We start from the raw sequence: 56809 nt of genomic DNA, 5'->3' as shown, positions 1-56809 counted from the left end.
CGCACTCTTCGGTTCGATCGAGCGTTTCTTCGCGATCCTGCTCGAGCATTATGCAGGCGCATTCCCGGCGTGGATCGCCCCGGTGCAGGCGCTCGGCGTGCCTGTCGCGGACGAATTCGCCCCGCATCTGCAGCGGTTCATGGAATCGCTTGAAGAGGACATGGTGCGTGTGGAGACCGACCTGTCCGACGACCGGTTTGGTAAGAAGATCCGCAACGCCTCCAAGTCGAAGGTGCCGTTCATCATCATCGTGGGCGAAGAGGATATGAACAACAACGCTGTCAGCTTCCGTTTCCGTGACGGCAGCCAGCTCAACGGCGTGCCGGTGGATCAGGCCAAGGAGTGGATTCTCGAGACGATCGCCAAGCGTGTGCAGGTCAACACCGCCAACGATTTCAAGGCGGCCACCGGCCAGCCGGTCGACAACGTTGAGTTCAACGTGTCCGACACCGACGCCGAGTGATATTCGAGGGGCCGCGAATGGGGCTTATGCATCCCCTGTTCGCGGCCCCTCGCCCTCGTTCGGGGCAGGGGTGGCCGCATGCCGTCCATGCCCATAGGGCATTATGTTCACACATCCACAGATTGACACCGGGAATACAATATGCTGGAAAAGCTTCGACCATGGTTCAAGCGAATCATCAACCCCATCGCGAAGGGTATGGTGAAGATTGGCCTGACGGCCAACGCCGTCACGGTGATCGGCGCCGTCGGCACCACAATTGTCGGCATCGCGACCGGCATCACCGGGTGGCTGTTCTGGGGGGCGTTCGTCCTGACGCTGCTCGTCATCTTCGATTCCCTGGATGGTTCGGTTGCGCAATTGACGAACGGCGGAACACATTTCGGTGCATTCCTCGATTCCACACTCGACCGTGTCGCGGACTGGGCAGTGCTCCTAGGTGTCATCATCTATTTCTTCATGCGCAACAACACGGCGCTGCTGGCAGACCAACGGTATGACGTCACCGCACTCGTCGGCATGGGTACCGCCATCTACGCGATCATGACATCGTTTGTCACGTCATATATCCGTGCACGCGCCGAATCCGTCGGCGCCGAAGCGAAAGGCGGCATCGCCACACGCTCGGACAGACTGACGGTCATCCTCGTCGGCATGGCCATCAGTGGCCTGACCCATCAGGACTTCTGGCTCATGGCCACGATGTGCATCCTCGCCGTGCTCGGCACCATCACGATCTTCCAGCGCATCCACGAGGCCCGTACGTCGATCGAGGCCACACTGGACGCTCCGGCTGAGGACTGACCGATGGCCAATATGATGGCGTGGCTTGCTAACCATCCGCGGGTGTTGCCCGAGCGGCTGATCCGCGGGGCGTTCCTTGCCGCGGCGGACATCGCATGGCTGTTGCGTGTGGGGTCGGTGCGCCAGCTTGAACGCAATCTGAGCCATGTGCTCGCATGGTCCGCCTCCCAGCCGGAAGCCGCCGGAGTACAACCGGCCCCTGTGGACGCCAAGGCGCTACGGCGGATGTCACACCGCGGCATGCGATCCTATTTCACCTATTTTTCGGAGGCCCTCACCGTCGGGGCGAGGAGCGAGCGCCAGCTCAAAGCCCGCATCCGTGGCACAGGTTCCGGACTGCAGTCGCTCATCGCGCTCACCGCACCGGGGCAGGGGGACCGGTCGGCGCCGATCGCGATGGGCCATCAGGGCAATTGGGATTACGACGGGTTCTGGGCACGGTATGCGGTGGCACCTGTGACTACTGTGGCCGAACGTTTGTCCGATGCACGCATGCTTGAGGTTTTTGTGTCGATTCGTGAGCGCCTCGGCATGCGCATCCTGCTGACCGGAACGCCCCATCTGACCGAACGGCTTGAGAACGAGCTCGCCAATCCCCATGTGGTCGTGCCATTGCTCGCCGACCGGGATTTGAGCAGGCACGGCGAATTCGTCAAGGCCTTCGGCTCGACGATCCGTGTGGCCCGTGGGCCGGCGACCCTTGCGTACGATACGGGCTTGCCGTTGTATGTGGCCAACACCTACCGTGAACGGCTCACCGGCCACGACAGAAAAGCCGCGGGCACCCCGTATGGGTATGTCTGCGAGATCAGTGGTCCGTTGGACATCGACCGGTACCGTTGCCTTGACCGTGAGGAGGCGATCCACGCTATCAGCCAAGCGTGGGTCGACGTGTGGGCGAAGGGCATTGCCGCGCACCCCGAGGATTGGCATATGCTGCAACCGATTTTTCTTGAGGACCTCGACCTGTCGCGGCTCAAGGACGTGCCGGAACAGATAGCCGCGCTGCGTGCGTACGACCAGTGATGGCCGTGAAGTCCATTCGGTCGGCCACAATGCTCTATATGTCTTCGCAGGAACCATCACTCAGCCATGTGCAGGCAGACAGGCGCCCGCTGCGCGTCGGCATCGTCTGCCCCTACTCGTTCGAGACACCCGGTGGCGTGCAGAACCATATTAGGGATTTCTCCGAGGCGCTCATACGCCGCGGACATTCCGTCTCGGTGTTCGCGCCAGGGCGGCGCACGAAGGACATGCCGCTGTGGGTGCAGACAAACGGTTCGTCGTTCGCCATCCCCTATAACGGCTCGTGGGCGCATCTGAGCTATTTCCTCGCCGCTGGACTGCAGACAAGGCGGTGGGTGCGGCAGGGGCAGTTCGACATCGTGCACCTGCACGAACCGGAGGCGCCGTCAGTCAGCCATAAGCCGCTCGTCATGCATGACGCGCCACCCATGGTCGCCACCTTCCATGCGAGCATCGAACCGTATCCGCGGGCTCTGCACATCTTCGAACGGTACCTGCGGTCGTATCTCACGCCGTTGAGCCGTGCGATCTTCGTCTCTCCGTCCGCAGGCCGCACCGCAGACCATTATCTGCCCGAAGACATCGGCAGAACCGTCATCCCCAACGGTATCGACCGTTCCGCGTATCTGCGGGCCACGCCCAACGCGCAATGGCAGGGCAGTGCGCAGCATCCCACAATCGGGTTCCTGGGGCGTCTGGAGGAGGACCGAAAAGGCTTCCCGGTGTTCGTCGACGCGGCGCGTGAGGTGTTGCGCCACTACCCGGGCGCACGGTTCCTGGTGGTCGGCGACGGCAGCAAAGACGCCGAGAAAACCATCCTCGAGCACGAAGGCGGCGAAGAACTCCTCAGGCATTTCGAATTCCTGGGGCGTGTGGATGACGACGACAAGGCCCGGTTCTACAAGTCGCTCGACGTCTATGTGGCCCCGCAGACCGGCGGTGAGAGCTTCGGCATCGTGCTCGCCGAAGCGATGGCAGCAGGCTGCGCCATCGTCGCCTCCGATCTGCCGGCCTTCGTCGATGTGACCGAACAGGGGCAGGACGCCGCACTGTTCGCCAACAAGGACGGGCACGATTGCGCTGCGCGCATATGCGAGCTGCTCGCCGACGAGCAGCGGCGCGATCGGCTCGCCAAAGCCGGACTCAAGCGGTCCAAGGACTTCGACTGGGAGACCGTCGTAGACGAGGTGCTGGCCGTGTACCGGCAGGCCTTGTCGTAGAACCGCCTTAGAATCAACTCGATTACCGTATGTCCATCAATCCACTACCCATCTAGGAGCAATATGTCAGGGCATTCCAAGTGGGCGACCACCAAGCACAAGAAGGCAGCGATCGACGCCAAGCGCGGCAAGCTGTTCGCCAAGCTCATCAAGAACATCGAGATCGCGGCCCGTCAGGGTGGCGGCGACCCGGATGGCAATCCGGCGCTGTATGACGCCATCTACAAGGCGAAGAAGAACTCGATGCCGGCCGACAACATCAAGCGTGCCGTCAAGCGCGGCTCGGGCGAGGAAGCCGGCGGTGCCAACTACGAGGAGATCGTGTATGAGGGCTACGCGCCGGCCGGCGTGGGTCTGATCATCGAATGCCTCACCGACAACCGCAACCGTGCGGCCGCGGATGTGCGTTCCACGCTCGGCAAGGGCGGCGGTTCGCTCGCCACAACCGGTTCGGTGAGCTTCAACTTCGAGCGCAAGGGCGCCATCGAGGTCCCGGCCGAAGGCGTGGATTTCGACGACCTGTTCGAGAAGGCCGCCGAAGCGGGCGCCGAGGACGTGACCGACGACGGCGAGACTTACACGGTGCTCACCGACCCGTCCGACCTGATCGCGGTGCGCCAGGCCCTGCAGGACGCCGGCATCGACTATGATTCGGCCGAGATCGTGATGAACCCGAAGAACGAAGTCGAGCTCACCCTCGACGATGCCCGCAAGGTCGCCAAGCTCATCGATAACCTCGACGATCTCGACGACGTGCAGAACATCTACAGCAACTGGACCGCCTCCGACGAGGTCATGGCCCAGCTTGACGAGGAGTAACCGCTCCTGTGATCATCCTAGGCGTTGACCCCGGGCTCACTCGGTGCGGGGTCGGCGTGATCGAAGCCGGCGCCAACCGCCGGCTTTCGTTTATGCACGTCGACGTGGTGCGTTCCGACCCGCACATCTCACAGGACCTGCGGTTGCTGACGATCTACAACGGACTGGCGGCCAAACTCGACGAGTTCATCCCAGACGCCGTGTCGATCGAACGCGTGTTCGCACAAGAGAACCGCAACACCGTGCTGGGCACCGCGCAGGCGGCGGGCATGGCCATGCTCGCCGCCGCGCAACGCGGCATCCCCGTCGCCCTGCACACGCCGACCGAATCGAAACTAGCCATCACCGGCAACGGCAAGGCCGAGAAGATCCAGATGGAACGCATGGTGGCGCGCCTGCTCAACCTCAACACGCTGCCCACACCCGCCGACGCCGCGGATGCATTGGCGATCGCCATCTGCCATGCGTTGCGTCCGCAAGGCGCGCTGCAGGGCGGTGAGCGTGAACAGCACCTGACGCCCGCGCAACGCCAATGGGCGCAGGCCGCGCAGCATGCCACACGGGGCAGGGGAGTCCGCAGAGGCATGTAAACTGCCGAACATATGTTCGAATACCGTCCTAGGAGGTCCCGTGATCGGTCAGCTCACCGGCACCGTGGCCGCCGTCGACTCGACAACCGCGGTCGTCGACGTCAACGGCATCGGCTTCGCGGTGCGCATGCCCAACGCCGACCTGGCCACATTGCACATCGGCAACACCGCAGTGGTCCACACCGAGATGATGGTCTCACAGGACGCGATCACACTGTACGGATTCCTGTCCATGGAGTCCAAGCGCATGTTCCTGCAATTGCTCAAAGTCAATGGGATCGGCCCCAAGGTGGCACTCTCGCTGCTCTCCACGCTGCCGTCACACCAATTGGCCCAGGCGATCCACGACGAGGATGCCACGGCACTGGCCAAGGCGCCAGGCCTGGGCAAAAAAGGCGCGCAGAAGATCATCCTTGAACTCAAAGGGTCAATAGACTTTGCCGCCGTGGCTCCCGCGGAACCCACATCCACGCTCAAGGCGCCGGATGACGTGGGGATGCACCAGGTGCTCGAAGGGCTCATGTCATTGGGGTGGCGCCGACAGGATGCGCAGGCCGCGATCGACGAGGTGATGGGCGACCATGACTTCGCCACGCCACTTGACACACAGGATGTACCACAGGTGCTGCGGCTGGCCTTGGCCGCACTTGACACGGGGAGGTGAACGGCATGTACGACGACACCGCACAAGGCGGCATGGACAATCAGGGAGCCAATGAGGAATCGCTGCGCATGGTCTCCGCCAACGCCATCGGCAACGAGCCTGTGAGCGACGAAGAGCTGCGTCCACACATCCTCGACGGATTCATCGGGCAGCCACGGCTCAAGGCGCAGCTCCAGCTGTTCCTCGATGCCGCCCGCAAACGCGAAGTGCCGCCGGACCACATTCTTCTTGCCGGGCCTCCCGGATTAGGCAAGACCACCCTCGCGATGATCGTGGCCAATGAATTGGGTGTGCCGATCCGTGTGACATCCGGCCCCGCCATCCAGCACGCAGGTGACCTCGCGTCGATTCTCAGCTCGCTCGACGCAGGGGAGGTGCTCTTCATCGACGAGATCCACCGCCTGCCCCGCGCGGCGGAGGAACTGCTGTACATCGCGATGGAGGACTTCCGTGTGGACGTCATGGTGGGCAAAGGACCGGGCGCCTCATCGATTCCCCTGACGCTGCCACGGTTCACCGTCATTGGCGCCACCACGCGCGAAGGCATGCTGCCTTCGCCGTTGCGCGCGCGCTTCGGGTTCACCGCGCATCTGGATTTCTACCCCGACGACGAACTCGAAAAACTCATCGAACGGTCCGCGGCGGTCCTGTCACTGCCGTTGGCGCCCGGATCGTCGGCGCAACTCGCACGCCGTTCACGCGGCACACCACGCATCGCGAACAGGCTGCTACGCCGCGTGCGCGACTGGGCGGTGGTGCATGACCTGCCCCAAGTGGAGCCCGACGACGTCAAAGAGGCACTGGCACTGTACCAGATCGACACTGAAGGACTTGACCGCCTCGACATGGCGGTGCTCAATGCGCTCATCCGCAACTTCAACGGTGGACCCGTGGGGCTCAACAACCTTTCGGCCATGGTCGGGGAGGAGGCGGAGACTGTGGAGACGGTCTGCGAGCCGTATCTGGTGCGCGAAGGCTTCATGATGCGTACACCAAAGGGCCGTGTGGCCACTGCGCGCGCATGGGAGCACCTTGGTCTTGTGCCGGCCGACGACGCCGCAGGCGATGTCAGCAAGCTATTCTAGACTGAACCTTCCGTAAGGCCATCGGTTTACCCCATCCCCACGTTCAAGGAGCCCACCCATGCCAATGGAATATCTTTTCCTCATCATCCTGCTCGTCTTCATGATCGGCATGATGTTCTTCCAGACCCGCAAGGCCAAGCAGCAGCAGGAGGAACGCAAGAATTTCTGGAGCAACCTGGCACCGGGCACCGAAATCGTGACAATCGGCGGGCTGATTGGCAAGGTCGTCGAAGTCGACGAGCAGTACGAAGAGATCGTGATCGACAGCGAAGGCACCCTGCTGCGCTTCACGTTCCGTGCGATCAACCGCGAGTATGTGCGCCCCGCCTATGTGAGCGACGACGATGTGGACGAGAACGGCAACCCCATCGACCACAACGCCGACCAACAGGGCGAGCCCGAGCAGATCGAGACCACCGTCGAAGAGACCGTCACCGAAACGGATGACGACGACCAGGCTCCCATGCCGAAGCAGTGAACCGAGCGGGAACCACAATCATCATGACCCATTCGGACATCACCCTTGCCGCATCTGCAACGCTTGACGCCGCGGATGTGGACTATCTCACCTCACTGATTCGTTCGGTCCCTGATTTTCCCAAGCAGGGCATCATGTTCCGCGATTTCATGCCGGTGTTCGCCGATGCCCGGGGACTGCGCATCCTACTGGACGCATTGAACGCCAACCTTCCGGTCGACATCGATGACTTCGACGCCATCGCGGGCCTTGAAGCGCGCGGGTTCCTCTTCGGGCCGGCCATGGCCGCCGAACTGGGCAAAGGTTTCATCGCCGTGCGCAAGGCCGGCAAGCTGCCACCTCCCACATGCACGGAAAGCTACAGCCTTGAATACGGTGAAGCCTCGATTGAGATCGAGCGCGAGGCGATTACGCCGGGCGAACGCATCCTCATCGTCGACGACCTGATCGCCACCGGCGGTTCCGCGTCGGCTGCCCGCGATTTGGTCATTCAATGCGGCGGCACGGTCGCTGGTTTTAGTTTTGTCATGGAGCTGCGCGGCCTTCAAGGCCGGCAGGCGCTGGGCGATTACCCGACGAGCTCGCTGTTGGCGATGCCCGCCTGAGTCCAGTCTCCATAACCGTCCACTACCAAGAGGGATTCATGGATCTTTACGAATACCAGGCCAGGGACCTGCTGGAAGAGCAGGGAATCGAAACCCCGAAGGCCATTTTCGTACGCAACATACAGGATGTGGCCCAAGCCGCGGAGACCATCGGATTCCCCGTGGTCATCAAAGCACAGGTCAAGATCGGTCACCGCGGTCAGGCTGGCGGCGTCAAGATCGCGCACAACCGTGATGAAGCGGTCCAGGCGGCACAGCAAATCCTGCCCATGACGATTCACGGCCACAAGGTGAGCGGTGTGCTTGTGGCGGAGGCCAAGAACATCCTCCATGAGTATTATGTATCAATCTCCGTGGACCGCACATCCCGCGATTTCGATGTGCTCGCCACCGCGAACGGCGGCACCGAGGTCGAGGAGATCGCCCGTGAACACCCCGAATCGGTCAAGCGCCTGCATATCAGCGCCCTTGACGATTTCGACCTCGATGCGGCGATGGAGATGGCCCGCAGCATCGGGTTCTACCATGCCGATGAGGCGCAGGCCGCGCAGATCCTGCTGCGTATGTGGGAATGCTTCAAGCACAACGACGCCACGCTCGTGGAGATCAATCCGCTCGCCAAGGTCGGCGACCCGGACGACGAGGCGAGCAAGCACCTGTGTGCGCTTGATGCGAAGGTCTCGCTCGACGGCAACGCAGCCTTCCGCCATGGCGGCTGGGCGCAGTTCGATGACGCGGACGAGGCCGACCCTTATGAGCGCAGGGCTCAGGAGCACGGGTTGCACTATGTGCATCTCAACGGCCAGGTTGGTGTGATCGGCAACGGCGCCGGCCTTGTCATGAGCTCGCTCGATGCGGTCTCGTTCGCCGGCCAGAAACAGGGGACCGGCGTGCAACCGGCCAACTTCCTCGACATCGGTGGTGGCGCCTCGGCGCAGACGATGTGCGCAAGCCTCGAGATCGTGCTGTCCGACCCGCAGGTGCATGCCGTGCTGATCAACGTGTACGGCGGCATCACCTCGTGCGAACAGGTGGCACTCGGCATTCTCGAAGCCATCGACGAACTCAACGTGACCAAGCCGCTCGTGGTCCGTTTCGATGGCAACGCGGCCGCGGAAGGCCTGCGCATCCTCGCGCAGGCGCAACGGCCGAACATCCATGTGGAACAGACGATGGAGCTCGCGGCGGCCGAAGCGGCACGCCTTGCGGCTAACGGCGGGGAGGAGACCAAATGACTGTCTTCATCGAGGACGACGCACCGGTCATCGTACAGGGCATGACCGGGCATCAGGGTATGACACATACCGCGCGCATGCTCAAGGCCGGCACCAACATCGTAGGCGGTGTCAATCCACGCAAGGCCGGCACCACCGTGCCATTCACGATGGAAGACGGCACGGTGCGCGACATTCCGGTGTTCGCCACATGCCAAGAGGCGAAGGCCGCCACCGGTGCGGTGGCCAGCGTGGTGTTCGTGCCGCCGAAATTCGCCAAGGGCGCGGTCGTCGAGGCCGTCGAGGCCGGATTCGACGTCGTTGTCGTCATCACCGAAGGCATTCCCGTCGCGGATAGCGCCTATTTCGTGGAACTCGCCCTGCGCAACGGCGTGCGCATCGTCGGCCCGAATTGCCCGGGGCTGATGACCCTCGCCTCGTCCAGCGAATCGCATGGCGTCAATCTGGGCATCATCCCCGACGGCATCGTGTCGCGAGGCCCATTGGGACTCGTGTCCAAGTCCGGCACGTTGACCTACCAGCTCATGGGCGAACTCTCCGACATCGGGTTCACCGCATGCCTTGGCGCCGGCGGCGACCCGATTGTCGGCACCACATTGCAGGAGGCCCTTGCCGCTTTCGAGGCCGATCCGGACACGAAGGCCGTCATGATGATCGGCGAAATCGGCGGCAGCGCCGAACAGGACGCCGCGCAATGGGCGCATGAGCATATGACCAAGCCAGTCGTGGCGTACATCGCAGGGTTCACCGCCCCCGAAGGCAAGCAGATGGGCCATGCCGGCGCCATCGTGTCCGGAGGCAAGGGCACAGCCCAGGACAAGCAGGAGGCGCTTGAAGCGGTGGGCATCAAGGTCGGGCGTACACCCGCACAGGCGGCCGCCTTCATGCGCGAGGTACTCGCTTCGCTGTAATGGAGAAACGTCTGGTTCCATGGATCAAAGGCATCGCCGCCGCAGTGGCGGCGATGCTCATCTATGCCGTGCCATTGGGGTTGATGACGGCACTCGTGTTGCTCGTGGCGGCCATGGAGGAAGGCAGCAATGTGCTGTCGGCACAGACCGTGCCATTATCCAAGGCGGTCATCCTGCTCAGCGAGGGTGTCGGCTTCCAAGGCGGCTCCATCGTGATGGGCGTGACCCCATTACTGCTCACGATCCTGTTGATTGCGTTGATTCGCACGGTCTGTACCAAGACCAGCACCGATCCGCGGGCGTTCGTCTCGGGCGCCGTGGTCTGGCTGCTCCTGCAGCACGTGCTGATGAGCGGATTGCATGTTCGCCTCGAGGACAGCACCGGCGTAGTGATGGGCAAAGCCCTGCTTATCTATACGCTGGGCTACCTGCTCGCGGCGGTTCCCCATATGCCGTTGCTTGGTGTGACGAAGAACTACATCCGCCGGTACGTGTCGGCACCGGTACGCCATTCCATCCGTGTCGGCGTGCGCACGGCGCTGATTCTGCTTGCCGGTGTGGCGCTTGTCGGTCTGGGGACCGTCATCGTGTGGATAACGCTCGGCCACCATCAGATGTCCGCTTGGTTCGATGCGCTCCATATGCAGACCGGTTCGCGCGTGCTCATGTGCGTCATCGGTCTGGCATGGCTTCCCAATGTCTGCCTGTGGGCCATCTCATGGCTGTTCGGCGCCGGATTCTCCATCGGTGAGGCGGCCAACTACACCCTGTGGTCGTCCACGACGCAGGACCTGCCGCCACTGCCGTTGTTCGCGTTGTTCCCGCAAGCGATCGACCACGATGCACTGCGCACGGCCGTCATGCTCATCCCACTGGGTTTGGGCATTGCAGTGGGGCTGTCCATGTTGTTCGCGCGCAGCGGCTTCCATATCCGCCTCAAGCAGGATTCGCTTGACATGCGCAGCCTGCTCATGGATTTTGCATACCCTGCTGGCGCGTTCTGCATCAGCGCCGCGGTGCTGTCGATCGTCAACGCGATCGTGTTCCCCCTGGCCAACGGTTCGCTGGGATCGCACCGCCTCGCCCATGTGGGCGTGGACGTGCGCCAGGCCACCAACGCGGTGGCGCGTCCATGCTCCATCGGTCTGTTCATCGCGTGGGGCGCGGTGCTCGTCATCATCGCCGTCGTGTTCACCGTACGTTGGGGTATGGCACGGCACGCGGCCGATTCCCATTCCTCCTCAGCCAAGCCCCTTGGCGAGGACCAAGTAACAGAGAAGCCGGAGTCCACCCATCGCGTGGTGAACTCAACACCACAGAAGGAGAAGCAAGGTGACGACGAACCGACCGCTACGACGGGCCTTGGTGTCCGTATACCATAAGGAAGGCATTGAAGTCCTCGCCCAGGCGTTCATTCAGGCCGGAACAGAAGTGGTCTCCACCGGTTCCACCGCGGCCAAGCTCAAGGAGCTGGGCGTGCAGGTGACGGAAGTCTCGCAGGTCACGGGCTTCCCGGAATGCCTTGATGGCAGAGTCAAGACGCTCGATCCTCATATCCACGCCGGCATCCTCGCCGACATGACGAATCCGGACCACGCCCAGCAGCTCGAATCGTTCGGCATCAAGCCGTTCGACCTGGTCGTGGTGAATCTCTACCCATTCGCCGACACCGTGCGTTCAGGCGCGGACAACGCGGCCATCATCGAGAAGATCGATATCGGCGGCCCCTCCATGGTGCGCGGCGCCGCCAAGAACAGTGCTACCGTGGCCATTGTGACCGACCCGGCCGATTACGCGCTCGTCGCGGGCCGTATCGCCGACGGCACCGGATTCTCGCTTGACGAACGCCGTTGGCTCGCTGGCAAGGCCTTCGCCCACACCGCGGCCTATGACGCCACAATCAACGAGTGGACGAGCGCGCACTGGCCCAAGCCGGCTTCAATCGAAGACAACAGCGAGGGCGCCGACGCCATGGAAGATGCCAAGCTCAAGCAGTTCCCGCAGACCTACACGCGGTCGTGGGACCGTGCGCATGTGCTGCGGTACGGCGAGAACCCGCATCAGGACGCCGCGCTGTACCTCGACCCGCTCAATACACGCGGGTTCGCGAACGCGGAGCAGCTGGGCGGTAAGCCGATGAGCTACAACAACTACGTCGATGCCGACGCCGCATGGCGCGCCGTGTGGGATTTCGCCCCGCAGATCGCCGTCGCCGTGGTCAAGCACAACAACCCGTGCGGTCTTGCAGTGGCCGCGACGGCCGCCGAAGCGCACCGCAAGGCGCATGCGTGCGACCCGATGAGCGCCTATGGCGGTGTGATCGCCACCAACAGCACCGTGACGCTCGACATGGCACAGAGCGTGCGCCCCATCTTCACCGAAGTGATCGTGGCGCCCGACTATGAGCCCGAGGCGTTGGCCCTGCTGCAGGAGAAAAAGAAGAACCTGCGCATCCTCAAGGTGGCCGAGCCGCCGAAGTCCAAGCTCCAGTTCCGCCAGATCGACGGTGGCCTGCTGGTGCAGAGCACCGACCTGATCGACGCCACCGGTGACATGCCGGATGCTTGGAAGCTCGTCGCCGGTGAAGCCGCCGACGAACAGACCCTCAAGGAACTCGAGTTCGCATGGCGCGCTGTGCGGTGCGTGAAGTCCAACGCAATCCTCATCGCCGATGACATGGCCACCGTCGGCATCGGCATGGGCCAAGTCAACCGCGTGGACTCCGCGAACCTCGCCGTCGAACGCGCCAACACGCTCGATGAGGGGCGCAACCGCACGCAGGGCGCCGTAGCCGCGTCCGACGCATTCTTCCCGTTCGCAGATGGTGCGCAGATCCTCATCGACGCCGGTGTCAAGGCCATTGTGCAGCCCGGCGGTTCGATCCGTGACGAAGAGGTGTTCGAGGCAGCACGCAAGGCCAATGTGACCATGTACGTCACGGGCACGCGCCACTTCTTCCACTGATACCCAATAATTCAATCCATCCAGTCGCTGAAAGGTCGTGGACGGCATGAACCGCCATCATCCATTCGTTTCGGAACGCCATGAGGGCAAACCGTGGTTTGAATGGTGCGTATGCGTGTGCGTCATTGTCTCCACGGCCTTGGCGGCGTTCGGATACACGATGGCCGCCACGGTTGTTCTTGCCGTGGCGGCCATCGGTTCCGGAGTGCTGCGCCTCGTATTGCGAGAACGCAGCCCTTGGAAGATTCGCTCGGTGCCGTTCGACGCCTGTTGCGGCATCGGATTCGGCGTGGCGCTACTGGCGCTCTACTTGAGCATCCTCCTGCTCAATCACTGAGTAATCGGCATCGGCCTGGGTGCCCGTGAGCGCCGTCGTGGCCACTTCGTCCTCAACGGAGGGGATGTCGGCGTCATTCGCGGCCTGATCTTCGAGCATGGCAGCTTCAGCCACGTCATCGGCACCATCCGTGCCGGCCGAGCGGTTCGACAGCAGTTGCGCCACGATCATCACGAGGGCCACGAGGGCAGCGGCGAGGATCGAGCTGACCCAGAAGACCCACAGCTGCGAGAGCGGGTTGACTGTCAGATTCTTGTTGGAGGCGAACACGGCAATGCCGGTCGGACGCAGCGGGTTCACGGCAGCGCCGGTGACCGGGTATGCCATGGCGGTCGCCGCGGCATAGGCCAGGCCCATGATCAGCGTATGCTGGCGGGTGGGGGCGCCGTCGCGCTTCATCGACTGCATGGCGGCGGCCACGACGATGATCGACGCAATGAGTTCGATGACGATGGCCATGGCCACGCTGTAGGTGAGGCCCATCTGCGTCAGCGTCGCGTACAGCGAGGAGCCCTCATCGTAGCCATTGACCACAAGTGTGAGCCACTGGCTCACCGGCACCGACTCAGAGGACGGCAGCAGGAACAGGAACAGTGCACCGGCCGCGATGGCGCCCAGCAGCTGCGCGATGATGTACAGCACGCCATCGAGCACGCGGGTCTTCGAAGTGAGCATGGCGGCCACGGTGATGGCCGGGTTGAATTGTGCGCCAGAGACCTTGGCGAAGATGGCGGTCATGGCCGCGTACACCACACCAGTGCCCAACGCGATGTAGGCGAGGTTCACATTGTAGAACGCGGAACCGAACGAACACATGATGTAAATGGAGAAGCAGATCAGCAGGCTTCCCGCGAATTCCGCGCACATGCGCGACCAGATGCTGTGTTGGCGCCGGGTGGGCGCGAGCGTTTCGTTGTCAACAGCAGTCATATCTTTCCTTTATCCTTGTATGGCGTCATCGGGCCGGGCCCGTGACGCGACTGCCCGTTTTCGGCAGTCACGCTGTACAATACTAGCCAGTGCCCTTGCCAGCCACAAAGCGGTTTTCGCGGGGGTGCACGGATACTGAAACGGCCACGTTGGGAGAACGATGCCACACGCATATAGTCAAGCAAAGAAAACCCGCAACACCGAGCACGAAGGCATACGTTTGCAAAAACTGCTCGCCCAAGCGGGGTATGGGTCACGCCGCAAGTGCGAAGAGATGATCACCGACGGTCGCGTCGAAATCGACGGCGAGCTGATCACCGAATTGGGCACCCGGGTCGACCCCCATACACAACAGGTGCGCGTGGATGGTTCCCGCGTGCGCCTCAACCCCAACCACGTCACCCTCGCACTCAACAAGCCGCGCAAGGTGCTCAGCGCCATGGAAGACCCGAAGGGCCGCTATACGCTGCGCGACATCGTGGGTGACAAATACGAGCGTATTTTCCACATGGGGCGCCTCGACTACGATTCCGAGGGCCTGATTCTCATGACGAATGACGGCGAACTGAGCCAGCATGTGATGCACCCGAAGTATGAGGTGGAAAAGACGTACATCGCCACACTCGAAGGCCATATGAGCGGCAATGTGTGCCGTCGCCTCGTGCGCACCGGCGTGCAGCTCGACGACGGCTGGATCAAGCTCGACCACTGCTCGATCATCGATTCGAACCGAGAGAACACCATCGTCAAAGTGACGCTGCATTCGGGCAAGAACCGCATCGTGCGCCGCATCTTCGGTGCGATCGGCTTCCCGGTGCGCCGCTTGGTGCGCACGCAGATCGGCCCGATCAAGCTCGGCGACCTCAAGCCGGGTTCGTACCGTGTGCTGTCGCAGACCGAAGTCCGTTCACTGTCCAAGGAGGTCGGACTGTGATTCGCGTAGCCATGGACGGCCCCGCCGGGGTCGGCAAATCATCCACTGCCAAGGCGCTGGCGAAGTATTTCGATTTCGCATACCTCGATACGGGCGCCATGTACCGCGCGGCGACGTGGTGGTGCCTGCATCAGGGCGTCGACCTTGACACCACACCGGTGGACGAGCGGCTCGTGACCGAAACAGTGGCCGCCCTGTTCACCGAGGGGCATTTCGACATCAGCGTCGATCCTGACAGCCCGGATGATGCCCGTGTGTTCTGCAACAACGAGAACATCAGCGGCGCCATCCGTTCCAGCGAGATCAGCGCGCATGTCTCGGTCGTGTCTTCGGTGATTCCCGTGCGCCATGTGCTCATTGCCGCACAGCGCGCGTATATCGCCGAGGAGTCGACGGAACTGGGCTTTTCCGAAGGCCGTGGCATCGTTGTCGAAGGACGTGACATCACCGATGTGGTGGCGCCGAACGCCGAGGTGCGCATCCTGCTAACGGCGCGCGACGACGTGCGTCAGGCACGCCGCGCGCATCAGGCAAGCAACGGTGCGGCCGGTGCCGAAAACGTCGCCGCGCGCGATGCCGCGGATTCCAAGGTCACCAATTTCACGGTCGCCGAGGACGGCGTGACGACGATCGACAATTCCGATCTGACGTTCGAGCAGACGCTCGACATCATGATCGGACTCGTCGACGACGCCATCGAAGAACAAGAATACGCCGAATACGCGTCCAATCTCGAGGGATACGAACTCGACGAAGGCGACGAAGCGCTCATTGATGGCTCGGCGTTCATCTCCGGAGAGAACACCGAGCGCAAGAAGGAAGTCGGGGTGCTCGCCATTGTGGGTCGCCCGAATGTGGGCAAGTCCACGCTCGTCAACCGTGTGCTCGGCAGGCGCGCCGCCGTCGTCGAGGACACTCCCGGCGTGACACGCGACCGCGTGAGCTACGACGCCGAGTGGGCCGGCACCGACTTCAAACTGGTGGATACGGGCGGCTGGGAGGCCGACGTCGAGGGAATCGAATCCGCGATCGCGTCTCAGGCGCAGATCGCCGTGGAACTCGCCGACGCCGTGGTATTCGTTGTGGACGGCCAAGTGGGCCTGACCACGACCGACGAGCGCATCGTGCGCATGCTGCGTGCCGCCGGCAAGCCGGTCATTGTGGCTGTGAACAAGGTCGACGACCAGGTAAGCGAATACATGGCGGCCGAATTCTGGAAACTCGGCCTTGGCGAACCGTACCCCATTTCCGCGATGCACGGCAGGGGAGTGGGTGACCTACTCGACGCCGCCATGGATGCGCTGAAAAGCGCGGAACGAACGTCCGGGTTCCTCACGCCGTCGCATCTGCGCCGTGTGGCCCTTGTCGGCCGCCCAAATGTGGGCAAGTCGTCGTTGCTGAACCAACTGGCGCATGAGCAGCGTTCCGTGGTGAACGACTTGGCGGGCACCACACGTGACCCCGTGGATGAGATCGTGGACATCGACGGCACCGATTACCTGTTCATTGACACCGCCGGCATCAAGCGCCGCCAACACAAGCTGTCGGGTGCCGAGTACTATTCGTCGTTGCGCACTCAGGCGGCAATCGAGCGCGCGGAGCTCGCGTTGGTGCTGTTCGACGCCTCACAGCCCATCTCCGATCAGGACCTCAAAGTGATGAGTTCGGCCGTGGACGCCGGGCGTGCAGTGGTGCTCGTGTTCAACAAGTGGGATCTCATGGACGAGTTTGACAGGCAGCGCATGGAGCGTCTGTGGAAGACGGAATTCGACCGTGTGACCTGGGCCCAACGCGTCAACCTCTCCGCAAAGACCGGATGGCACACGAACCGTCTGTCCCGTGCGATGACACAGGCGCTTGAGTCTTGGGACAAACGCATCCCGACAGGCAAGCTCAACGCGTTCCTAGGCAAGATCCAGGCGGCGCACCCGCACCCGTTGCGTGGCGGCAAGCAACCGCGTATCCTGTTCGCGACACAGGCCTCGAGCCGTCCTCCGCGCTTTGTCATCTTCGCGACCGGCTTTTTGGAACACGGCTACCGCCGCTTCCTGGAGCGCGCGTTGCGTGAAGAGTTCGGTTTTGAGGGGTCCCCCATCCAGATCTCCGTCAATATTCGAGAGAAGAAACGCCGCAAGTGACCTGAACCGCGGTGGACGCACCCCTACCATGCATTGGTAGGGGTGCGTCCACCGCGCATACATACAAGTGGTCCCCGGGACATCGATGACATCCCGGGGACCGTGTGGTCGGACCAGCGGGATTTGAACCCGCGACCCCTTGACCCCCAGTCAAGTGCGCTACCAAACTGCGCTATGGTCCGAACAGTGCTGCAAGCACCAAGAGAACAATATAGCATATGATTGGACACAACACGCCAATTGGCTGTCCGCGAATATCGAACATCGTATAGCACCGCCTCAGGTGCATACGGAATCATTCAGCTTTTCGCTGCATCAGCACATCCGGAATTACGATGGTTCATTACGGAATAATGTAAGCATATTAGTAGGAAATTAGACATTTCCGGGATATAGCCGCTACACTATTACACGAGATTGATAAGTAGAAAGGGATTGGTCACCACCATGGCCGACGCATTTGAACGTTCCGAACACAAGATGCGGGAACATGGCATGAGCGACACCGCCATCGCACAGTTCGAGCACTTGTACGAGATCTGGAGCAACGAAGAAGACACCAGCTGGATTCGCGAAGAGGACGTTGAGCCGATTACGGACATTCCGAGTTTCCACGATGTGTATGAGACCATCAATCACGAGAAGGCCGTGGACGCATTCGCCAAGACGGCGTTCCTCAAGCTCAACGGGGGATTGGGCACGTCGATGGGCCTGGATTATGCGAAATCCTTGCTCCCCGTACGCCGCCACAAGGCCAAACCGATGCGTTTCCTCGACATCATCCTCGGCCAGGTCGTCACGGCACGCAAACGGTTGGGGGTGGACTTGCCACTGACCCTTATGAACTCGTTCCGCACATCGCAGGACACCATGGCGGCGGTGGCCAAGGACCGCCATTTCCATCAGGAGTCCGTGCCCGTCGAGATCATCCAACACATCGAGCCCAAGATCGACGTCTCCACCGGCGAACCGGTGACATGGGAGACGAACCCCGATCTGGAATGGTGCCCTCCCGGGCACGGCGATCTGTACTCCACGCTCTGGGAGTCCGGCCTGCTCGACATCCTCGAGGAGCAGGGATACCGCTACCTGTTCATCTCGAATTCGGACAACCTCGGAGCGCGCCCATCTCGTACCCTGGCCCAGCATTTCGAGAACACCGGCGCGCCGTTTATGATCGAAGTGGCACGGCGCACCGAAGCCGACCGCAAGGGCGGCCATATCGTGCGCGATGCGGTGACGGGACACCTGATGCTGCGGGAAATGACGCAGGTTGCGGACGAAGACCGTGCTGATGCGATGGACATCCACAAGCACCCGTTCTTCAACACCAACAATATCTGGGTGCGTATCGACGTACTGCGCAAGAAACTCACCGAATATAACGGGGTGCTCCCGCTGCCGGTGATCCGCAATTACAAGACAGTGGACCCCACTGACCCGCATTCCACGAAGGTCGTGCAGCTCGAAACGGCCATGGGTGCCGCGGTGAACCTGTTCAACGGGTCGATCTGTGTCGAAGTGGACCGCATGAGGTTCCTGCCGGTGAAGACGACTGATGATCTGTTCATCATGCGCTCCGACCGCTTCCACCTGACCGATTCGTACGAGATGGAGGACGGCGACTACCACTTCCCGAATGTGACGCTCGACAAACGGTTCTACAAGAACATCCGCGATTTTGAGGAACGGTTCCCGTACGGTGTGCCGTCCATCGCCGCGGCCGCGTCGTTCGAGGTGCAGGGCGATTGGACCTTCGGCCGCAACGTCTCGTTGTTCGGCGACGCCCGTTTGGAGGACGAAGGGCATCCGAGCTATGTGCCCAACGGCGAATATGTGGGGCCGCAGGGCATAGAGCCCGATGAATGGTTGTGATGGCGTGTTCGCGATATAAGAAAATCAGAGGTTTTTTTGGGATTTTGTCTGACGTTCCCCAAAAACCCCTCTATCATGGATAACGGGTGTGCGCGATGAACACATGGCACACACTTACTGGAAACTCTAATGATACGTGAGGACTAATGGCTGAGGGTAGTAACGGAAGGCGTCGCTTTTCTGACAAGTGGGGCAAGCATGAGCTCGATGTGCTGGCAGTGCTTTCATCCGCATTCCCGCAATGGCTCACATCCCGCCAAATCGCCCAGCGAGTGAAGGCATACGCCGATTCGTACGGCGAGCTCGCCGACCAGGCCGCAAAGGCGGCGTTCGCCAAACAATTCCAGCGAGACCGCGCCAAACTCGCGGCCATGGGCATCGCGATCGAATCGCGCCAGCCCGAGTACTCTTCGAAGTCGGAAGGTCAGGATTTCGCCTCGTACCGCTTGCAGCTGGGCGACGAACCCCGCATCCGCCTTCGGTTCCAGCAGGCGGACCTGCCTGTGCTCGCGGCGGCCAACTACCTCGCCCGATCCATGTCGATGTCCTCCGCGCCGGCGCATACGCAGCAACATGCCTCCCGGACAGCACCGCGCGTGCCACAGACGCCGATCCCCGGACTTGGGCTTGACTCGATGGCCCCGGGTCTGGGCACCCAGCATATTCCGGAGAACCTTGTCAAGGTGGTCGATTCCCGGCGATTCGCGGCCACCGTGGCTGTGGGCGAGGAGCACCTCAACGTTGCATACACCGATGCCGACGATTTGGCCATGTTCGTCCTCGAACACCCCAATTCCTCGGTGGTGAGCCCGCCCGAGGCCGTGGCGGCCTTCCGCCGGCGCCTGAATGCGGCCACGCAGTTCCAGCTCGCCGACGATTCCGCGACCTTCGCGGCCGCCAAGGTCCGCGCGCAGTCGATTGAGTCGTCGGACGACGAAGGCGATGAGGCCGAGTCCGACGCCAAGCATGGCAAGAAGACCTCGTTCCAGACCGGCAGCGAGGTCGACCGCAGGCTGCGACTCATGCTGTTCCTCTCGGCGCATCTGGGCGAGGAGTACTCCCTGCCCGAACTGGCCGTCCGCTTCATCGGCGAACCGAAGAACGATGACGAACTCAAGAAGCATGTGGCCACGATCCATAAGGACATCAACACGCTCACCACGGTTTCCGACGATGGTGAGATGGCGGGCAGCCAGTTCTTCGACATCGACTGGTCGCTGCTCGACGCCGAAGGCATCGTCTCGGCCACCAATTCGCTCGGCCTTGAACGTCTGGCGGGCATTTCACCGCAGTACATGAGCATGCTCACCGCCTCCGTGGACTACCTTGCCCACGCGTCGCTGTTGCCAGCCGACCAGCGCGAGCAGGCGCAGGACCTCTATGAACGCCTCGTCAAGCACGTCGCACCGGGGGAGACACCTTGGCTGAGCCTGACCGGGTACGAGGTCGAACCGCGGAACTTCACCGTGGTGAAGAACGCCATCAAGGAGCGCAAACTGCTCAATATGGTGTATCGAGACGGTGCCGGGCGCAACCTGCGTCGTCTTGTGGCGCCGTCCAAGATCTATGTCGACGAAGGCGTGTACTACGCGGCCATGTGGACCGACGTGGCCGATGCGGCCCCTGAGGAGCTGCAAGACCTTGTGCACAAGGACATGACAATCAACAAGGAGACCGGTGAGCCGCGTATCTGGCAGGTGCTCACCATTTCCCGCATCGAAGAAGCCGAGATTGTCGACCCAGTCGCCGATTTGAACGTCCCCGACGTCTCGGTGAGCGATCTGCGCAAGTGGATCACGGACACGGCCACGCCCGCGGTGTTCATTACCGACCAGCCGCACCTGCAGTTCATCAAGACCTTGGCCGACGCCCACGTCGAACCTTGTGGTGACGGTGAAAAGGTCCATTTGTTCGTCCGTTCCGATTCGTGGTTCGTCGCGTTCTGCATCGCCCACGCACGCCATATCGTGGCGGTGGCGCCTGAAACGCTCCGTTCGATGATGGTGGCGCGCGCGCAACGCGAATTAAGCATCTCCGAAGAAACCGCCCAAAATCCGGAAGAATCGGATTCCTGAAGGGAGTGACCCCATGCCTTGGTGGGTTTGGCTTGTTCTTGCGCTGTTCATGCTCGGCATGCTCATCGCCGGCTGCATGTATGCGGCGGTGCATGGCATGCGCGCACTGCGCAATGTCAGTGAGACCGGCGCACAGATCTCGGAACGACTGGGCCGCATGAGTGAGCATGACAGCACTGTTCAGGCGCCCCAGCGCCCGATTTTCACCGAACCATTGCGTGTGGCCGCGGAACGGTACTCCGATGCCCATGTGCAGGTCATCGAACGCCGCCAACAGCGTGAGGACCGTCATGCGCGCACATGGCGCCGCTGGTCCACATTCAATGACTGATATCACCGATTGATTATGACGAGATGAAGGGTTATGGCACGTCATCACAGGCCAAGGAAATCATCGCCAGACGATGCGGGCGAGGAACGTGAGCTGACACCGTCCGAACGGTATGCACGGTTCGACCGCGTCAAGAGGCAACGCCTATCCGTCGCGGCCAGATTCGCCGACACACTGCCGTTCGAGCTCGACCGGTTCCAGACGGATGCCAACGAAGCGTTGGAGCAGGGGTCCAATGTACTGGTGGCGGCCCCCACCGGCGCGGGCAAGACCGTGGTGGCCGACTTCGCGGTCTATCTGGCACAGCAGCAGAACGCAAAAGCTTTCTACACCACGCCGATCAAGGCGTTGAGCAACCAGAAATACCATGATCTCGTGGCGTTGTATGGCCCGGATAAAGTAGGTTTGCTCACCGGTGACACCTCGATCAATTCCGAGGCCGACATCGTGGTCATGACGACCGAGGTGTTGCGCAACATGCTCTATGAGCATTCCACAACGCTGCAGGCGTTGCGGTATGTCGTGCTCGATGAGGTGCATTATCTGGCCGACCGGTTCCGTGGCCCCGTATGGGAAGAGGTCATCATCCACCTGCCGCAGTCGGTGCGCATCGTCGGTCTGTCCGCCACGGTCTCGAACGTGGAGGATTTCGCGCACTGGATCGCGTCGGTGCGCGGCGAAACCAAGCTCGTCGTCTCGGAACACCGACCGGTGCCGCTCGAACAGTACGTGCTGATCCAACGCGACCCACGCACGGAACCCGAGCTGTTCGACCTGTACCAGCACGACGGGCAGGGGAGGCCCACCACCAAGCTCAATGCGCGCCTGAGCCATAGGCTCGATGAGTATACACGCCGCGAGCAGCGCAGGCGCGGCGCCGAACGCGCCGAACGCCGAAAAGGGCATGGTCGCCACGGGCGGCCCGAGAAGCGCGCCAGCCGTCAGGTGGAGCGATACCAGCCTAGACGCTGGGCGGTGGTCGATGAACTCAATTTCCTGGGGATGCTGCCTGCGATCTACTTCATCTTCTCCCGCAACGGCTGCGATGAGGCGGTGGACCAGTGCCTTGACGCCGGTCTTTGTCTCACGACCGATGATGAGGCGTTGCGCATCCGCAGCATCGTCGATGAGATGATCGAGGGCCAGCTGACGCACGACGACCTGAAGACTCTGCATTTCTCGCGGTTCCGCCATGCCCTCGAAGAGGGGTTCGCCGCGCACCACGCCGGCATGGTGGCGTTGTTCAAGCAGATCGTAGAGCGTCTGTTTGAAGAGGGACTCATCAAGGTGGTGTTCGCCACGGAGACGCTTGCCCTCGGCATCAACATGCCAGCGCGCAGTGTCGTCATTGAGAAACTCGAAAAATACGATGGCACCGGCATCGTGGGCCTTACGCCGGGGGAGTACACGCAGCTGACCGGCCGTGCCGGCCGCCGTGGCATCGACACCATCGGCAACGCCATCGTCGTGGACCACCGTGGATTCACGCCGGAAACAGCGGTCGCGCTATCGAGCAAGCGCGTCTACCCGCTGCACTCGAGCTTCAAACCGACGTTCAACATGGCCGTCAATCTGCTCAACACGAGTGATTACGAGACGGCGCGCATCACGCTTGACCATTCGTTCGCCCAGTGGGAGGCCAACGAATCGGCGTGGCAGATCGAGGCGCGCATCGAAACACTCACCGCGGCCATTGCTGGCTATGCCGATGCTATGACGTGTGAATACGGTGATTTCACCGACCTGTTGCGCATCCGCATGCAACTCAACGAGTTGCAGAAGAATGAGCGCCGCAGGCTCAAACATGAGGTGTTCGCCACGAATGCGGACAAATCCCGCGCCTTCCGGCAGCTGGACGCCAAGATCGCCAAGCTCAAGGATCTTGAGCACGATCATCCGTGCAAGCAGTGCCCGGATTTCCAGGACCACATGAAGTGGGGACACCGGTGGACGCGTGAGACGCGTGAACTGGAACGTCTGCGCCAGCGGTATGATTCGCGCACCGGTTCCGTGGCACGCCACTTCGACCGCATCTGCGAGATCCTCGACCGTCTGGGGTACTTGGAACGCGCTGATCACGACGGTGTGCGCGACTATACGCTCACCGAACAGGGCCAGTTGCTGCGCCGCCTGTATTCCGAACGCGACCTCGTTTTGGCTCAGGCCATCACTGAAGGCGTGCTCGACGATCTGTCGACCCCACAGATCGCGGCGTTGCTCTCGTCGTTGCTGTACGAGGCGCGCCGTGGCGAAGGGGGAGAACCCCGCCGGTACCCGGGCGGGCCACACGGCATGGTGGCCCAGCGTGCGCGCGAACTCAAGTACCTCGACGAACAGGTGCTGGTGTTGTGTGAGGACGCCGGTATGGACAGCTACCTGCAGCCACTGGATTTCGGCATCGTGGACATCATCTACGACTGGTCCTGCGGCGACGGCCTGTCGCAGGTGCTCGAGCACACCGAATTGACAGGCGGAGACTTCGTGCGCAACGCGAAGCGCCTTGCTGATGTGTTGCAGCAGATTGCCGCGGCCGAACCGTACATGGGGGAGCAGCACGCCATGCTCGCCGCCCGGGCACGTGAGGCGTTTGACGCAGTGAACCGCGGCATTGTGGCGTATTCCGGAGTCGACTGACCCCACCGTCAGGAATAAAACCATCGTCCGAACTGTTTTGTAGCGTGGAATCGTTGTGTAATCAAGAGGAGGCACAAGCATGGCGGAACGCAGCCTACGCGGCATGAGCATCGGAGCGAAGTCGCTCGAGTCCGACGACAATGTCGATTTCGCGGCGCGCATGGAGGTCGCATATGTATGCCCACGCGGGCACCGTACCATCCTGCCGTTCGCCGAAGGCGCCGACATTCCGAACGAGTGGGAGTGCCGTTGCGGCGCGACCGCGCATCGTGAGGATGACAAGGACAATACTGGCGACGACATCGTCAAACCGACCCGTACGCACTGGGACATGCTTCTGGAACGCCGCACCGAGGATGAACTGAAGACCCTGCTTGACAAGCGCCTCCAAATGCACCGGGATGGCTGGATTCCGGATTACGAGTGAGTCCGGCCATGCGCGCCTCACATCGCTGGGACGCGACTTCGAATGACTAATCGACAAACTAGGGAAGAGGCGTCATGGAATTCGCTCATCCACAACGTGTGGTCCTGTTGGACCTCGACGGTACATTGACCAAATCAGATCCGGGCATCATCGCCTGTGTGATCAAGGCGTTCGAAGCGGTCGGCGTGCCGGTCCCGGACCAGGCGGAACTGCAGCGTTTCATCGGGCCGGCGATCTTCGAATCGATGAAACGCAACCATATTCCCGACGACAAGCTCGACAAGGCCGTGCGTGTGTACCGGCATTATTACGGCGACGCCGCAGTGTTCGACGATCCGAACAACCCCGGGCAAAAAGTGCCGGGACGGCTGTACAACACACTGTATCCAGGCATTCCCGAACAGCTCGCCAAGCTGCGCGAAGCCGGATATTACCTTGCTGTGGCCACATGCAAGCCCGAATACCAAGCGAAGCCGGTGTGCGACCATTTCCACATCACCGAACTCGTCGATGGCATCTATGGTGCCAGCACCGACAATTCGCGCGTGGACAAGGCCTCGGTGATCCGGTACGCATTCGACAACATCGGGTTCGACCGCGAGCTCGGTGACCGAGCGCTCATGGTCGGTGACCGTTGGACCGATGTGGATGGCGCCAAGGAATGCGCATTGGATTGTCTGGGGTGCGGCTGGGGGTACGCTGAGCCGAACGAGCTGGTTGAACATGGCGCATACCGTGTGATCGACCATGTGGCCGAGCTGTCTGGGGCCGTGGAGGAATACTTCGTGGACAAGGCCGCGGCATAAGTCACGGTAATCCCCATTTAGCCGATAATGTACGTTATGTCAGATTAGCAATATCTGGCATATCTGTTCAGCGGGTATCAATCGTCCCCCGATGATTGATACCCGCTGTTTTGTGTCCCATTGGCTGTGCACAAGACTCACCACAGCGATGACGGTTTGTCTTCGTCATCGCCGTCACTGCCGCAGCGCTCAGACGGCGCTGGCGCTTCCTGTTGCGCGCTGGCACGTGCCTCCTGTGCAAGCATTGCACGACGTGCCTGCAGATACATCAGCACAAGCTCGACCATCACCAGCACCACGGCCACAGCCGCGGATGCCCAGCCGAGTTTGGTGTACAACGACCGCGCATGTGCGCCGATTGACGCACTGTTCGCCAGATACACCACGTATGGCGCCGCCAATAGGACGAATGAGGCCACATGGCCGCCAATCACCGTCCAGGTCACCGGACGCACATCATTGGCACGGCCGTCCCGGTAATGACTGCTCATCACGGTCACCACACAGACAAGCAATGCCACGGCGGCGCCGATAATCCACAGGATGGCTGGTAAAGCGTTCATGACAATGCTCCTTGACTCAATATGGGCTGATCCGCCGCTGTCTGATCCACGTCGGCCAGTGTTGGCGAAACGGCACCAGAATCCGTTGCGGACAGTATCGCCTCACGTTGGACACGCCGTTTGTCGAGCGTCTCACGCAGGCGTTCCGCAGCCAAACGGTTGACCGGCAGTGACCGATCAATGACAGCGGCATCGGTCACCTCCACATGCTCTTCCGTGGCGAGGGCATCTTGGATGCGGTGCCACAGCGCACCAACGGATACGCCGAACACCGCCTCTCCCCTGCTGAGCATCCGCGCCATCTGCTCGCCTTCGACGCATTCCTCGACCTGCTGCCCGTCACAGAGGATCGTCATGTGCTCAAGACGGTCTGAAGGCTGGCGCATCAGGTATTCGACCGCGTTCGTCACGTTCTGCAGGTTCACACCGATGTCGAGCAGTTTCTTCGACACGGCCAGAATGACGACATCGCGGAAGGCATACAGGCGGCGCGATCCCGAACCGGTCGATGGCGCGATGGACGGCACAACGATGCGTTTGCGCGCCCAATAATCGAGCTGCCGGTACGTGATGCCCGCCACACGTGAGGCTACGGTACCGCGGTACCCGAACAACGGTTCATGCAGATCGCGTAGGGGAAACAACTCCCCCTGCACCATCACATCATCGACATCGATCAATGGCACATCCACATACTTCGGTGAATCCTCATCACCAAGGTGTGCGGGTGCCCCATGGCGTCTGGTCAACGGCGCATTCATCGTCCGCGGATAGCTGAATTGGTGAAATAGACGAGCCTGAATTTGCCGATCATGATTTCGTCGCCGTTTTTGAGCAACGCCTGATCGACGCGTTGACGGTTGACATAGGTGCCGTTGAGGCTTCCCGCGTCCACGACCTCGTACTGCCCGTTCACGCGGCGGAACACCGCATGCGAGCGGGAGACGGTGGAATCGTCAAGCAGGATGTCCGACTTGGGATCACGACCCACTGTCACTTCGTCCTCATCGAGCAGGTAGCGCGAGCCGGAAAGCGCGGAACGTGTGGCGATGAGCAATGCCGTATTGTCGGCGAGCCGTGTGATGGTCTCGAGGTCCTCCTGCGTCAGCGGGCGGTCGCCTGAACTGGTTACTGGAAATTGAATGGCGGGCAAGCCGATGATGGTCGTCTCGCCTGCGCTTGGAATCGGATCTGTCATAATTCCCTATTCTACAATCTTTGCGAACTTATACCGTTCAACCGGCTGGGTCTGGGTGATATTGACGTCATCCGAGACTTCCGTGGTGACGGTCGCGCCGTATTTCACGGTCAGCCGCGATCCGACGCCACCGGCGAGGTTCACCGCGTTCTGCAGGTTGGACGGGTCGCCGATCGCTTTGACCACATAGGGCGCTTCGAGCAGTTTGCCGTCGCAGATGAGCCCGTTGTCCGACTCGCTGACGTAGGTGGACGTCACGACGCGCACATTGTTGATGGCGATGACCTCGGCGCCGCCGTTGCGCAGCTCCTCGATGAGGTTGAACATCGTCGAGGCGTCAATCGGCGCTTTGGTGCCTTGCGTGATGCGCACGACAATGCCCTTGCCGTGGGCCGGCAGCCTGCCCGACAGGATACCGCTCGCTTCCTCGTTTTCCTTCGCGATCTGCGCGGCCTGTGCCTCTTTGTCGGCGGCTTCCTCAAGCGAGTTCAATTGCCTGGTCAGTTCGGCCTTGCGCTGTTCGAGTCGCTGCACCTGTGTGTTGCTCTCGCTGATCAGGCGGGTCAGTTCGGTCTCGCTCATCGTCTCGTAGGTGAGGTCCTTGTTGTTGATCTGGATCACATACCCGTAGGCGAGCAGCGCGCACAGCACGGCGATGAGCACGCCGGTGCCCAAGCGCGCCTTGAGCGAACGGGATGACGTGGACAGTCGCTTGGCCTTGCCTTTGGCCTTGGCCTTGCGCTTGCCCACCACCGGGAATGCACCGGTCTGCGTGTTGTCGTTGACCTTGTCTTTGTTGTGCTGTGAGACGATTTTCTTGATGAGGTCGGGTTCCTGCGCCGGCTGGCCTCCAACATCCGGCTCGTCACGCGGCGGCTGTGGCGGTGTGTGTGCGTTGCCCATGCCTCACCCCTGGAAAATGAACCGGCGGATTGCCGAGACGTTCGAGAAGATACGGATGCCGAGTACCACAATCACGGCCGTGGACAACTGCGAACCAACCCCCAGCTGGTTGCCGAGGAGCACGAGCAGGGTTGCGGTGACGACGTTCGAAAGGAACGAAATCACAAAGACCTTGTCGGAGAAGTTGCGTTCGAAATACGACCGCGCGGCGCCAAGCAGCGCGTCAAGCGCCGCCACCACCATGATCGGCAGGTACGGCTGCAGGAATATGGGGATATCCGGTCGCACGAACAATCCCACGACCACTCCGATGATGAGTCCGAGTACTGCTGCCATCACTCCTCCTTCTGTGCATAGGTCAGCTTGCCGATAGGCGCCGCCTCCAGACGCATCGAATCGGTTTTGCTGATCTGCGGATGCATGCCCGACCTGTTGAAATCACTGTACAGCGCGGGGAGCGACCGTTCGCTCATCGCGTCCGCCAGCGCGTTCTTGTCGCCTATCGCCTGAATTTTGTATGGGCTTTCAATGGCCGTGGTGCCGATGAGAATTGAGTTTCCGGCAGTGCGGATCGACGTCTGCACTCCCAGACGGTTGTCGTTGACCGCAATCGCCTCAGCACCGTGTTGCCACATCAATGAGACGAGCAACTGCAGGTCGGTGTCGGTGACGATGCGCAGGCGGTCCGCCGTGGCTTCCCTCGGCAATGATCTGGCGTCATCGTTGCGCGCGGCAAGCGGATTCGCAATCGTCATGACGATCCCCTCCCCCTCGACCGCCGTCGCGCCAGCCGCCGCCTCGTTCTCTTTCACGATGCGTTCGGCCGCCGATTGTGTGGCGGACGCCGATTGTGCTTCGATCTGCTTGCGCAGGTCCATGTTCTCCGATTCAAGCGATTCGAGATGGGCGTTCTCCGCGGTCAGTTCGCTCGCCAACGATTCGCGCACCTGTTTTCGGGGGTCGGTGTTGAGTAGGCGCACGAACTGACAGCCGGCGAACCCGACTGCGATGCAGATGAGGAACACGACTATGCGGGTGCCCCAATACACAATCTTGGAATCCGGCTTGTTCACCAACCGGGCGTCACTGTACAACTGGTCAACCGGGCGATTGATCAAATCGTCGATGAGTTGCAGCGAATCGGCTCCGGTACGCCTACGCCTTGGAGCGTGCGAGACTTCATCGAGTGCTTGCGCATGGTGCGAAGGAAGGTTGGCGAACCCCGCCGAAAACACAGCGCGCCGACGCACCGGTTCCTGATTGGGGGGAACCGGGTACGCCGGCGGTGTGGAATGCTCTTGTGGCAATGGTTATTCTCGATCCTTGCGAAGCAACGATATTCCTTGGCGCAGATACAGCACGCCTGCAAGCCAATATAGTCCAATGCCCCAGATGGCGCAGGCGATGGCAGCCAAGTGTAGCCAGTTGAACGGCATGAATGACCGGTCGATATCGGCCACCATCAGGCCGACAATCGAGATGAGCAGCACCGCCGTGCCCGTCTTGCCGACGAAATGCACCGGCAGCGGCCCGTAATCGCGCTGGGCCAACGCAAGGGTGAGGATGCCCATGATTACGTCGCGCGCAAGTACGAGCCCAACCATCCACCATGGCACCACATTACACACGGCAAGTGCGAGGATGCTGCACAGGATGAGCAGACGGTCGGCGATCGGATCGAGGATCTGCCCGATCTTGCTCACCTGATTGCATTTGCGCGCGATGAGCCCGTCGACGCCATCGGATGCCGACGAGATGGCGAGCAAGACCAACGCCCCCACCATGCGGTGTCCGGCGATGAGCCATGCGATGAACGGGATCGAGACGATGCGCAGCGCGCTGATCGCGTTGGGTACCGTGACAATCACATCGCGGGCTTCCGGACTGTATTTGCTGTCTTCAGAGGCCATACAACCACAGCCTACATGCGCGACGCCTGGATCGCCGTGACGATGATGCCACGCGCCCCGACCTCGTACAGTTGGTCCATGACCTGATTGACCTGCGCCTTGGGCACCATGACGCGCACCGCGGACCACTGCTTGTCGTGCAATGGGGAGATTGTGGGGCTTTCAAAACCGGGCGTGACCGACACTGCCGCCGAAACCTTCTCGACTGGGATGTCGAAGTCCATCAGCACATACCGTTTGGCGGTGAGTACGCCCTGCAGACGTCGCGTCAGACGAATGAGCCGGTCATCCCGCGCGTCCAGACGCGGGGATCGAATCAGCACCGCTTCGGAATGCACAATCGGGTCGGCGAAAATGCGCAGACCCGCATTGCGCAGCGTGGTGCCCGTCGACACCACGTCGGCGATGAGGTCGGCCACACCGAGCTGCACCGATGATTCCACCGCGCCATCCAGATGAATCGTTTCAGCTTCGATACCCTGCTCCACAAGATAGTCGTGCACAAGCTTGTCGAACGAGGTCGCCACGCGCTTGCCTTGGATGTCAGCGAGCTCACGGATGTCGGAGTCCTGTGGGGCGGCGAAGCGGAACGTCGAAGCACCGAATCCCAAGTCCATCACTTCTTCGGCGTCAGTGCCCGAGTTCAGCAACAGGTCATGGCCGGTGATACCGACGTCGATGGTGCCCCGACCCACATACACGGCGATGTCGAGCGGACGCAGGTAGAACAGCTCCACATCGTTGTCGGGGTCTTCCACAACAAGTTGGCGTGGGTTGCTCCGCAGGCGGTAGCCGGCTTCGGAAAGCATGGTCCATGCCGGTTCTGAGAGCATGCCTTTGTTGGGTACTGCGATTCGCAGCATGGTGTTCCTCCAGATGTTGTGCCGTGCAGGGGGCGCAACGGCAAGGCGCCTTCGGGGCGTCGTCCTCACAGATTCTTGTAAATATCGTCGAGCGTGATGCCACGGTCAATCATCATGACCTGCACATGGTACAGCAGCTGGCTCATCTCTTCCGCGGTGCGGTCCGCGCCCTCGTATTCGGCGGCAATCCAAGTCTCACCGGCCTCTTCGATGATTTTCTTGCCAATGAAATGCGTGCCCTTGGCGAGCTCGTCGACGGTCTTGGACCCTTCGGTGCCTGCGGCGGCCTTGGCGCTGAGCTCTTCGAACAGCGATTCAAACGTTTTCATGGTGTGGTGATGCTCTCTTTCCAACAATGGGGACTGGTTCGGCACGTATGCGCTCAGTCGCGGTAAGCGGCAGCCGCCGCGTCGCGAATCTGGTTGATGGCCGCCGCTGGGTCTTCGGCGCCGTATACGGCGGAACCGGCCACGAGGATATTGGCGCCGGCTTCGGCCACAATCGGCGCGGTCGTGGGGCTGACGCCGCCGTCGACCTGGATGTTGGTCTTGAGTCCACGGCGGGTGATCTCGTCGCGCAAACGGCGCACCTTGGCCATCTGGTTGGCGAGGAACTTCTGACCACCGAAGCCCGGCTCGACCGTCATGATGAGGATTGTGTCGAATTCCTCGAGGATGTCGAAAATCGGTTCGACCGGTTCGGCCGGACGCACCGCGAACCATGCTTCGCAACCCATGTCGTGCAGCTGGCGGGCCAGACGCACCGGAGCGTGAGTGGCTCCCATGTGGAAGGTGACGGAATGCGCACCGCGCTCAGCGTACCCGGGCGCCCAACGGTCCGGGTCCTCGATCATCAGATGTACGTCGACCGGCAGGTCGGTGACTTCGCAGATGCGCTTGACGACGGGCTCACCGATGGTCAGATTCGGCACGAAATGGTGGTCCATCACGTCGACGTGAACCATGTCGGCATTGGAGATCTTCTCAAGATCCCGCTCAAGATTGCAGAAATCCGCGGATAGGATGCTTGGTGCGATTTGAATTTCCATGATTCCCATTCTAAATTGGCTTGGCGACGAACGTCAGTTCCGCGAAGGCTTGGCTTTGCGCTCCTGCTCCCGTTCAAGGAGCTCACGTGCCTCGAGCTCGGTCGATGTGCGCAGCCGTTCGGCGAGCAGGGGCGTGGGCCGACCGACCCGTTGGATGACGATGAACGCGATGACGCCGGCGATGAACACACAGATAGAGACCCAGACATTGACCCGCAAACCGAGAATCTCGTGCGAGAAATCGATGCGCAACATCTCGATCCATGTGCGGCCCGCCGTATACCAGATCACATACAGCGCGAACAGCGATCCAGCCTTGAGCAGTTGCACGGTCTTGCGTCCGATCCAGATGATGAGCGCGGCGCCGATGAGGTTCCAGATCATCTCGTACAGGAACGTGGGATGGAACAGCGTGCCGGTCGGACATGTGGCGCCGTCGTAGCATTGTTCGCTGTTGCCGATGGCCGTGCCCTGCGTGTTGAGTTTCAGCCCCCATGGAAGCGTCGTCGGCTTGCCATACAACTCTTGGTTGAACCAATTACCCAAGCGGCCAATAGCCTGGGCCACAAGCAACGCCGGTGCGATGGCATCGGCGAGCAATGCCATCGGGTAGTGCTTGTGCCGCATCCACGCCCACGCGCCAAGGGCGCCGAGCACAATCGCGCCCCAGATGCCAAGGCCACCGTTCCAGATGCGGAATATCTCCACCCAATCGCCGTTGGGGCCGAAGAAGCGTTCCGGCGTGGTAATGATGTGGTACAGGCGCGCACCGATGATGCCGCAGGGCACCGCGACCAACGACGTGTCGAGGATCTGGTCAAATGTGCCGCCGTACCGCTTCCAACGGATGCTGGTGATCCATACCGCGGCGATGATGCCAAGGAGCATGGTGAGGGCATAGATGTGAATCGTCACGGGACCGATCTGGAATTCCGAGATGGTCGGCGACGGTATATAGGCGAGGTTCATACTGCCCGATGGTAGCGGCCGCAAACGATATTGGGTGGGGCCGCACCGCGGTGTGCCCCCACCCAACAGCCGTATGGCTTCGGCTTACAGCCTGCAGTGGTGGATGGCTTCGGCCAAGGAGGCGGTCGTATTGGCCAGAGCGCCCATGCCCTGCACCGGATCCTTGATATCGCCTTGGTCGTCGAGCAGCGTATGCACAAGGGCCGACCCCACGATGACGCCATCGGCGTATTGACCGACGGTCGCGCCTTGCTGCGGGGTGGAGACGCCGATGCCAACGCACACGTTCTGCGCTCCGGCCGCACGGGTGCGCGCCACAAGCCGCTCCGGCGACGCGTTGATCGTGTCGCGTTCACCGGTCACGCCCATGCGCGATGCTGCATAGACGAACCCGCGTGCATTCTGCGCGACGATGCGCAGACGCTCGTCGGTGGAATCGGGCGATACCAGGAAGATGCGGTCAAGCCCATGGCGGTCGGACGCCTCGATCCACTCCCCCGCCTCATCCGGAATCAGATCAGGGGTGATGAGTCCTGCGCCGCCCGCGTTCGCGAAATCGGTGGCAAAACGTTCCACACCGTAATGGAAGATGAGGTTCCAATAGCTCATGATGAGAGGGATGCCACCGGCGTTGGCCACCGTCTCCACGGCGCGGAACACGTCGGCGATGCGCTCGCCATTGCGCAGTGCGATCTGGCTGGCCGCCTGGATCACCGGACCATCCATGACCGGGTCGGAATACGGCAGGCCGATCTCCACGATATCCACCCCGTTGTCGACCATGGTGCGGAAAGCCTCAAGGGACAATTCCGTATCAGGGAACCCGAAAGGCAGATAGCCGATGAAGGCAGGCATATTGCGTTCTTTGTAGCGGTCGAAGAGTTCACCGCAACGGCTCGGTGTATGGCTGATGCCCAACGGCTGGCCCGAGGGTGTGCCGTCCTGTTCCACTTCGATGATCGTTTCGTTGAATTCACGCATTGTTGCCCTGTGCTCCGTTCGCTTCGAGTGCCTTGCTCTGTTCATCGGTCAGATAGCCGAACCACTTGCCGGCCGTGTTCATGTCTTTGTCGCCGCGTCCCGAGACATTGACGATCATCACCGGATGCTCGTAGCCCTTGGCTTTGAGGTCGAGCGCCGCCTTATAGGCACCGGCGATGGCATGCGAGCTTTCGATGGCGGGAATGATGCCCTCGGTCTCGCACAGGTCCTTGAACGCGCTCATCGCCTCTCCGTCGGTGGCCCAGGAATAGGTGACGCGGCCGATGTCCTTGAGCCATGCGTGCTCGGGACCGACGGACGCATAGTCGAGACCGGCGGAGATGGAATAGGTGTCGAGTGTCTGGCCTTCCGAGCTCTCCAGCAGGTAGCTCTTGGCACCTTGGAACATGCCAAGCTCTCCTGTACCCGGTGCGAACCGGATTGCGTGCCGTCCGGATTCAGGCCCTTCGCCACCGGCTTCAAACCCGTACAGGTTCACCCGGTCGTCGTCGAGGAACGCGTTCATGATGCCGATTGCGTTCGAACCGCCGCCCACGCATGCGCAGATCGCGTCAGGATGGTCGATGCCATACCACTCCTGCAGCTGTTCCTTGGCTTCTTCGCCGATGATCTTCTGGAAGTCACGCACCATCGCGGGGAACGGGTGAGGTCCGGCCACGGTGCCGAGCAGGTAATGGGTGTCTTCCACATTGGTGACCCAGTCGCGCAACGCCTCGTTGATCGCGTCCTTGAGGATGCGGTCGCCAAGGGTGACCTCTACGACCTCGGCGCCGAGCATGCGCATGCGGGCCACATTGAGCGCCTGGCGGCGCGCGTCAATCTGCCCCATGTAAATGCGGCACTTGAGTCCCATCATCGCGCATACGGTGGCGGTGGCCACGCCGTGCTGGCCCGCGCCGGTCTCGGCGATGACGCGCGTCTTGCCCATGCGCTTGACGAGCAACGCCTGTCCGATCGCGTTGTTGATCTTGTGCGCGCCGGTATGGTTGAGGTCCTCACGTTTGAGGAAGACGCGCGCGTCCAAGCCGGTACGTTCCTTGAGGCGCTCGGCGAAGCGCGGCGCTTCGGTGAGCGGAGATGGGCGCCCGACATACTGCTTGTTGAGACGTGCGAGCTCCTTGTGGAATTCCGGATCGGCCTTGGCCTGATCGTACACATGCTCGAGTTCATCGAGGGCGCTGACGAGCGCCTCTGGCACATACCGGCCGCCGTATTCGCCGAAGTACGGCCCTTCGTGCGTGCTCAGCGGGGTTCGTTCCGACGCTTTCACTGTTGCTCCTGCCTTTACTAGACGTTGTACTGCGAGTTCATGGTCGTCCGCCGTGGCCACACCTTCGCCCACGAGCACGGCGTCCGCACCGGCACGCCCGTAGTCCTGCACTTCGACCGCGCCGAACACGCCGGATTCGGCCACTTTGATCACATCTTTAGGCAGATTGCCTGCAAGTTCGCGGTATGTGCCCACATCGACCCTGAGGTTCTTCAGGTTACGCGCGTTGATGCCGATCACCTGCGCGCCGGCTGCTATCGCGCGGTCGATTTCTTCGCGCGTGTGCGTCTCCACAAGGGCGGTCATACCGAGCTCGTGCGTCAGGGTGAGCAGATGCGCCAGTTCGTCATCGCCGAGCGCGGCGACGATGAGCAGCACCAGATCGGCGCCATGCGCGCGCGCTTCCCAGATCTGGTAGTCAGTGGTGATGAAATCCTTGCGCAGCACCGGGATATCGACGGCTGCACGCACCTCGTCGAGATCGGCGAGCGAGCCGAGGAACCGGCGCCCTTCGGTGAGTACCGAGATCGCGGATGCACCGCCTGCGGCATATTCAGCCGCAAGCTCACCCGGGTGCTCGATGTCGGTGAGGTGCCCCTTCGACGGTGACGCGCGCTTGATCTCCGCGATCACCGGAATGCCGTCATCATGCCTGAGCCATCGCTTCGCGTCACGGGGGGCGGGAGCCTGGGCCGCCATGGCCTTCAGCTCATCCAGCGACGTTTCGCGTTCACGGGCCTGTTGGTCTTCCAACGCGCCCGCTACCAGTTCGTCAAGCACAGACAATGATCCTCCTTCAATGAGTTAGCCGACATGCGTAACTGTAAAGCAACCGGGTGTCACCTCCGCAGCCCCGTCTTGCATGGTGAGCCGTGGGCGTGATACCTCATCCGGAGGCGGCATGAATGCGGACGCGCCGTTTTTCCCTATAGGGCGAAAAGCCCGGGGCGTGATGCGAAATGTGGTCTAATGAATACGTAGCATTCATTTGTAGATAGGAGCCGGTTATGGCAGATATCAAGGAAAAGTTCGAAGAGTTCAAGGACCACATGGAAGAGCGCCACGAAGAGCATGAAGCCAACCGTGACGAGAAGCGCGCCGAGCGCGCCGAAGAGCATGCGGCCAAGGAAATCGCCAAGGAAGACAACAAGATCCGCGAAGCCGCCGGCGATCCCGAGAAGAAGCTCGAGAAGATCACCGACAAGGCCGACGACAAGAAGGACAAGGCAGCCGGCAAGGCAGCCAATCTGGAAGCCAAGGCCACCGAGGATCAGGTGGAGCTCAATGAGCGTTTCGGCCGTCAGCTGGACCTTAATGACTGATTCGTCTGCTTGGCCTCAGGCATAGCCTGTTTCGATGGGGGCTGCGATCCGATCAGGACCGCAGCCCCCATCCTTATGCCGGTACGCCCGCACTCCTGCATGGGCACACCCCATGGGGTGGATGGATGGCTTTTCACCCACACGAGGAATCCGGCCAGACACACACGCCGCTCATGGTGTAATGGGACAAGCCGCACAAACGGCGGCAACCACGAAAGGAGCCGATTATGGCTGATATGGCAGAAAAAATCGGTGAGCTCAAAGGCAAAGCGGAAGTCAAAGCCGACGAAATCAAGATGAAGGCCGGTGAGCTCAAGGGCAAGGCAGAGGCCAAGCTCGACGAAATCAAGAAGGACCATGAAGACAAGGCCGAGTAGTTCAGCATACATCCCCACATACCACACGGCAGCCCGTGGAACATGAAGTTCCGCGGGCTGCCGTCATATGCCGCAGTGATGCGGGATCACAGACGCTTGAGCTGGGCCGCGATCTGGATGGCCTCCACACTCGCTTCGGCCTTGTTGCGTGTCTCCTGCCATTCGGTAGCGGGCACCGAATCAAGCACAAGCCCCGCGCCGGCCTGCACACTGGCCTCATGGTCGCGGATAAACGCGGTGCGGATGGCGATTGCCATGTCCATGTTGCCGGAGAAATCGAAGTAGCCGATCGTACCGCCATAGATGCCACGGTCGGCGGGTTCGAGTTCGTCGATGATCTCCACCGCCCGCGGCTTGGGGGCGCCGGAAAGCGTGCCCGCCGGGAACGCGGACGTGAACACGTCGAACGTGGACAGCTCCGGGTCGATCGTTCCGGTGACGGTCGAGCAGATGTGCATGATGTGGCTGAACCGTTTGATGTCCATGAACGAGACGACCTCGACGGTCTGCGGCAGGCACACCCGGCTCAGGTCGTTGCGCGAAAGATCGACGAGCATGACATGCTCGCTTGTCTCCTTCGGATCGGCGAGCAGCTCCTTGGCCAACAATTCGTCTTCCTCCGGAGTGGCGCCGCGTGGACGTGACCCCGCGATCGGGAAGGTCATCGCCTGCCCGTTGTCAACCTTGATGAGCGTTTCGGGGCTCGATCCGATGACATTGAAATCACGACCCTGCGCGTCGGTGAGCGCCATGAAGTACATGTACGGGCTGGGGTTGAGGGTGCGCAGCACGCGGTAGACATCGAACGGGTCGGCTGGCGAATCGATGTCGAGGCGCTGCGAGATGACCACCTGGAACACGTCGCCGTCAATGATGTGCTGGCGCGATTGCTCGACCGCCCGCTCATATACCTGTTTCGCGGTGCGGAAACGCAGTTCCGGCTGGGGTATGGATGTGTCGCGCACGTTGACGCGGAATTCACCGGGCGTGGGCGTCGCGGCATCGCGCTCCATCGTGTCGAGGCGTGCGACCGCGGCACGATACGCTTCATCCGCACGTGTGGGCTTGTCATCCACGTTCACGGCATTGGCGATGAGCCACATGGAACCGGAGACATGGTCGACGACCGCGATGTCGGTCGCCAATGCGAGCACGAGCTCGTTCTGCCCCGTCTCGTCGGGCGCCGTGGCGCGCAACGTGGGTTCCCAATGCCGGATCGCGTCCCATCCGACGGTGCCCACCAATCCACTGGTGAGGTTGGGCAGCCCTTCGACGCGCGGCGCTTTGAGCACATCGAGCGTGGCACGGGCCACGTCGATGACATCGCCATGCGAGGGCACGCCGACAGGCACGGTGCCAAGCCAGTTCGCCTGCCCGCCATCGGAACGCAGCTGGGCCATGGAATTGACGCCAATGAAGCTGTATCGACTCCATGATCCACCGTATTCCGCGGATTCGAGAATGAAGGTGCCCGACCTTCCGTTCGCCAGACGCTCATAGAATCCGACCGGCGTGATCGAATCGGCGAGCAGACGTCGCACAATGGGGATGATGCGGTACCCTTCATCGGCCAGCGTCCGGAACTGTTCGCGCGAGGGCCAAGTTTCGCCCCACTCCAGATTGGCCACACTGCACTGCGTCATCGCGTCTCCCCCTCACTGTGGTCACGGGAGCCGACCACAACCGGCAGCGGTCCGCCTTCGTCGAAACAGGAATATTTGCCGGTATGGCATGCGGCGCCCACTTGGTCCACTTGGACGAGCAACGCGTCGCCATCACAATCCAGATGCACGGCCTTCACATACTGCGCATGGCCCGATGTGTCGCCTTTGCGCCAATACTCCTGCCGGGAACGCGACCAGAACGTCACACGCCCTTCGGTGAGTGTGCGGCGCAGGGCTTCGTCGTCCATGTACCCCACCATGAGTACTTCATGCGAATCGTATTGCTGCACCACCGCGGCGACCAAGCCGAGGGAGTCGTATTTGAGCCGCGCCTTGATGCGCGGGTCGAGTGTCACTGCATTGTCGAATTGTTCGTCGTTCATCGTTTCCATCCAAACTTTGGGATCCTTTTCAAGCATGGCATGTGCCGGGGCATCGATTGCCGGGTCCTCCGGCGCATATACTCGTCAGCGCACGGTGTACCCGGCGGAGCGCAGCGCGTCTTTGACTTCGCCGATCGTGACCTTGCCAAAATGGAATATCGACGCGGCGAGCACGGCGTCGGCGCCCGCGGCGATAGCCGGAGGGAAATCCTCCGCTTTGCCCGCGCCGCCTGAAGCGATGATCGGGATCGAAACCTCACGGCGCATCGCCGAAATCATCTCCAAATCGAAACCCTGTTGGGTGCCGTCGGCGTCCATCGAATTGAGCAGGATCTCACCGGCCCCCAACTCTTCGGCGCGCTTGGCCCACCACAGTGCGTCGATGCCGGTGGATTTGCGGCCACCCATCGTGGTGACCTCGAAGCCCGACTGGGTGTGGCGCTCCCCCTGTTCACGGCGCGCATCGACCGACAGGACGAGCACTTGGCTGCCAAAGCGTTCCGCCACTCGGCTGATGAGTGTGGGATCGTTGATCGCGGCCGTGTTGACCCCGACCTTGTCCGCTCCACAGCGCAACAGCGAATCGACGTCCTCCGGCGTGCGTACACCACCGCCCACGGTCAGTGGGATGAAGACCTGTTCGGCGGTGCGGGTGACGACGTCGACCATCGTCTGACGGTGCGAACTGGAGGCTGTCACGTCAAGGAACGTGAGTTCATCGGCGCCTTGACGGTAGTATTCAGCGGCGAGCGCTACGGGGTCGCCGGCGTCCTTGAGGTTTTCGAAATGGACGCCTTTGACGACGCGTCCTGCATCGACGTCCAGGCAGGGGATCACTCGTACCGCCAGCGACATGCTTGGGTCTCCATCTCTTAGGGTGAACTTGGCTGGTTTTAAGAGTACCGATTCCCTGTTACATCACTGCCGGCACCGGGTCAGGCGCCCACATCGTGAAACGGTGGGCGCACGGGAGACCTGGTGCTGGTTGTGTCGAATCGTTGGAATGATGCGGATGCAACCACCGGTTGCGTGCCAAATCGTGGTTGCGTTTCCGTGATGCAACCGGAAGATGATGGACGAAATGTCTTGTTGTGTTGCATAGTGGGGCCATCTCCTTCTTCAGATGGGAGTGAATCGTACACAAGGATGGGATGATGAGCAATTTCAAGACCAACCTGCAGTATCTGCGGGCACAGCGCAACATGACTCAAGAGCAATTGGCGATGCTTCTGGGTGTCTCCCGCCAAGCCATCAGCAAGTGGGAAAGCGAGAAGGCTTACCCGGAGATGGACAAGCTGCTCGTGATCTGTGACCTGTTCGATGTCACGCTTGATGACCTTGTCATCGGCGATGTGGCGCAGCCTCGTCGGAATGCGTCGCGTACGCAGGGGAACACCGATGAGCCGGAGGACATGGGCATGGTACCACCGGCTGATGGTGCGCGCCCACCGCTGGCCATGCTCCAGCAGAATCCTGCGCCATTGCCACGGGATATCACGGGGTATGAGGCCCATATGCGCAGTTTTGATGCGAAGATTCCGGCTGGCATCTTTGCCATCGTTTTCGGTGTTGGCGCTGGGATGTTTTTCGACTCGGACAATTCCATTCTTGGCTTGAGTCCACTCAATGACTTTCTCATGTTCCTGTGCATTGTGCTCGGGGTCATCATAGGTCTGGTGTTTTTGGTTCCCGCCGGGCTTGGGCATTCCGCGTTCATGCGCAGTCATCCTTATGTTGAGGATTTTTATACGGAGCATGACCATGCGGAGGCGCGGCGCACGTTGACGGTTGCGCTCATCGGCGGCATCGGTCTGATTCTCATTGGACTTGCGCAGCTGATTTTCACCACCGAGTATCTGCATGCCGAGGATGGCTGGCCGGTTGGTGTGTTCCTGATGCTGGTGGCCTGTGGTGTGGCCTCCATCGTGTATGGGGGTCTGCATTTCGGCCGGCTCAATCTTGCCGGATACAATAAGACCGCCGAGCAGGAGTACCGCGAGGCGAAAGACCTGACTGATTCCTATGAGATGGTCAATGGCGCGATTTGCGGCACGATCATGATGGTCGCCACGATTGTCGGGTTGACGATGCTCTTCGGGTTTGACGGTGGCCCACGTGGGTTGTTCTGGCTGTCGTGGGTCATCGGCGGTCTGCTGTGCGGCATCTCCTCGGTCATCATCGAAGCGGTCAAAGCGTCACACATCAAGCACGATGATGACATCATCGTGTAACCCGTGGTTCGGTAGGAGTTGACCCTGATGCGTGCAAGGCTCTGTGAAACGGGTGCGAACCCGTCTCACAGAGCCTTGCACGTGATCTGTCATCACGATCTCGGCGGTACCGGCCGCCATAGGCCGTTCAGGACAGTTGCGGCATCGTCGTGTCGATCGTCTTCGCGGCGAGCTGGCCGCATGCGCCATCGATGTCCTGTCCGCGTGTGTCACGCAACGTGGCGGTGACGCCTGCGTTGTTGAGGATCTCGAGGAACCGCTGCTCGTCTTCGGGCTTCGAGGCCGTCCACTTCGACCCTTCAATCGGGTTGAGCGGGATCGGGTTGACATGCGCCCAATTGTCGCCGTAATGGTTGAGTTTCTTCGCCAAGAGGCGCGCATGCTCGGCCTGGTCGTTGATGCCGCGCATGAGAGCGTATTCGATACTGACACGGCGTTTGCTCGCCAAATAATAGTCGTGCGCCGCGTCGAGCACCTGTTCGACATTGAATCGCTTGTTCATCGGCACCAGCTCATCACGCAGGTCGTTGTTCGGGGCGTGCAGCGACACGGCGAGACGTACGGGGATGCCCTCCTGCGCGAGTTTGCGGATGCCTGGCACCACGCCCACCGTGGACACGGTGATATTGCGCGCGGAGATGCCGAACCCTTCGGGCGGCATGGCGCTGATCTGACGCACGGCGCTCATGATGGACCGGTAGTTGCCCATCGGCTCGCCCATGCCCATGAACACGATGTTGCTGAGCCGCCCCGGGCCTCCCGCCACTTCCCCACTACTCATCATGCGCGCGGCGATACGAACCTGCTCGAGGATCTCCCCGGTGGACATGTTGCGGGTCAGGCCAAGCTTGCCGGTCGCGCAGAACGGGCATCCCATGCCGCAGCCCACCTGGCTCGAGATGCATAGCGTGGTGCGGTTCGGATACCGCATCAGCACGGATTCGATCTTGGATCCGTCGAATAGGTTCCACAGCGTCTTGATCGTCTGCCCATCGTCAGCGATCTGACGTGTGACCTCGCTGATGAGCGTAGGGAAAAACACCTCTTGGGCGCCTTGGCGGGCCGCCGCGGGAAAATCGGTGAATTGCGCCGCCTCGGTGTCGAAGTGACCATAGTAATGGTTGGCGAGCTGCTTGACACGGAACTTCGGCAATCCAAGTCCCTTCGCGGCCTCGATGCGCTCTTCGGGTGTCATGTCGGTAAAATGGACCGGTGGTTTACCACGGCGCGCATGATTCTTGGCCAGCACGTCGCGAAACGCGCCAGTGGTGCCTCCGGGCGTGATGCCGCTTTCCACGTGTTCCACAGTCGTTTTGGTCATGTCCATATCACAGTCCAGTCATCCACAGCAGCACGCACGTGAACGGCGCGGCCAACAGAATCGAATCGACACGGTCGAGTACACCGCCATGTCCCTTGAGCAGATGCCCCATGTCTTTGATGCCCAAATCACGTTTGATCATCGACGCACACAGATCACCGAACGTGCCCACGATGCCGACCATGATGCCGGCGATGGCGGGGACCCACCACCGTGTGCCCCACATGGCTTGGTCATAGGTGCAGGCGAAGACGGCATATGATCCGGCCATCGCGAACAGGATGGAGCCAAGCAGCCCCTCCACCGATTTCTTCGGTGAGATGCCCGGGCACAGCTTGTGCTTGCCCAGCCAAGCCCCTGCGAACAGACCGCCCGTGTCTCCAAGCGCAGGAATGAATACGATCATGATGGCGTGCGCGACAGGGTGTCCGTTGAAGGTCAGCGGCATGATGATGCACGAGGCGAGCACCTGGATGTACAGCACCGTGAACATCGAAACAGCCACATGCGTAAGCCGGCTGTGTTCAGGTGCAGGGCCAGGCGTGGCGGATCCGGAGGAGACCATCGCTTTGCTTGCCAAGGCCTTGTCCGCGCGCCCATTGAGTGATATCTGCAGGCTTGCCATGATTCCCACAAGCACCAGTGCGCCCAAGGCGCAGGCGCCCATCGCCACCACATGGTTGGGCGCCAGATACACCGCGCACAGCGAGACCGTGGAGCACACCCACAGGGTGCCAATGGGGATGTTGAGGTTGCGGGCGGCGAAATCCACTCGCAACTCCCACAGCCCCAGAATCATGAAGATCACCACAAGCAGCGCAAAGAGCGCCGGGCTGATGAGCAGGCAGGCGAGGATGAGCACGATGAGCACCACGGCCGTGCCGATTGCCTGTGGCATGTTGCGACCGGTCTTCTTATTGATCGCGTCAATGGTCTCTTCGGCCTGATGGTTCTGTGGGGTTGTGGACTTCATGGGGTGCCCTTGCGTCTAGGAATGCCGATTCATCGTAAATACCAATGCGAACGGGTGCGCCATGCAGCCATCGTATGATGGTGTGCCGCATGTGTACGCACCCGTTCGTCATAGGGAGGTCACACCTCCATGATCTCCTTCTGCTTGCTGTCCAGCAGCGCATCCAGTTGGTCTGTGACCTGCTTGGTCACCTTGTCGAGGTCCTTGAGCAGGCGCTCGCCTTCATCCTCGCCCATTTCACCGTCTTTGATGGCCTTGTCGATGGTCTCCTTGGCCTTGCGACGGATGTTGCGCACCGCGACTTTGCCGTCTTCCGCCTTGGTCTTGGCCAGCTTGACATACTCCTTGCGGCGGTCCTCGGTCAACTCGGGCATCGTGAGCAGGATCACTGCGCCGTTGCGGCGCGGGCTTGCACCCAAGTCGGAGTCACGCAAGGCCTTTTCCACCGCGTTCGCCTGCGAGGGATCGAACGGCGTCACCGACAGGGTGCGCGGTTCCGGCACGCCAATGGTGGCCACGGACTTCAGTGGGGTGGGAGCGCCGTAATACTCGACGGTGATGCCGTTGAGCAATGCAGGGTTCGCGCGGCCCGTGCGGATGCCCGCGAAGTTCTCCTTGGTCGATTCAATGGACTTCTCCATCTGGGTCTTGGCCTGGTCCACAAGATTTGCCATGTTGTTCTCCTTTGATGATGAGGTTGGTCGTGCTCGCCCGTCGTCAGGCGAGGTGGGATTCTCCGTTGGACACCAGCGTACCAATGGATTCGCCCAAGAGGGCGCTCGTGACGTTGCCCGGTTCTTCAAGCCCGAAGACACGGATGCTCTGGTCGTTGTCACGAGCCATGGCCATGGCCGAAGCGTCCATGACCGCGAGGTTGTCGACAAGGGCGCGCTTATAGCTCAACGATTCGAACCGCTTGGCCTGTGTATCCTTGCGTGGGTCGGCGGTATACACACCGTCCACACCGTTCTTGCCCATGAGCACTTCGTCACAGTGTATTTCGAGTGCACGCTGGATTGAAACCGTGTCGGTCGAGAAGTACGGCATGCCTGCACCTGCACCGAAGATGACCACACGGCCCTTTTCCAGATGGCGGATGGCCTTCAGGGGAATGTACGGTTCGGCGACCTGTCCCATCGTGATTGCGGTCTGCACACGGGTGGCCTGCCCTTCCTGCTCGAGGAAGTCCTGCAGCGCCAGGCAGTTCATGACGGTGCCGAGCATGCCCATGTAGTCACCGCGGGACCGTTCGATGCCCGCCTGCTGCAGTTCCGCGCCGCGGAAGAAGTTGCCGCCGCCGGTCACAATCGCCACCTGCACGCCTTGGGCGACCGCCGGCACGATTTCCGAAGCGATGCGACGGACCACACCGGTGTCCACCCCCACATGGCCACCGCCGAATGCCTCACCGGACAGTTTGAGCAATACCCTACGAGGTTTGTCCTCGATGTTGTCGAGTGCCATGCCGCACCTTTCTGCACATGTAATCTCACATCTTACCGTTGTTTAGCGTATCGGCCCGGCGCGACACCGCACCCATGGCATCCCAGCCTCCGTCCGCATACGAAAAACGGGTTGTCGGCGCATGACTCGCATGCGTCGACAACCCCGTCACGCTAGTGCCTGGCATGCCCGATGCGGACGATGCCAACACAATCACTCGGCGTCGGCCTCCGGGCCCTTGCCGACCTCGAGGCGGGCGAAGGCCAGAGCCTTGCCACCGACTTCCTTGAACAGGTCGCCGATCGTCTTGGACGGATCCTTGACGTAAGCCTGCTCGAGCAGCACGTTCTCCTTGAAGAACGCGTTGAGGCGGCCTTCGACGATCTTCGGGACGATCTTCTCCGGCTTGCCCTCGGCGAGCGACTTTTCGGTGGCCACGCGGCGCTCGGATTCCACGATGTCCTCCGGCACGTCTTCGCGCGAAAGCCACTGGGCGCCCATGGCGGAAATCTGCAGGGCAGCCTCGTGGGCCACGGCGGCGCCGGCTTCATCGGTGGCGATCATCGCGACGATGCTCGGCGGCATCTCCGCGGACTTCTTGTGTGCGTAGATCTCGACGCGCGGGCCTTCGATCTTGGCGAACTGGCCAATCTTGACATGCTCGCCGAACAGCGCGGCGGCTTCCTCGACGGATTCCTTGACAGTGCTGTCGTCGCTCGGGGCGGCGAGCACATCATCGATGCCGTTGGCGTCGGCCTTCACGGCCGCGGCGAGCACGGTGTCGGCGAAGTCGACGAACTTCGGGGTCTTGGCCACGAAGTCGGTCTCGGAGTTGAGTTCGACGGCGTAGCCAGTCTGGCCGTTGGCCGAATCGACCACGGTGGAGGCGATCGTGCCTTCCTGGGCCTTGCGACCTTCACGCTTGCCGGCGGCCTGGATGCCCTTGGCCCGGATGATTTCCTTCGCGCGGGCGACGTCACCTTCGGCCTCGGTGAGCGCCTTCTTGACGTCCATCATGCCTGCGCCGGTCTCTTCACGGACCTGCTTGATCAATGCTGCGGTAATGGCTGCCATTGATATCTCCTTGATTGATGAATGGTGTAACGATTGGAAGCGGTGGCGCGCAAGGCGCGCCACCGGGAAACGTCACTTGGACTCTTCGTCCTGCTTCGCTTCGGATTCCTCGAACTGCGCGTCGGCGCGGGCGGCTTCGGAGGAAGCGCCTTCCTTCTCGTCGGCTTTGAGGACGGCGTTCTCGGTGACCACGGCGTCTTCACGCAGAGCGGTCTTTTCGTCGTTCTCGAGCAGTTCCTTTTCCCATGCCGCCATCGGCTGGGCGTCCGATTCACCTTCGGCTTTGGCGGACTTGCCGGAGCGCTCCAGCAGACCGTCGGCGACGGCGTCGGCGAACAGCGTGGTGAGCAGTTCAATGCCGCGGATGGCGTCATCGTTGGCTGGAATCGGGTACTCAACGACGTCCGGGTCGGAGTTGGTGTCGATGATGGCGACGACCGGGATGCCCAGCTTGTGGGCTTCCTCGACGGCCAAGGCTTCCTTGTTGACATCCACCACGAACATCGCGGACGGCGTGCGGTTCATGTTGCGGATACCGCCAAGCTGCTTTTCCAGCTTGTCCTTCTCGCGCTCGAGGAGCAGGAGCTCCTTCTTGGTCAGACCGGAGCCGTGCACGTCGGAGAAGTCCATCTCCTCAAGTTCCTTGAGGCGGGTGACGCGCTTGGAGACGGTCTGGAAGTTGGTGAGCATGCCACCGAGCCAACGCTCGCACACGTACGGCATGTTCACACGGGTGGCCTGGGTCTTGATGGCCTCCTGGGCCTGCTTCTTGGTGCCGACGAACAGCACGGTGCCGCCATGGGCCACCGTGGTCTTGATGAAGTCATAGGCGACGTCGATCAGATTCAGCGTCTTGAAGAGGTCAATGATGTAGATGCCGTTGCGCTGGGTGAGGATGTACTGCTTCATCTTCGGGTTCCAGCGGCGGGTCTGGTGGCCGAACTGGAGACCGGCCTTCAGCATTTCGCTCATAGTAATCTGAGCCATGGTATTACTACCTTCCTGTCGGTTATTGCCTGGCCATGCGTTCCCGCGTGCAGTCATCGTGTGCGATGACCGACCGACACGGGCCTTCGCGTACATGGCGCGAATTTGGCGGTACGCCGGTTGATGATATTGGGGTGGCGCCACCGCTCGCGAATGCGGTGGGCGCCGGTTGGCGCACCGACTATCCATGATAGCATGAGGCCCACACCACGCCTCGTGGGCGTGGTGTGGGCCTTGTCGCTGGCTGCACTCAGGCGTTCAGGCTGCGCATGCGGCGCATCGCAGCACGGCGTTCGTCCTTCTCGAGACGGTCGACATACAGGTGCCCGTCGAGGTGATCGGTCTCGTGCTGCAGCATACGACCCATGAGCCCGGAACCTTCGAGCACGACCTCGTTGCCATCCAGGTCGATGCCACGCACGCGCGCGTAATCCGCACGTGGAGTCTTGTACCACAGTCCGGGAAGCGACAGGCAGCCTTCGTCGCCGTATTGTTCACCGCTCGTCTCTTCAAGCACCGGGTTGAGGATGTAACCGATTTCGCCATCGATGTTGTATGAGAACGCGCGCAGGCTCACACCGATCTGGTTCGCGGAGACGCCTGCGCGACCGGGATCGTTCACCGTGTCGAGCAGGTCGTCCACAAGACGGCGGATGGCCGGCGTGATGTCGGTGATCGGGTCGCACGGTGTGCGCAGCACGGGGTCGGGAACCACTCGTATGTCTCGGATTGCCACGGTATCATCTCTCCTCTTCTTGGCTTGTCGGCTCTTTGGTCGCCGATGCGTCTTCGGCGGTCTCGGCATGGTCCTGCTGCCATTCGCCAAGACGCTCCTGCACGGTGTCGATCGCCTGACGCACGCGCGGCGAGACGTTCTCGGAGGCATGGCGCATCGATTCGCCCGCTCTCTTGACGGTTTCCGTGGTGCTTTCCAGGATCTGCACGCTCACGGGCACGGGACGGTTCGACGGGACAGGAGCATACAGCTCGCCCTCGATGACCTCGGCGTACGCGGTGAGCACTTTGGGCCGGACCACTTTCATGCTTGCTGTCATCGTGCCCTCTTCAACGCTGAAGTCCTGCGGCAGCACGACGAACTTGCGCACCGATTCCGCACGTGACACATTGGCGTTGGCCTGGTCCACATACTGCTGGATGTACGCATGCACGGCGTCACTGTGCGCCACATCCTCAATGGGCGTGTGGGGGTCCAACCCGCGTTCGGCGAGCCAGCTGCCGATCATCTCCGGATCGAGCGTGACCAAAGCACCGATGAACGGCTTGTTGTCGCCGACCACGACCGTGTGCGCCACAATCGGGCATTCATTGATCGCGTTTTCCATCGGTGCCGGCGAGACGTTCTTGCCACCGGCAGTGATGATGATGTCTTTCTTCCGCCCGGTGATATACAGGAACCCGTCGTCATCGATATACCCAAGATCGCCGGTATGCAGCCAGCCGCTCGGCTCGAGCACCTCGTCGGTCTTCTCGCGGTTCTTGTAGTATCCTAGGAACACGTTGGGTCCTTTGACTTCGATTTCGCCGTCGTCGGCGGTGCGCACCGCCATGCCAGGTCCGGGGCGGCCCACAGAGCCAGGGCGGTTGGCCTTCTGCCAATTCACCATCATCGGCGCAGCCGTTTCGGTCATGCCATAGCCTTGGATGAACGTGATATCGTCCATGCCATTGAAGAAGTGCACGAGGTCGGTGTTGATTGGCGCGCCGCCGCACGCGAGGTAGCGCAGGTTCGGGCCGAGCGCGGAACGGAACGATGTGGCGACCGTGCCCATGTAGAACGAATGCTTCATGCGCATGCCCAGTGATGGGTGCTTGTGTTCGCTTTCCATCTTGGACCAGTCCTCGAAATGCTCGACCGCATTCGCGAAGATGCGCCCACGCAATCCGGCGCCGGCTTTCTGCGAGGCAGCGTTGAACACCTTTTCGAACACGCGCGGCACACCGAGCAGGTAGGTGGGTTTGAACCCGCGTAGATCGGCGAGCAGGTGCTTGGCGCCGGGCACATACCCCACGATGCCATGGCCGCCAATGGCCGTGTACTGGATGTAGCGCGCGAAGCAATGCGCAAGGGGCAGGAACAGCAGCAGACGGCTCGGCTCATAGAGCATCTCAGGGAGCACTTCGTAACCGTTCTTGACGATATGCGTGAAGTTGCGGTTGGAGAGCATGGCGCCCTTGGGGGCCCCGGTGGAACCTGATGTATACACGATGGTGAGCAGGTCGTCGGCGCGTACGCGCGCAATCGCCTCATCGAGCGCATCGTCACTGATGGCCTCACCCAAGTTGATCAACGCCTCAAGCGCGCCATTGCTCAGGTTGAAGACGTGCGTGAGCACGTCTTCAACCTGAGCAATGGACTCAAGCGTCTGGGTGTGCGCTTCATCGCCGCCAAAGGCGATCGAGGGCTGCACCTCGTGCACGATCGAGGAAGCCTGTTTCATGGAATCGGTCTCGTAGATCGGCACGGAGACCGCGCCGATAGCCGCACAGGCGAAGTCGAGGACGCCCCATTCATAGCATGTGGCGGAGTAGAGCACCACAGTGCTCCCCTGCTTCGCACCAAGCGCCATGAGGCCTTTGGCCACACTGCGCACCTGCGCCAACATCTCACCGGCATACACGTCGTTCCATTGCCGTGTGCGCTCATCCTTCCACTGCGCTATCAGATCGTCCGGATCCGCCAATGCGCGATCCGAAAGCAATGCATAAACGGTGTCATTCTGAGTGGTGACATAGATGTTGTCGAGTCCATATTCCCTGAGCATGCATCCCACTATAGCCTACACGCCCGTATGCTCGCCGTCAGCCGATATCCACCATCATGCAGATCCAACGGCCCCGTTTGAGCTCGAATACCAAACCTCCCACATGGGTCTGCGCGCCGACGCGCATACCCAACGAGATATCCAGTTTGCGTTCGCTCGTCAATACGCCGTTGAGCCAGATGAATTCAACCGGCGGGTAGATGTGCCGCTTGTGCAGCACAGCGAGCTCCTCCATGTAGTCGGAAAGCAGCGAACGCATGTATTCAAGGCGTTCGATGCATTCCGGATCGGCGAATTTCGCGAGAATCCGGCTCGGTTGGCGTCTGCGCAGGATCTCGACGGCCACGCAGGTCACGCGGCACACGTGCATGACGAGCTCGTGGACCTGATCGGCGTTGAATGTACGCGACAGGCACGATACAACACGGTAGCGCGCAGGCTCCGACGACGATTGCAACGGGATCACACCGTCGAATGACGGCAGTATCTCCGGTCTTCGCATCATGAACGGGGTGATTGGTTCGAGTTCCTCGGTTCTCCTGTGTGTGGACATTGTCCTCCTTTGGTGTAGGGGCGGCATATCGCCTTGGGTCGGTTGCGCGGCGCGCATCCAACCGGGCTCAATTATTTCAGTCGCAACCTGCGCCGGCATGAAGGATGCAATAAGTTTTACAAATTATTCTTTTTTCATACACATTCCCCATACTAAAGGAAATATATAGTAATAATATTGGATTTTTCACAATTTCGATATATATGCGTGCTACACGTCGTGGACTCCTCACCACTGCCGCATATACGTGTGCGGGCCGCCGCCCCTCAGGGGACAACGGCCCGCACACGTGGACACATTGGGCACGGATCGCGGTCAGTGCCCGGTCGGCGTCACCACAACATCGCAACGCTGGAAGTTCTTCACGTCGACATACCCGGTCGACGCCATAGCGCGGCGCAGCGCACCAATGAAATTCGTCTTGCCGTCGGCCAGATGGCTCGGCCCGTAGAGGATTTCCTCGAGCGTGCCGACAGTGCCCACAGTCGTGCGCATGCCGCGCGGCAGGCTTGCATGGCGCGCTTCGGCACCCCAGTGCGTACCGCGGCCCGGCGCTTCCTTGGCGCGGGCGAGCGGCGCACCGAGCATCACGGCGTCGGCTCCCATGGCCAGCGCCGTCACGAAACTGCCCGAATCACCCATGCCGCCGTCGGCGATTACCTGCACGTAGCGGCCACCGGATTCATCCATGTAGTCGCGGCGCGCTTCAGCGACGTCGGAGATGGCGGTGGCGAGCGGTACGTGCACGCCGATCGTGCTGCGGTTGGCGGAGACGGCCACACCGCCGAAGCCCACGAGCACACCTGCGGCACCGGCGCGCATGAGGTGCAGCGCGGCAGTATAGTTTGCTGCGCCGCCGACGATGACGGGCACGTCAAGGTCATAGATGAATTTCTTCAGATTGAGCGGCTCATGGTCGGTGGAAACATGTTCCGCGGAGACGGACGTGCCGCGGATCACAAACAGGTCCACACCCGCGCTGAGTACGGTCGAATAGTACTGTTGGGTGCGCTGCGGTGAAAGCGCACCGGCGACGGTGACGCCGGCGTCGCGTATCTCGTGCAGGCGCGCCGAGATGAGCTCGGGTTTGATCGGCTCGGCGTACGCCCGCTGCATGTATGCCGTGGCTTCGTCGACCGGCAGTTCGGCGATCTTGGTCAGAATCGGCTCGGGATCGTCATAGCGCGTCCACAGGCCCTCGAGGTCGAGCACACCAACCGTGCCGAGCCTGCCCATCGCGATGGCGGTGCTCGGGCTGGTGACGGAATCCATCGGCGCACCGATCACCGGGATGTCGAATTCGTAGGCATCCACCTGCCATGCGGTCGACACATCCTGCGGATCGCGGGTACGGCGTGACGGCACGATCGAGATGTCGTCGAGCCCGTATGCGATGCGGCCTTTTTTGCCAAGGCCGATTTCAATTTCCTGAGACATGGCTCCAAGGCTAATGCCCTGCCGTGACACGGCGCGGACCGCGGCACACCCGTGTTTTTGGACATTGTGCGCATCCGGAAACATGGATGCGTTATGCATGTGGGGAACCTGTTGGACGCATCAGCACTCATGGAGGAAAGCATCCCATGGCCAAAATCAAGGTCGAAGGAACCATCGTCGAACTCGACGGCGACGAGATGACCCGCGTCATCTGGAAAGACATCAAGGACCGCCTGATCCTGCCGTACCTGGACGTGAATCTTGACTATTACGATCTGGGCATCGAAAACCGCGACGCCACCGACGACCAGGTGACGATCGACGCAGCGGAGGCCATCAAGCGCGAGCATGTGGGCGTCAAATGCGCCACAATCACCCCGGACGAAGCGCGCGTCGAGGAATTCGGCCTCAAGAAGATGTGGAAATCCCCCAACGGCACCATCCGCAACATCCTGGGCGGCACGATCTTCCGCGAGCCGATCGTGATCTCAAACATTCCGCGCCTGGTGCCGGGATGGACCAAGCCGATCGTGGTGGCCCGCCATGCCTTCGGCGACCAGTACAAGGCGACCGATTTCAAAGTGCCGGGCCCCGGTTCGCTCACCGTCACGTTCACACCTGAGGACGGTTCGGCGCCGATCGAGCACCTCGTGTTCAACTACCCCGGCAGTGGCGTGGCCCAAGTACAGTACAACCTCGACGAATCGATCCGCGGATTCGCGCGCGCTTGCTTCAACTACGGCCTCATGCGCGGCTACCCCGTGTACCTCTCCACGAAGAACACGATCCTCAAGGCGTACGACGGCGAATTCAAAGACATCTTCGCCGAGGTGTTCGACACCGAATATAAGACGCGTTTCGAGCAGGAGGGCCTGACGTACGAGCACCGCCTGATCGACGACATGGTGGCCAGCTCGCTCAAATGGCACGGCGGTTATGTGTGGGCGTGCAAGAACTACGACGGCGACGTGCAGTCCGACACCGTGGCCCAAGGCTTCGGTTCGCTCGGCCTGATGACCTCGGTGCTCATGACTCCGGACGGCCAAACGGTCGAAGCCGAAGCCGCGCACGGCACGGTGACACGCCATTATCGCCGTTGGCAGAAGGGTGAAAAGACCTCGACGAACCCAATCGCCTCAATCTACGCATGGACCGGCGGCCTCAAGCACCGTGCGAAGCTCGACGGCACCCCCGAGGTGGCCGACTTCGCCGAAACCCTTGAGCAGACCATCATCTCGACCGTGGAAGGCGGCCAGATGACGAAGGACCTCGCCATGCTCATCGCCCCCGACCATGAATGGCTCGACACGGAGGGATTCATGGACGCACTCGACACGAACCTGCGCCGCGCGCTGCAGGAACGCTGACACGATCGGATGCATAGGGCCCGCCGGCCATGAAGGGAGGCGGACCCTATGCCATATGTCGGGTACAATCGGCGGTGCACATGCACATGTTCGACTTGACAAGGCGGTTGTATGGTGGGTATCCGCAGCATCTCAAACGCACGACGACTCTTGGCGGCCGCAGTCTGCCTCTGCATGGCGTTGCCGCTCGGCGCCTGCGGATCGAGATCGGACCCCGCACCCACGAACACCATCACGGTGGCAGGTGAGACCAGATTCACCGGTTCGGTGGCGATGTTCCTGCCGAACGACGTATTCACTGTCTCGCAGGATGTGCCGCTCAATTCCTGGCATGACTTTGCCGACGCCACCACGGATTCGCTTGAGGACCGCGGGTTCGAAGCGGACCATGTGCGGACTTACGCCGATGCCGATCTGGAGCGGCAAAGCCACCGCGTCCAGGATTATGTCGTCGATGCGCTCGACGGCTCCACGGACAGCGCAGGCGCCGACCCTGATGCGCAATCCATGACCCTCGTCGTCGCCCCGGCCGCACCGATGACCGACACGGTGAAACGCTATGGCGACTACGCCACACAATCGCTTGCGCAAGGCGCGGACGCTGAAAAGAACACCACCGATGCGCCGCTGGACGAATCCCTCAGCCGTATGTCGCGCGCGCTCGGGTTGGCGAAAAAAGCCGGCATGCACGTTGTAGTGCTCGCCACCCCGCTGCCCGGATTCACTCCGGATGCCTTCGTGAGCCTGTGCTCGGCCCGTGAAATAGGGCGTCTGCAGGCACGCCAACTCGTCAGCAAACTCCAGTTGGACAGTGTGAGCCGGTACAACCCCAAGTACATCGAAATCCTGCTTCCCTATACCGAGGATTCGGACCACCTGGAGCTTGACGCGGCATTCGCGCGCGAAGCGTTCAGCGGTGTATGGGAGGTCATCGGCCCCTATTTCCGCTCGGGCGTGGTGCTCAGCCCGTCGATGAAGACGACCGCATCCACGACGGCGCAGGATTGGCGTGATGTGACCATCGAGGCCGCCGACACCGATGGCATCGAGGAGGAGTTCCGGCAACGGTTGGGTCAACCAGCCAATGGCGAAGGGCACGTGCGCATCGACGGCGTCATCGCGATGAATGATTATGTCGCCAACGGCGTGGTCAAGGGACTCAATGCACTCAAATACACCGGTTCCGCCGCCGACATCAACCCATCGATCACCATCGGTGACATCGTCGGCAATATCGCAGGCAGGCAGGACCTGCAGAAGAGCCGCGTGCCCGATCCCAAGCGCGCACCTTCGCCCGGAACACCCGAAGAGGTACGTCAGAAGAACCAGAAGGCGCAGAACCGTTGGCCCATCGTCACTGGTTTCGGCGCATATATCAGCGCGATGCCCAACATCGTGAATGGCAAGCAATGGGCGACCGGTCTCGTCGACCGTTTTGCGAACGCAACCAACCTCGCGCGGATGTGTATGGCCTTCGCTCAGGGTGATTCCCTCGACAGCTTGGACTTCGTCAGCATGCAGGACCTCTATGGGCAGAACGTGCCGACGATGAGCCTGCCTTTGCTCTCGGTGAGCGCGGGCAACATGAAGACCGAGCTCATCGACCCCGGGTACATCACCCTCGCCGAAGCGGGGCTGTGACCGCTACGACACCGGCACAAGCCGGATCGATTGCGGGGTGAGCCACCGCTCGGGGTCCGCATAGTTCCCTTTGCTCACCTTGATGCCCCAATGCACGCATGCGCCATCGCAGTGGTCGCTGCGACCGGCGACCGTGGCAAACGGTTTGCCACGGAGCACCGACGTGCCGACCGGCAATGACGTCTGTGCCGGTTCAAACGTGAGCGTGAACGACCGCACGCGGATGCTCACCGTCGATTTGCCGGCGACCTTGCCTGCATGGCTGATGACGCCGGTGGCGGGCGCGACAAGCTCATCGCCTTCCTTTGCAAGGATATCGACGCCGCGGTGCCCAGCCATCCATGTCTGGGCCGGCTTGTCGAACTGTGCGACAATCGTACCGTTGTGAACCGGCATCACCATGCCGGCCGTGCATGGTTCACCCGCCTGCGCGCGCACGTCAGCCCTACCCCACGGCCACGCAGCCGCCAGTGCACCGCAGAGCGCGAACACGGCAGCCCGGCGCATCATCCCCTTGCGTTGCGCGATTCCCGCACGGATCAGGCGGCGCTTTCTGCGGATGCGAGCGAGACGTTCGTCTCTCGACTTCAGTGTCATGATCCCGTCCTTTCTATGCCAATGTCTTGGATGGACACAGTATGCACCGCCACGCAGCCGCGTGCCAAAGCGGCAAGGGTCATGTGGTCGGACGGTCCGCCGCCGGCGTGTCGAATCCGGCGCGCGCGTCACTCCAAGGCGTCCAGTACATCGTCGATGAGCAGCCGCTCGCGAGGGGCGTCACTGGCGAGACGCGGGAAACGGCGCACCACGTTCGTGGGGTCGGCCCCCGCGGCACGTGCCACGTTGGATTTGCTGACCCCATGCGCAACGGCTTTCTCGGCGAGTCGGTCGACCAGCGAATCGGCCACCTGCCGCAACCGCTCGGCGACCCACACCTGCGCCACCTCGGCCGACATGCCGTAGTCCTCCTCGAGCTCCGCGGACGCCTCCTGCACCGCCGCCCACAGCACCATGAACGGGCGTCGGTAGTACGAGACCTGTTCCCCCATGGATTCGGCATGGAGTTGTTCAAGAGCCTTCCTGTCGATGCCGTTGGCACTCATATGCACTCCTTTCCACACCAACCGCACATGCGGCATGGCGCCTATGCTTCCAGCGTCCGCCACATGGCTGTTCTTCGGCCATCATACGCAATACCGGTTGTCCACCATGCAACCACATTTTCTTTCTTTCAGAAAGTATTGATATGTTGGGAATGCGGTACACGCATGGAGGCGTGCGCCACAACCAACACCACACAAAGGAGCCGCCATGAACCCCACCCACCAGCTGTTCGCCCAGCTTCGGGAACTTCCCCAAGTCGAGGCGATTGCGCTCGGCGGTTCACGGGCGTCAGGACTGCACGATGCCCGTTCCGACTACGATGTATACCTCTACTGCACGGAGCCGATCGCAGAGGAGACACGCAGGACACTGCTCGCCCGCTACTGCTCGGCCATGGAAATAGGCAACCACTACTGGGAATGCGAGGACAATTGCACATTCCGCGACGGCGTGGACCTGGATCTGCTGCACCGTGACCTCGATGGCTTCGCCGCCGACGTGCGGCGTGTGGTCGAAGAACACAAGGCATCGCTTGGCTACACGACATGCATGTGGCATAACCTGCGCACCTGCGAGGTGGTGTTTGACCGCCATGGGCGACTCACGGCACTCCAACGGCGTTTCGACGTGCCGTACCCGAGCGCGCTGCGCGACTCCATCGTCCGCGCCAACATGCCATTGCTGCACGGCGCACTGCCCGCATACGACGCGCAGATCCACAAAGCCGCCGCACGCGGGGACCTGGTGAGCGTCAATCACCGTGTGACCGCATTCCTTGCCTCGTATTTTGACGTGCTGTTCGCAGTCAACGGGATGACACATCCAGGAGAAAAGCGGCAGCTCAGCGTCGCCGAACGCGATTGCCGTGTGCTGCCTACGGATTTCCGCCCCTGTTTCGACGCGTTGTTCGCGTCGATGTTCACCGACGCTGCGATGCTCGACGACACCATCGCACGGCTTGCACGAAATCTGTCCATCTGCGTGGAACAGGCCGGGTAACCGCAACCCGGTACGCAAAAAGCCGCCCCGGAGGCGGCTTGATGGCTCCTGCGACTGGGCTTGAACCAGTGAC

Annotated in this window: 58 protein-coding genes and 1 tRNA gene (1 of these 59 cut by a window edge); 29 read left to right on the top strand and 30 right to left on the bottom strand. The window is 61.4% G+C overall.

Annotated elements, in window-relative coordinates; translation table 11 throughout:
* The 15 genes from thrS to OU02_RS08610 all read left to right on the top strand — a co-directional run.
* A protein-coding gene (thrS, locus tag OU02_RS07335) for a threonine--tRNA ligase (protein ID WP_033489633.1) crosses the window boundary here: on the top strand, positions 1-463 show its final stretch. Its footprint begins 1616 nt before the window's first position; only the last 463 of its 2079 coding nucleotides appear in the window; its start codon lies beyond the left edge, outside the window; the stop codon is at positions 461-463.
* A 141-nt stretch (positions 464-604) separates the two neighbouring features.
* The gene (pgsA, locus tag OU02_RS07330; protein ID WP_033489632.1) at positions 605-1267 is read left to right on the top strand and encodes a phosphatidylinositol phosphate synthase; all 663 of its coding nucleotides are present in this window, start codon (positions 605-607) and stop codon (positions 1265-1267) included.
* Positions 1268-1270: 3 nt separating this feature from the next.
* On the top strand, positions 1271-2293 hold the full coding sequence (locus OU02_RS07325) for a phosphatidylinositol mannoside acyltransferase (protein WP_033489631.1): 1023 nt from the start codon (positions 1271-1273) through the stop codon (positions 2291-2293).
* A gap of 38 nt (positions 2294-2331) precedes the next feature.
* Positions 2332-3513, top strand: coding sequence for a glycosyltransferase family 4 protein (locus tag OU02_RS07320; protein ID WP_238551886.1), 1182 nt, complete (start codon positions 2332-2334; stop codon positions 3511-3513).
* A 63-nt stretch (positions 3514-3576) separates the two neighbouring features.
* Positions 3577-4332 (top strand): YebC/PmpR family DNA-binding transcriptional regulator, encoded by a 756-nt coding sequence (locus OU02_RS07315; RefSeq protein WP_026643055.1) that lies wholly within the window; start codon positions 3577-3579, stop codon positions 4330-4332.
* An 8-nt stretch (positions 4333-4340) separates the two neighbouring features.
* Complete coding sequence (gene ruvC / locus OU02_RS07310; RefSeq protein WP_026643053.1) at positions 4341-4922, top strand: crossover junction endodeoxyribonuclease RuvC; 582 nt, start codon at positions 4341-4343, stop codon at positions 4920-4922.
* A 40-nt stretch (positions 4923-4962) separates the two neighbouring features.
* Positions 4963-5586, top strand: coding sequence for a Holliday junction branch migration protein RuvA (ruvA, locus tag OU02_RS07305; protein ID WP_033489630.1), 624 nt, complete (start codon positions 4963-4965; stop codon positions 5584-5586).
* Positions 5587-5591: 5 nt separating this feature from the next.
* Complete coding sequence (ruvB, locus tag OU02_RS07300; protein WP_033489629.1) at positions 5592-6671, top strand: Holliday junction branch migration DNA helicase RuvB; 1080 nt, start codon at positions 5592-5594, stop codon at positions 6669-6671.
* 64 nt (positions 6672-6735) lie between these two features.
* Positions 6736-7149: a preprotein translocase subunit YajC gene (gene yajC, locus OU02_RS07295; protein ID WP_026643050.1), complete on the top strand. Its 414-nt coding sequence runs from the start codon at positions 6736-6738 to the stop codon at positions 7147-7149.
* 23 nt (positions 7150-7172) lie between these two features.
* On the top strand, positions 7173-7754 hold the full coding sequence (locus OU02_RS07290) for an adenine phosphoribosyltransferase (protein ID WP_033489628.1): 582 nt from the start codon (positions 7173-7175) through the stop codon (positions 7752-7754).
* Between the two features lie 38 nt (positions 7755-7792).
* Positions 7793-8989, top strand: a complete 1197-nt coding sequence (gene sucC / locus OU02_RS07285; protein ID WP_033489627.1) for an ADP-forming succinate--CoA ligase subunit beta — start codon at positions 7793-7795, stop codon at positions 8987-8989.
* Positions 8986-9900: a succinate--CoA ligase subunit alpha gene (sucD, locus tag OU02_RS07280; protein WP_022857497.1), complete on the top strand. Its 915-nt coding sequence runs from the start codon at positions 8986-8988 to the stop codon at positions 9898-9900. Before sucC ends, sucD begins: the two co-directional genes overlap by 4 nt.
* The gene (locus OU02_RS07275) at positions 9900-11282 is read left to right on the top strand and encodes a cell division protein PerM (RefSeq protein ID WP_033489626.1); all 1383 of its coding nucleotides are present in this window, start codon (positions 9900-9902) and stop codon (positions 11280-11282) included. Before sucD ends, OU02_RS07275 begins: the two co-directional genes overlap by 1 nt.
* Positions 11233-12864 carry a bifunctional phosphoribosylaminoimidazolecarboxamide formyltransferase/IMP cyclohydrolase gene (gene purH / locus OU02_RS07270; RefSeq protein WP_026643046.1) on the top strand — a complete coding sequence of 544 codons (1632 nt, stop codon included), beginning with the start codon at positions 11233-11235 and terminating at the stop codon, positions 12862-12864. Before OU02_RS07275 ends, purH begins: the two co-directional genes overlap by 50 nt.
* A gap of 46 nt (positions 12865-12910) precedes the next feature.
* Entirely contained in the window at positions 12911-13201 is a 291-nt protein-coding gene (locus OU02_RS08610; RefSeq protein ID WP_080720464.1) for a DUF3017 domain-containing protein, read from the top strand.
* Here the strand turns inward: OU02_RS08610 and OU02_RS07265 are convergent.
* Complete coding sequence (locus OU02_RS07265) at positions 13160-14131, bottom strand: MIP/aquaporin family protein (RefSeq protein WP_033489625.1); 972 nt, start codon at positions 14129-14131, stop codon at positions 13160-13162. The two genes, OU02_RS08610 and OU02_RS07265, sit on opposite strands and share 42 nt — an antisense overlap.
* 160 nt (positions 14132-14291) lie before the next feature.
* On the opposite strand from OU02_RS07265, the gene OU02_RS07260 reads away from it, so the two are divergent.
* A complete protein-coding gene (locus tag OU02_RS07260; protein ID WP_033489624.1) occupies positions 14292-15065 on the top strand; it encodes a pseudouridine synthase in 774 nt (257 codons plus the stop codon).
* On the top strand, positions 15062-17203 hold the full coding sequence (der, locus tag OU02_RS07255; protein ID WP_033489623.1) for a bifunctional cytidylate kinase/GTPase Der: 2142 nt from the start codon (positions 15062-15064) through the stop codon (positions 17201-17203). Before OU02_RS07260 ends, der begins: the two co-directional genes overlap by 4 nt.
* Positions 17204-17308: 105 nt before the next feature.
* On the opposite strand, the gene OU02_RS07250 is transcribed toward der, so the two are convergent.
* Positions 17309-17385, bottom strand: a tRNA-Pro gene (locus tag OU02_RS07250).
* Between the two features lie 265 nt (positions 17386-17650).
* Between OU02_RS07250 and OU02_RS07245 the strand changes: the two genes are divergently transcribed.
* From OU02_RS07245 to OU02_RS07220, 6 genes are all read left to right on the top strand, one after another.
* Positions 17651-19078 carry a UTP--glucose-1-phosphate uridylyltransferase gene (locus OU02_RS07245; protein WP_033489622.1) on the top strand — a complete coding sequence of 476 codons (1428 nt, stop codon included), beginning with the start codon at positions 17651-17653 and terminating at the stop codon, positions 19076-19078.
* Between the two features lie 146 nt (positions 19079-19224).
* A complete protein-coding gene (locus OU02_RS07240; RefSeq protein WP_033489621.1) occupies positions 19225-21153 on the top strand; it encodes a helix-turn-helix transcriptional regulator in 1929 nt (642 codons plus the stop codon).
* Positions 21154-21166: 13 nt separating this feature from the next.
* Positions 21167-21484: a hypothetical protein gene (locus OU02_RS07235; protein WP_033489620.1), complete on the top strand. Its 318-nt coding sequence runs from the start codon at positions 21167-21169 to the stop codon at positions 21482-21484.
* 33 nt (positions 21485-21517) lie between these two features.
* Complete coding sequence (locus OU02_RS07230; RefSeq protein ID WP_033489619.1) at positions 21518-24118, top strand: DEAD/DEAH box helicase; 2601 nt, start codon at positions 21518-21520, stop codon at positions 24116-24118.
* 79 nt (positions 24119-24197) lie between these two features.
* Positions 24198-24545 carry an RNA polymerase-binding protein RbpA gene (locus OU02_RS07225; protein ID WP_033489618.1) on the top strand — a complete coding sequence of 116 codons (348 nt, stop codon included), beginning with the start codon at positions 24198-24200 and terminating at the stop codon, positions 24543-24545.
* A 74-nt stretch (positions 24546-24619) separates the two neighbouring features.
* Positions 24620-25351 carry an HAD hydrolase-like protein gene (locus tag OU02_RS07220; RefSeq protein ID WP_033489617.1) on the top strand — a complete coding sequence of 244 codons (732 nt, stop codon included), beginning with the start codon at positions 24620-24622 and terminating at the stop codon, positions 25349-25351.
* Positions 25352-25488: 137 nt separating this feature from the next.
* Here OU02_RS07220 and OU02_RS07215 read toward each other — a convergent pair whose 3' ends face one another.
* The 13 genes from OU02_RS07215 to OU02_RS07155 form a co-directional block, all read right to left on the bottom strand.
* Entirely contained in the window at positions 25489-25914 is a 426-nt protein-coding gene (locus tag OU02_RS07215) for a hypothetical protein (protein WP_051918210.1), read from the bottom strand.
* Positions 25911-26573 carry a MerR family transcriptional regulator gene (locus OU02_RS07210; RefSeq protein WP_101428640.1) on the bottom strand — a complete coding sequence of 221 codons (663 nt, stop codon included), beginning with the start codon at positions 26571-26573 and terminating at the stop codon, positions 25911-25913. Before OU02_RS07210 ends, OU02_RS07215 begins: the two co-directional genes overlap by 4 nt.
* A gap of 98 nt (positions 26574-26671) precedes the next feature.
* The gene (locus OU02_RS07205) at positions 26672-27112 is read right to left on the bottom strand and encodes an FHA domain-containing protein (protein ID WP_033489616.1); all 441 of its coding nucleotides are present in this window, start codon (positions 27110-27112) and stop codon (positions 26672-26674) included.
* Between the two features lie 6 nt (positions 27113-27118).
* Positions 27119-28015: a DUF881 domain-containing protein gene (locus OU02_RS07200; protein WP_080720462.1), complete on the bottom strand. Its 897-nt coding sequence runs from the start codon at positions 28013-28015 to the stop codon at positions 27119-27121.
* A gap of 3 nt (positions 28016-28018) precedes the next feature.
* Positions 28019-28351 (bottom strand): small basic family protein, encoded by a 333-nt coding sequence (locus OU02_RS07195; protein ID WP_026643035.1) that lies wholly within the window; start codon positions 28349-28351, stop codon positions 28019-28021.
* Complete coding sequence (locus OU02_RS07190; protein WP_033489615.1) at positions 28351-29322, bottom strand: DUF881 domain-containing protein; 972 nt, start codon at positions 29320-29322, stop codon at positions 28351-28353. Before OU02_RS07190 ends, OU02_RS07195 begins: the two co-directional genes overlap by 1 nt.
* A 3-nt stretch (positions 29323-29325) precedes the next feature.
* Positions 29326-29925, bottom strand: coding sequence for a CDP-alcohol phosphatidyltransferase family protein (locus OU02_RS07185; RefSeq protein WP_033489614.1), 600 nt, complete (start codon positions 29923-29925; stop codon positions 29326-29328).
* An 11-nt stretch (positions 29926-29936) separates the two neighbouring features.
* Entirely contained in the window at positions 29937-30788 is an 852-nt protein-coding gene (gene hisG / locus OU02_RS07180) for an ATP phosphoribosyltransferase (protein ID WP_026643031.1), read from the bottom strand.
* A gap of 65 nt (positions 30789-30853) precedes the next feature.
* Positions 30854-31117 carry a phosphoribosyl-ATP diphosphatase gene (locus OU02_RS07175; RefSeq protein WP_033489613.1) on the bottom strand — a complete coding sequence of 88 codons (264 nt, stop codon included), beginning with the start codon at positions 31115-31117 and terminating at the stop codon, positions 30854-30856.
* Positions 31118-31170: 53 nt separating this feature from the next.
* Entirely contained in the window at positions 31171-31836 is a 666-nt protein-coding gene (gene rpe, locus OU02_RS07170) for a ribulose-phosphate 3-epimerase (protein WP_026643029.1), read from the bottom strand.
* Positions 31837-31869: 33 nt separating this feature from the next.
* Complete coding sequence (lgt, locus tag OU02_RS07165) at positions 31870-32805, bottom strand: prolipoprotein diacylglyceryl transferase (protein ID WP_033489612.1); 936 nt, start codon at positions 32803-32805, stop codon at positions 31870-31872.
* A gap of 84 nt (positions 32806-32889) precedes the next feature.
* Positions 32890-33786, bottom strand: a complete 897-nt coding sequence (gene trpA, locus OU02_RS07160; RefSeq protein ID WP_051918209.1) for a tryptophan synthase subunit alpha — start codon at positions 33784-33786, stop codon at positions 32890-32892.
* Positions 33779-35863, bottom strand: coding sequence for a bifunctional indole-3-glycerol phosphate synthase/tryptophan synthase subunit beta (locus OU02_RS07155; RefSeq protein WP_033489611.1), 2085 nt, complete (start codon positions 35861-35863; stop codon positions 33779-33781). The genes trpA and OU02_RS07155 overlap by 8 nt, the downstream gene beginning before the upstream one ends.
* A 221-nt stretch (positions 35864-36084) precedes the next feature.
* On the opposite strand from OU02_RS07155, the gene OU02_RS07150 reads away from it, so the two are divergent.
* Positions 36085-36399, top strand: a complete 315-nt coding sequence (locus OU02_RS07150; RefSeq protein WP_033489610.1) for a hypothetical protein — start codon at positions 36085-36087, stop codon at positions 36397-36399.
* Between the two features lie 227 nt (positions 36400-36626).
* Positions 36627-36776, top strand: coding sequence for a hypothetical protein (locus OU02_RS08895; protein WP_165362337.1), 150 nt, complete (start codon positions 36627-36629; stop codon positions 36774-36776).
* An 86-nt stretch (positions 36777-36862) separates the two neighbouring features.
* Here the strand turns inward: OU02_RS08895 and OU02_RS07145 are convergent, their stop codons facing one another.
* From OU02_RS07145 to hisF, 3 genes are all read right to left on the bottom strand, one after another.
* Complete coding sequence (locus OU02_RS07145; RefSeq protein ID WP_033489609.1) at positions 36863-38419, bottom strand: chorismate-binding protein; 1557 nt, start codon at positions 38417-38419, stop codon at positions 36863-36865.
* On the bottom strand, positions 38416-38832 hold the full coding sequence (hisI, locus tag OU02_RS07140) for a phosphoribosyl-AMP cyclohydrolase (RefSeq protein ID WP_033489608.1): 417 nt from the start codon (positions 38830-38832) through the stop codon (positions 38416-38418). The genes OU02_RS07145 and hisI overlap by 4 nt, the downstream gene beginning before the upstream one ends.
* 75 nt (positions 38833-38907) lie before the next feature.
* Positions 38908-39678 (bottom strand): imidazole glycerol phosphate synthase subunit HisF, encoded by a 771-nt coding sequence (hisF, locus tag OU02_RS07135; protein WP_033489607.1) that lies wholly within the window; start codon positions 39676-39678, stop codon positions 38908-38910.
* A 299-nt stretch (positions 39679-39977) separates the two neighbouring features.
* On the opposite strand from hisF, the gene OU02_RS07130 reads away from it, so the two are divergent.
* Positions 39978-41054 (top strand): helix-turn-helix transcriptional regulator, encoded by a 1077-nt coding sequence (locus tag OU02_RS07130; protein WP_033489638.1) that lies wholly within the window; start codon positions 39978-39980, stop codon positions 41052-41054.
* A 127-nt stretch (positions 41055-41181) separates the two neighbouring features.
* On the opposite strand, the gene rlmN is transcribed toward OU02_RS07130, so the two are convergent.
* The 10 genes from rlmN to OU02_RS07080 form a co-directional block, all read right to left on the bottom strand.
* Positions 41182-42375 (bottom strand): dual-specificity RNA methyltransferase RlmN, encoded by a 1194-nt coding sequence (gene rlmN, locus OU02_RS07125; protein ID WP_033489637.1) that lies wholly within the window; start codon positions 42373-42375, stop codon positions 41182-41184.
* Between the two features lie 7 nt (positions 42376-42382).
* Positions 42383-43348 carry a phosphatidate cytidylyltransferase gene (locus OU02_RS07120; protein ID WP_033489606.1) on the bottom strand — a complete coding sequence of 322 codons (966 nt, stop codon included), beginning with the start codon at positions 43346-43348 and terminating at the stop codon, positions 42383-42385.
* Positions 43349-43467: 119 nt separating this feature from the next.
* Positions 43468-44022: a ribosome recycling factor gene (gene frr, locus OU02_RS07115; RefSeq protein WP_033489605.1), complete on the bottom strand. Its 555-nt coding sequence runs from the start codon at positions 44020-44022 to the stop codon at positions 43468-43470.
* Between the two features lie 43 nt (positions 44023-44065).
* On the bottom strand, positions 44066-44812 hold the full coding sequence (gene pyrH / locus OU02_RS07110) for a UMP kinase (RefSeq protein ID WP_033489604.1): 747 nt from the start codon (positions 44810-44812) through the stop codon (positions 44066-44068).
* A 192-nt stretch (positions 44813-45004) separates the two neighbouring features.
* The gene (gene tsf, locus OU02_RS07105; RefSeq protein ID WP_033489603.1) at positions 45005-45865 is read right to left on the bottom strand and encodes a translation elongation factor Ts; all 861 of its coding nucleotides are present in this window, start codon (positions 45863-45865) and stop codon (positions 45005-45007) included.
* A 72-nt stretch (positions 45866-45937) separates the two neighbouring features.
* Positions 45938-46852 carry a 30S ribosomal protein S2 gene (rpsB, locus tag OU02_RS07100; RefSeq protein WP_033489602.1) on the bottom strand — a complete coding sequence of 305 codons (915 nt, stop codon included), beginning with the start codon at positions 46850-46852 and terminating at the stop codon, positions 45938-45940.
* 250 nt (positions 46853-47102) lie between these two features.
* Positions 47103-47588 carry a peptide deformylase gene (gene def, locus OU02_RS07095; RefSeq protein WP_033489601.1) on the bottom strand — a complete coding sequence of 162 codons (486 nt, stop codon included), beginning with the start codon at positions 47586-47588 and terminating at the stop codon, positions 47103-47105.
* A gap of 4 nt (positions 47589-47592) precedes the next feature.
* A complete protein-coding gene (locus OU02_RS07090) occupies positions 47593-49635 on the bottom strand; it encodes an AMP-dependent synthetase/ligase (protein WP_033489600.1) in 2043 nt (680 codons plus the stop codon).
* A 37-nt stretch (positions 49636-49672) separates the two neighbouring features.
* Complete coding sequence (locus OU02_RS07085; RefSeq protein ID WP_033489599.1) at positions 49673-50188, bottom strand: hypothetical protein; 516 nt, start codon at positions 50186-50188, stop codon at positions 49673-49675.
* A gap of 315 nt (positions 50189-50503) precedes the next feature.
* A complete protein-coding gene (locus tag OU02_RS07080; protein WP_033489598.1) occupies positions 50504-51625 on the bottom strand; it encodes a GuaB3 family IMP dehydrogenase-related protein in 1122 nt (373 codons plus the stop codon).
* 146 nt (positions 51626-51771) lie between these two features.
* On the opposite strand from OU02_RS07080, the gene OU02_RS07075 reads away from it, so the two are divergent.
* Together OU02_RS07075 and OU02_RS07070 are read left to right on the top strand one after the other, a co-directional pair.
* A complete protein-coding gene (locus tag OU02_RS07075) occupies positions 51772-52992 on the top strand; it encodes an NADP-dependent isocitrate dehydrogenase (RefSeq protein ID WP_033489597.1) in 1221 nt (406 codons plus the stop codon).
* Positions 52993-53229: 237 nt separating this feature from the next.
* Positions 53230-54633 (top strand): substrate-binding domain-containing protein, encoded by a 1404-nt coding sequence (locus OU02_RS07070; RefSeq protein ID WP_130013060.1) that lies wholly within the window; start codon positions 53230-53232, stop codon positions 54631-54633.
* 3 nt (positions 54634-54636) lie between these two features.
* Here OU02_RS07070 and OU02_RS07065 read toward each other — a convergent pair whose 3' ends face one another.
* The gene (locus OU02_RS07065) at positions 54637-55230 is read right to left on the bottom strand and encodes a M23 family metallopeptidase (protein WP_051918207.1); all 594 of its coding nucleotides are present in this window, start codon (positions 55228-55230) and stop codon (positions 54637-54639) included.
* Positions 55231-55358: 128 nt separating this feature from the next.
* Positions 55359-55736: a hypothetical protein gene (locus OU02_RS07060; RefSeq protein ID WP_033489595.1), complete on the bottom strand. Its 378-nt coding sequence runs from the start codon at positions 55734-55736 to the stop codon at positions 55359-55361.
* A gap of 208 nt (positions 55737-55944) precedes the next feature.
* Between OU02_RS07060 and OU02_RS07055 the strand changes: the two genes are divergently transcribed.
* Entirely contained in the window at positions 55945-56736 is a 792-nt protein-coding gene (locus OU02_RS07055; RefSeq protein ID WP_033489594.1) for a nucleotidyltransferase domain-containing protein, read from the top strand.
* Positions 56737-56809: the final 73 nt, after the last annotated feature.

Source organism: Bifidobacterium pseudolongum subsp. pseudolongum DSM 20099, assembly GCF_000771225.1.
GTDB lineage: Bacteria > Actinomycetota > Actinomycetes > Actinomycetales > Bifidobacteriaceae > Bifidobacterium > Bifidobacterium pseudolongum.
The sequence above is the reverse complement of the archived record's forward strand: the minus strand, read 5'-3'. Positions and strand labels throughout refer to the sequence as shown.

What these genes read in the sequence shown, in the direction of transcription:
- OU02_RS07175 (WP_033489613.1), bottom strand. Translation starts at nt 31,117, where the DNA reads ATGAAAACGTTTGAATCGCTGTTCGAAGAGCTCAGCGCCAAGGCCGCC.
- OU02_RS07185 (WP_033489614.1), bottom strand. Translation starts at nt 29,925, where the DNA reads ATGGCCTCTGAAGACAGCAAATACAGTCCGGAAGCCCGCGATGTGATT.
- sucD (WP_022857497.1), top strand. Translation starts at nt 8,986, where the DNA reads ATGACTGTCTTCATCGAGGACGACGCACCGGTCATCGTACAGGGCATG.
- pyrH (WP_033489604.1), bottom strand. Translation starts at nt 44,812, where the DNA reads ATGGCACTCGACAACATCGAGGACAAACCTCGTAGGGTATTGCTCAAA.
- OU02_RS07065 (WP_051918207.1), bottom strand. Translation starts at nt 55,230, where the DNA reads ATGACACTGAAGTCGAGAGACGAACGTCTCGCTCGCATCCGCAGAAAG.
- OU02_RS07145 (WP_033489609.1), bottom strand. Translation starts at nt 38,419, where the DNA reads ATGACGCAGTGCAGTGTGGCCAATCTGGAGTGGGGCGAAACTTGGCCC.
- rpsB (WP_033489602.1), bottom strand. Translation starts at nt 46,852, where the DNA reads ATGGCTCAGATTACTATGAGCGAAATGCTGAAGGCCGGTCTCCAGTTC.
- OU02_RS07260 (WP_033489624.1), top strand. Translation starts at nt 14,292, where the DNA reads ATGCCACACGCATATAGTCAAGCAAAGAAAACCCGCAACACCGAGCAC.
- OU02_RS07245 (WP_033489622.1), top strand. Translation starts at nt 17,651, where the DNA reads ATGGCCGACGCATTTGAACGTTCCGAACACAAGATGCGGGAACATGGC.
- trpA (WP_051918209.1), bottom strand. Translation starts at nt 33,786, where the DNA reads ATGCGTGAATTCAACGAAACGATCATCGAAGTGGAACAGGACGGCACA.
- rpe (WP_026643029.1), bottom strand. Translation starts at nt 31,836, where the DNA reads ATGGAAATTCAAATCGCACCAAGCATCCTATCCGCGGATTTCTGCAAT.
- OU02_RS07060 (WP_033489595.1), bottom strand. Translation starts at nt 55,736, where the DNA reads ATGAGTGCCAACGGCATCGACAGGAAGGCTCTTGAACAACTCCATGCC.
- OU02_RS07200 (WP_080720462.1), bottom strand. Translation starts at nt 28,015, where the DNA reads ATGGGCAACGCACACACACCGCCACAGCCGCCGCGTGACGAGCCGGAT.
- OU02_RS07225 (WP_033489618.1), top strand. Translation starts at nt 24,198, where the DNA reads ATGGCGGAACGCAGCCTACGCGGCATGAGCATCGGAGCGAAGTCGCTC.
- hisI (WP_033489608.1), bottom strand. Translation starts at nt 38,832, where the DNA reads ATGGAAACGATGAACGACGAACAATTCGACAATGCAGTGACACTCGAC.
- tsf (WP_033489603.1), bottom strand. Translation starts at nt 45,865, where the DNA reads ATGGCAGCCATTACCGCAGCATTGATCAAGCAGGTCCGTGAAGAGACC.
- yajC (WP_026643050.1), top strand. Translation starts at nt 6,736, where the DNA reads ATGGAATATCTTTTCCTCATCATCCTGCTCGTCTTCATGATCGGCATG.
- pgsA (WP_033489632.1), top strand. Translation starts at nt 605, where the DNA reads ATGCTGGAAAAGCTTCGACCATGGTTCAAGCGAATCATCAACCCCATC.
- OU02_RS07150 (WP_033489610.1), top strand. Translation starts at nt 36,085, where the DNA reads ATGGCAGATATCAAGGAAAAGTTCGAAGAGTTCAAGGACCACATGGAA.
- OU02_RS07290 (WP_033489628.1), top strand. Translation starts at nt 7,173, where the DNA reads ATGACCCATTCGGACATCACCCTTGCCGCATCTGCAACGCTTGACGCC.
- OU02_RS07210 (WP_101428640.1), bottom strand. Translation starts at nt 26,573, where the DNA reads ATGGTGCAGGGGGAGTTGTTTCCCCTACGCGATCTGCATGAACCGTTG.
- rlmN (WP_033489637.1), bottom strand. Translation starts at nt 42,375, where the DNA reads ATGACCAAAACGACTGTGGAACACGTGGAAAGCGGCATCACGCCCGGA.
- OU02_RS07120 (WP_033489606.1), bottom strand. Translation starts at nt 43,348, where the DNA reads ATGAAGTCCACAACCCCACAGAACCATCAGGCCGAAGAGACCATTGAC.
- OU02_RS08610 (WP_080720464.1), top strand. Translation starts at nt 12,911, where the DNA reads ATGAACCGCCATCATCCATTCGTTTCGGAACGCCATGAGGGCAAACCG.
- ruvB (WP_033489629.1), top strand. Translation starts at nt 5,592, where the DNA reads ATGTACGACGACACCGCACAAGGCGGCATGGACAATCAGGGAGCCAAT.
- OU02_RS07090 (WP_033489600.1), bottom strand. Translation starts at nt 49,635, where the DNA reads ATGCTCAGGGAATATGGACTCGACAACATCTATGTCACCACTCAGAAT.
- OU02_RS07235 (WP_033489620.1), top strand. Translation starts at nt 21,167, where the DNA reads ATGCCTTGGTGGGTTTGGCTTGTTCTTGCGCTGTTCATGCTCGGCATG.
- sucC (WP_033489627.1), top strand. Translation starts at nt 7,793, where the DNA reads ATGGATCTTTACGAATACCAGGCCAGGGACCTGCTGGAAGAGCAGGGA.
- OU02_RS07275 (WP_033489626.1), top strand. Translation starts at nt 9,900, where the DNA reads ATGGAGAAACGTCTGGTTCCATGGATCAAAGGCATCGCCGCCGCAGTG.
- OU02_RS07075 (WP_033489597.1), top strand. Translation starts at nt 51,772, where the DNA reads ATGGCCAAAATCAAGGTCGAAGGAACCATCGTCGAACTCGACGGCGAC.
- OU02_RS07205 (WP_033489616.1), bottom strand. Translation starts at nt 27,112, where the DNA reads ATGACAGATCCGATTCCAAGCGCAGGCGAGACGACCATCATCGGCTTG.
- OU02_RS07080 (WP_033489598.1), bottom strand. Translation starts at nt 51,625, where the DNA reads ATGTCTCAGGAAATTGAAATCGGCCTTGGCAAAAAAGGCCGCATCGCA.
- OU02_RS07085 (WP_033489599.1), bottom strand. Translation starts at nt 50,188, where the DNA reads ATGTCCACACACAGGAGAACCGAGGAACTCGAACCAATCACCCCGTTC.
- hisG (WP_026643031.1), bottom strand. Translation starts at nt 30,788, where the DNA reads ATGCTGCGAATCGCAGTACCCAACAAAGGCATGCTCTCAGAACCGGCA.
- OU02_RS07195 (WP_026643035.1), bottom strand. Translation starts at nt 28,351, where the DNA reads ATGGCAGCAGTACTCGGACTCATCATCGGAGTGGTCGTGGGATTGTTC.
- OU02_RS07320 (WP_238551886.1), top strand. Translation starts at nt 2,332, where the DNA reads ATGTCTTCGCAGGAACCATCACTCAGCCATGTGCAGGCAGACAGGCGC.
- OU02_RS07230 (WP_033489619.1), top strand. Translation starts at nt 21,518, where the DNA reads ATGGCACGTCATCACAGGCCAAGGAAATCATCGCCAGACGATGCGGGC.
- OU02_RS07215 (WP_051918210.1), bottom strand. Translation starts at nt 25,914, where the DNA reads ATGAACGCTTTACCAGCCATCCTGTGGATTATCGGCGCCGCCGTGGCA.
- hisF (WP_033489607.1), bottom strand. Translation starts at nt 39,678, where the DNA reads ATGTCGCTGGCGGTACGAGTGATCCCCTGCCTGGACGTCGATGCAGGA.
- lgt (WP_033489612.1), bottom strand. Translation starts at nt 32,805, where the DNA reads ATGAACCTCGCCTATATACCGTCGCCGACCATCTCGGAATTCCAGATC.
- OU02_RS07315 (WP_026643055.1), top strand. Translation starts at nt 3,577, where the DNA reads ATGTCAGGGCATTCCAAGTGGGCGACCACCAAGCACAAGAAGGCAGCG.
- OU02_RS07130 (WP_033489638.1), top strand. Translation starts at nt 39,978, where the DNA reads ATGAGCAATTTCAAGACCAACCTGCAGTATCTGCGGGCACAGCGCAAC.
- frr (WP_033489605.1), bottom strand. Translation starts at nt 44,022, where the DNA reads ATGGCAAATCTTGTGGACCAGGCCAAGACCCAGATGGAGAAGTCCATT.
- OU02_RS07240 (WP_033489621.1), top strand. Translation starts at nt 19,225, where the DNA reads ATGGCTGAGGGTAGTAACGGAAGGCGTCGCTTTTCTGACAAGTGGGGC.
- OU02_RS08895 (WP_165362337.1), top strand. Translation starts at nt 36,627, where the DNA reads ATGGCTGATATGGCAGAAAAAATCGGTGAGCTCAAAGGCAAAGCGGAA.
- OU02_RS07265 (WP_033489625.1), bottom strand. Translation starts at nt 14,131, where the DNA reads ATGACTGCTGTTGACAACGAAACGCTCGCGCCCACCCGGCGCCAACAC.
- OU02_RS07055 (WP_033489594.1), top strand. Translation starts at nt 55,945, where the DNA reads ATGAACCCCACCCACCAGCTGTTCGCCCAGCTTCGGGAACTTCCCCAA.
- OU02_RS07220 (WP_033489617.1), top strand. Translation starts at nt 24,620, where the DNA reads ATGGAATTCGCTCATCCACAACGTGTGGTCCTGTTGGACCTCGACGGT.
- OU02_RS07325 (WP_033489631.1), top strand. Translation starts at nt 1,271, where the DNA reads ATGGCCAATATGATGGCGTGGCTTGCTAACCATCCGCGGGTGTTGCCC.